The sequence below is a fragment of the Psychrobacter immobilis genome (assembly GCF_904846285.1).
Taxonomy (GTDB): Bacteria; Pseudomonadota; Gammaproteobacteria; order Pseudomonadales; family Moraxellaceae; genus Psychrobacter; species Psychrobacter immobilis_D.
The window spans coordinates 57672-115298 of record NZ_CAJHAD010000009.1 but is presented as its reverse complement, the minus strand read 5'-3'; the positions used below and the strand labels follow the sequence as shown (position 1 = coordinate 115298).

The 57627-nt window shown below is 43.3% G+C and carries 47 protein-coding genes (1 of these 47 cut by a window edge); 25 read left to right on the top strand and 22 right to left on the bottom strand.

From position 1 onward, the window contains the following. Positions 1-422 precede the first annotated feature (422 nt). Positions 423-1079 carry a DNA glycosylase gene (locus JMX13_RS07525; RefSeq protein WP_201611735.1) on the bottom strand — a complete coding sequence of 219 codons (657 nt, stop codon included), beginning with the start codon at positions 1077-1079 and terminating at the stop codon, positions 423-425. A 313-nt stretch (positions 1080-1392) separates the two neighbouring features. On the opposite strand from JMX13_RS07525, the gene upp reads away from it, so the two are divergent. Both upp and JMX13_RS07515 read left to right on the top strand, forming a co-directional pair. After that, complete coding sequence (gene upp / locus JMX13_RS07520; protein ID WP_201611715.1) at positions 1393-2040, top strand: uracil phosphoribosyltransferase; 648 nt, start codon at positions 1393-1395, stop codon at positions 2038-2040. An 80-nt stretch (positions 2041-2120) separates the two neighbouring features. After that, on the top strand, positions 2121-2873 hold the full coding sequence (locus JMX13_RS07515) for an SDR family NAD(P)-dependent oxidoreductase (protein ID WP_201611712.1): 753 nt from the start codon (positions 2121-2123) through the stop codon (positions 2871-2873). Between the two features lie 24 nt (positions 2874-2897). On the opposite strand, the gene JMX13_RS07510 is transcribed toward JMX13_RS07515, so the two are convergent. Then, positions 2898-3554, bottom strand: a complete 657-nt coding sequence (locus tag JMX13_RS07510) for a hypothetical protein (protein ID WP_201611703.1) — start codon at positions 3552-3554, stop codon at positions 2898-2900. 195 nt (positions 3555-3749) lie between these two features. On the opposite strand from JMX13_RS07510, the gene JMX13_RS07505 reads away from it, so the two are divergent. Continuing rightward, on the top strand, positions 3750-4706 hold the full coding sequence (locus tag JMX13_RS07505) for an alpha/beta fold hydrolase (protein WP_201611701.1): 957 nt from the start codon (positions 3750-3752) through the stop codon (positions 4704-4706). A 77-nt stretch (positions 4707-4783) separates the two neighbouring features. Here JMX13_RS07505 and JMX13_RS07500 read toward each other — a convergent pair whose 3' ends face one another. The 3 genes from JMX13_RS07500 to tyrS are packed head-to-tail and all read right to left on the bottom strand — an operon-like array spanning position 4784 to position 6903. Then, entirely contained in the window at positions 4784-5020 is a 237-nt protein-coding gene (locus JMX13_RS07500; protein ID WP_201611699.1) for a DUF1653 domain-containing protein, read from the bottom strand. 33 nt (positions 5021-5053) lie between these two features. After that, positions 5054-5632 (bottom strand): GNAT family N-acetyltransferase, encoded by a 579-nt coding sequence (locus tag JMX13_RS07495; RefSeq protein WP_201611697.1) that lies wholly within the window; start codon positions 5630-5632, stop codon positions 5054-5056. 59 nt (positions 5633-5691) lie between these two features. Next, positions 5692-6903 (bottom strand): tyrosine--tRNA ligase, encoded by a 1212-nt coding sequence (gene tyrS / locus JMX13_RS07490; RefSeq protein WP_201611696.1) that lies wholly within the window; start codon positions 6901-6903, stop codon positions 5692-5694. Between the two features lie 119 nt (positions 6904-7022). Here tyrS and JMX13_RS07485 point away from each other — a divergent pair, with 119 nt between their 5' ends. The 3 genes from JMX13_RS07485 (at position 7023) to JMX13_RS07475 (ending at position 10962) form a co-directional block, all read left to right on the top strand. After that, the gene (locus JMX13_RS07485) at positions 7023-8417 is read left to right on the top strand and encodes an anhydro-N-acetylmuramic acid kinase (protein ID WP_201611695.1); all 1395 of its coding nucleotides are present in this window, start codon (positions 7023-7025) and stop codon (positions 8415-8417) included. A gap of 106 nt (positions 8418-8523) precedes the next feature. After that, positions 8524-9930 (top strand): beta-ketoacyl-ACP synthase II, encoded by a 1407-nt coding sequence (fabF, locus tag JMX13_RS07480; RefSeq protein ID WP_201611691.1) that lies wholly within the window; start codon positions 8524-8526, stop codon positions 9928-9930. A 132-nt stretch (positions 9931-10062) separates the two neighbouring features. Beyond that, positions 10063-10962 carry a hypothetical protein gene (locus tag JMX13_RS07475; RefSeq protein WP_201611681.1) on the top strand — a complete coding sequence of 300 codons (900 nt, stop codon included), beginning with the start codon at positions 10063-10065 and terminating at the stop codon, positions 10960-10962. A gap of 76 nt (positions 10963-11038) precedes the next feature. Here JMX13_RS07475 and JMX13_RS07470 read toward each other — a convergent pair whose 3' ends face one another. The 5 genes from JMX13_RS07470 to JMX13_RS07450 all read right to left on the bottom strand — a co-directional run bounded on the left by JMX13_RS07470 (position 11039) and on the right by JMX13_RS07450 (position 18501). Next, positions 11039-12874 carry an aminopeptidase P family protein gene (locus JMX13_RS07470; protein ID WP_201611680.1) on the bottom strand — a complete coding sequence of 612 codons (1836 nt, stop codon included), beginning with the start codon at positions 12872-12874 and terminating at the stop codon, positions 11039-11041. A 443-nt stretch (positions 12875-13317) separates the two neighbouring features. Continuing rightward, the gene (locus JMX13_RS07465; RefSeq protein WP_201611678.1) at positions 13318-14874 is read right to left on the bottom strand and encodes a peptide MFS transporter; all 1557 of its coding nucleotides are present in this window, start codon (positions 14872-14874) and stop codon (positions 13318-13320) included. A gap of 314 nt (positions 14875-15188) precedes the next feature. After that, positions 15189-15611, bottom strand: coding sequence for a hypothetical protein (locus JMX13_RS07460; RefSeq protein ID WP_201611676.1), 423 nt, complete (start codon positions 15609-15611; stop codon positions 15189-15191). A gap of 156 nt (positions 15612-15767) precedes the next feature. After that, complete coding sequence (gene lnt, locus JMX13_RS07455; RefSeq protein ID WP_201611674.1) at positions 15768-17345, bottom strand: apolipoprotein N-acyltransferase; 1578 nt, start codon at positions 17343-17345, stop codon at positions 15768-15770. Between the two features lie 256 nt (positions 17346-17601). Beyond that, a complete protein-coding gene (locus JMX13_RS07450) occupies positions 17602-18501 on the bottom strand; it encodes a transporter associated domain-containing protein (RefSeq protein WP_201611672.1) in 900 nt (299 codons plus the stop codon). 278 nt (positions 18502-18779) lie between these two features. Between JMX13_RS07450 and JMX13_RS07445 the strand changes: the two genes are divergently transcribed. Further along, positions 18780-20078, top strand: coding sequence for a DUF4105 domain-containing protein (locus tag JMX13_RS07445; protein WP_201611664.1), 1299 nt, complete (start codon positions 18780-18782; stop codon positions 20076-20078). Here the strand turns inward: JMX13_RS07445 and JMX13_RS07440 are convergent. Further along, entirely contained in the window at positions 20068-20550 is a 483-nt protein-coding gene (locus tag JMX13_RS07440; RefSeq protein WP_227686245.1) for a YcgN family cysteine cluster protein, read from the bottom strand. The two genes, JMX13_RS07445 and JMX13_RS07440, sit on opposite strands and share 11 nt — an antisense overlap. 355 nt (positions 20551-20905) lie before the next feature. Between JMX13_RS07440 and JMX13_RS07435 the strand changes: the two genes are divergently transcribed. The 5 genes from JMX13_RS07435 (at position 20906) to mutY (ending at position 28206) form a co-directional block, all read left to right on the top strand. Then, a complete protein-coding gene (locus JMX13_RS07435) occupies positions 20906-21646 on the top strand; it encodes a dienelactone hydrolase family protein (protein ID WP_201611660.1) in 741 nt (246 codons plus the stop codon). Between the two features lie 180 nt (positions 21647-21826). Next, on the top strand, positions 21827-24913 hold the full coding sequence (locus JMX13_RS07430) for a DUF2339 domain-containing protein (RefSeq protein ID WP_201611658.1): 3087 nt from the start codon (positions 21827-21829) through the stop codon (positions 24911-24913). 160 nt (positions 24914-25073) lie between these two features. Further along, positions 25074-26030, top strand: coding sequence for a ribosome biogenesis GTPase YlqF (gene ylqF, locus JMX13_RS07425; protein ID WP_201611656.1), 957 nt, complete (start codon positions 25074-25076; stop codon positions 26028-26030). 64 nt (positions 26031-26094) lie between these two features. Continuing rightward, on the top strand, positions 26095-26802 hold the full coding sequence (locus tag JMX13_RS07420) for a hypothetical protein (protein WP_201611654.1): 708 nt from the start codon (positions 26095-26097) through the stop codon (positions 26800-26802). 171 nt (positions 26803-26973) lie between these two features. Further along, positions 26974-28206, top strand: coding sequence for an A/G-specific adenine glycosylase (mutY, locus tag JMX13_RS07415; protein WP_201611653.1), 1233 nt, complete (start codon positions 26974-26976; stop codon positions 28204-28206). Between the two features lie 103 nt (positions 28207-28309). Here mutY and JMX13_RS07410 read toward each other — a convergent pair whose 3' ends face one another. Together JMX13_RS07410 and rapA are read right to left on the bottom strand one after the other, a co-directional pair. Then, on the bottom strand, positions 28310-29212 hold the full coding sequence (locus JMX13_RS07410) for an acyl-CoA thioesterase (RefSeq protein ID WP_201546073.1): 903 nt from the start codon (positions 29210-29212) through the stop codon (positions 28310-28312). A gap of 378 nt (positions 29213-29590) precedes the next feature. Next, entirely contained in the window at positions 29591-32479 is a 2889-nt protein-coding gene (gene rapA / locus JMX13_RS07405; RefSeq protein WP_201611651.1) for an RNA polymerase-associated protein RapA, read from the bottom strand. A gap of 748 nt (positions 32480-33227) precedes the next feature. On the opposite strand from rapA, the gene JMX13_RS07400 reads away from it, so the two are divergent. The 3 genes from JMX13_RS07400 (at position 33228) to JMX13_RS07390 (ending at position 37759) form a co-directional block, all read left to right on the top strand. Next, a complete protein-coding gene (locus JMX13_RS07400) occupies positions 33228-35540 on the top strand; it encodes a sensor histidine kinase (RefSeq protein WP_201611649.1) in 2313 nt (770 codons plus the stop codon). Between the two features lie 83 nt (positions 35541-35623). Continuing rightward, positions 35624-36586, top strand: a complete 963-nt coding sequence (locus JMX13_RS07395; RefSeq protein ID WP_201611647.1) for a response regulator — start codon at positions 35624-35626, stop codon at positions 36584-36586. Positions 36587-36823: 237 nt separating this feature from the next. After that, the gene (locus JMX13_RS07390) at positions 36824-37759 is read left to right on the top strand and encodes a D-2-hydroxyacid dehydrogenase (RefSeq protein WP_201611645.1); all 936 of its coding nucleotides are present in this window, start codon (positions 36824-36826) and stop codon (positions 37757-37759) included. A 19-nt stretch (positions 37760-37778) separates the two neighbouring features. Here JMX13_RS07390 and JMX13_RS07385 read toward each other — a convergent pair whose 3' ends face one another. Both JMX13_RS07385 and JMX13_RS07380 read right to left on the bottom strand, forming a co-directional pair. Then, positions 37779-39335, bottom strand: coding sequence for a flavin-containing monooxygenase (locus tag JMX13_RS07385; protein WP_413786308.1), 1557 nt, complete (start codon positions 39333-39335; stop codon positions 37779-37781). Positions 39336-39468: 133 nt separating this feature from the next. Further along, a complete protein-coding gene (locus JMX13_RS07380; RefSeq protein WP_201611641.1) occupies positions 39469-40182 on the bottom strand; it encodes an RluA family pseudouridine synthase in 714 nt (237 codons plus the stop codon). A 454-nt stretch (positions 40183-40636) separates the two neighbouring features. Here JMX13_RS07380 and trxA point away from each other — a divergent pair, with 454 nt between their 5' ends. The 3 genes from trxA (at position 40637) to JMX13_RS07365 (ending at position 43388) form a co-directional block, all read left to right on the top strand. Next, a complete protein-coding gene (trxA, locus tag JMX13_RS07375; RefSeq protein WP_183620986.1) occupies positions 40637-40963 on the top strand; it encodes a thioredoxin in 327 nt (108 codons plus the stop codon). A 527-nt stretch (positions 40964-41490) separates the two neighbouring features. Further along, positions 41491-42759 (top strand): transcription termination factor Rho, encoded by a 1269-nt coding sequence (gene rho, locus JMX13_RS07370; RefSeq protein WP_201546064.1) that lies wholly within the window; start codon positions 41491-41493, stop codon positions 42757-42759. A gap of 380 nt (positions 42760-43139) precedes the next feature. Further along, positions 43140-43388 (top strand): hypothetical protein, encoded by a 249-nt coding sequence (locus tag JMX13_RS07365; protein ID WP_201546062.1) that lies wholly within the window; start codon positions 43140-43142, stop codon positions 43386-43388. Between the two features lie 139 nt (positions 43389-43527). Here JMX13_RS07365 and JMX13_RS07360 read toward each other — a convergent pair whose 3' ends face one another. After that, positions 43528-44415, bottom strand: coding sequence for a neutral zinc metallopeptidase (locus JMX13_RS07360; RefSeq protein ID WP_201546060.1), 888 nt, complete (start codon positions 44413-44415; stop codon positions 43528-43530). A gap of 636 nt (positions 44416-45051) precedes the next feature. Between JMX13_RS07360 and JMX13_RS07355 the strand changes: the two genes are divergently transcribed. After that, the gene (locus tag JMX13_RS07355) at positions 45052-45408 is read left to right on the top strand and encodes a hypothetical protein (protein ID WP_201546058.1); all 357 of its coding nucleotides are present in this window, start codon (positions 45052-45054) and stop codon (positions 45406-45408) included. Positions 45409-45689: 281 nt separating this feature from the next. On the opposite strand, the gene JMX13_RS07350 is transcribed toward JMX13_RS07355, so the two are convergent. The 5 genes from JMX13_RS07350 to rpmI form a co-directional block, all read right to left on the bottom strand. After that, positions 45690-45989, bottom strand: a complete 300-nt coding sequence (locus JMX13_RS07350; RefSeq protein WP_079692789.1) for an integration host factor subunit alpha — start codon at positions 45987-45989, stop codon at positions 45690-45692. 237 nt (positions 45990-46226) lie between these two features. Continuing rightward, positions 46227-48632: a phenylalanine--tRNA ligase subunit beta gene (gene pheT / locus JMX13_RS07345; RefSeq protein ID WP_201611639.1), complete on the bottom strand. Its 2406-nt coding sequence runs from the start codon at positions 48630-48632 to the stop codon at positions 46227-46229. Between the two features lie 104 nt (positions 48633-48736). Then, a complete protein-coding gene (gene pheS / locus JMX13_RS07340; RefSeq protein WP_201611637.1) occupies positions 48737-49792 on the bottom strand; it encodes a phenylalanine--tRNA ligase subunit alpha in 1056 nt (351 codons plus the stop codon). A gap of 369 nt (positions 49793-50161) precedes the next feature. Beyond that, the gene (gene rplT / locus JMX13_RS07335) at positions 50162-50518 is read right to left on the bottom strand and encodes a 50S ribosomal protein L20 (protein WP_011281252.1); all 357 of its coding nucleotides are present in this window, start codon (positions 50516-50518) and stop codon (positions 50162-50164) included. 158 nt (positions 50519-50676) lie between these two features. After that, entirely contained in the window at positions 50677-50874 is a 198-nt protein-coding gene (rpmI, locus tag JMX13_RS07330; RefSeq protein WP_011281253.1) for a 50S ribosomal protein L35, read from the bottom strand. A gap of 542 nt (positions 50875-51416) precedes the next feature. Here rpmI and hisIE point away from each other — a divergent pair. The 6 genes from hisIE (at position 51417) to JMX13_RS07300 (ending at position 57148) form a co-directional block, all read left to right on the top strand. After that, positions 51417-52265: a bifunctional phosphoribosyl-AMP cyclohydrolase/phosphoribosyl-ATP diphosphatase HisIE gene (gene hisIE, locus JMX13_RS07325; protein WP_201611733.1), complete on the top strand. Its 849-nt coding sequence runs from the start codon at positions 51417-51419 to the stop codon at positions 52263-52265. 189 nt (positions 52266-52454) lie between these two features. Beyond that, positions 52455-52697, top strand: coding sequence for a Sec-independent protein translocase subunit TatA (tatA, locus tag JMX13_RS07320; protein ID WP_201611628.1), 243 nt, complete (start codon positions 52455-52457; stop codon positions 52695-52697). A gap of 26 nt (positions 52698-52723) precedes the next feature. Then, a complete protein-coding gene (gene tatB, locus JMX13_RS07315; protein ID WP_201611626.1) occupies positions 52724-53434 on the top strand; it encodes a Sec-independent protein translocase protein TatB in 711 nt (236 codons plus the stop codon). Then, the gene (gene tatC, locus JMX13_RS07310; protein WP_201611624.1) at positions 53434-54300 is read left to right on the top strand and encodes a twin-arginine translocase subunit TatC; all 867 of its coding nucleotides are present in this window, start codon (positions 53434-53436) and stop codon (positions 54298-54300) included. Before tatB ends, tatC begins: the two co-directional genes overlap by 1 nt. 225 nt (positions 54301-54525) lie before the next feature. Further along, positions 54526-56025, top strand: a complete 1500-nt coding sequence (locus tag JMX13_RS07305) for a UvrD-helicase domain-containing protein (protein WP_201611622.1) — start codon at positions 54526-54528, stop codon at positions 56023-56025. A 61-nt stretch (positions 56026-56086) separates the two neighbouring features. After that, positions 56087-57148 (top strand): tRNA dihydrouridine synthase, encoded by a 1062-nt coding sequence (locus JMX13_RS07300; protein ID WP_201611611.1) that lies wholly within the window; start codon positions 56087-56089, stop codon positions 57146-57148. Positions 57149-57230: 82 nt separating this feature from the next. Here the strand turns inward: JMX13_RS07300 and JMX13_RS07295 are convergent, their stop codons facing one another. After that, positions 57231-57627 carry the 3' portion of an MAPEG family protein gene (locus JMX13_RS07295; protein WP_201611609.1) on the bottom strand. Its footprint extends 29 nt past the window's final position, so the window shows 397 of its 426 coding nt (coding positions 30-426); its start codon lies beyond the right edge, outside the window; its stop codon occupies positions 57231-57233.

Below are 57627 nucleotides of genomic sequence, written 5' to 3'. Positions count from 1 at the left end.
TTAGTCAGGTTTGTTATATGTAAATTCACATATAAGTCATTCCGTTTGTCTTAATGAGGTGCGTATTATAGACGCTTATTTTATTTAGTCAAGAAGTAAATTATTTTAATTTCAATCTAAAATGATTTGTTTGGGTTGGATGATTACTTAGTAGCTGAGCTATTAATAATCAATGGTGAACCACTTCCAATCCGCCTTCCCTTACGACTGGGACGCATTATACGCGGTTTTAGTAGGGGGTCAAGGGGGTTTATCCACTATTTTAGCAGTCATCTGACTTTACGATTAATACCCTCTATTTATCAGTCAGTTAAGATTAAAAATAGTTTTACCTTTATCATAAATAGCCTTTTTTGCTTAAAACTGCTTATCTCCTCTATATAACAGTTTCCTATATATAGCATTTTTTATATACGACGCTCTTATAGTTTACCTATCTTTTTGAAGAAGTCTTTATAAGCAGCAATCTTCTTATCTAACGCTAAAGGGTATGCGCGTGAGGTCGAAGGTAACCTATATAAGGTTAAATTATTAACATCCGCTTTTTGACTCTGGTTACTTTGCCATTGGTAAGGATAGTCCATACTTTGATTGGTTTTAGGATACTTAGACTTGGCAGGCGGCTCGGCTAATAAATTTAGTAGCACCTCGGTGGCTTTACCGCCCGTGGTAAATAATGTTTGAACCTTTGGCACTTGTGGCAAGATATTATCTAGGTCAACTGGCGTGACGACAGTTAGGTTTTTATCTGAGGCATTGCCTGTTTCACGAATAGCCTGATTAACCGTTGGACAAGAAGCAATACCGCGCTCAAACATAAAGGCGCGAATACGTTCAGGATCAAAGCGCTTCTCATCCCCTACTCTAAAATAATCCACGTCATCAAAAAAAACACTACCATAGATACGCCACATATCATTATAAAAGTTAGGATAATGAAAGCGCATTGCCCATTTATCAGCGGTCGGTGGAAATGTGCCCATCATCATTACGGTGGCATCGGGTGGTAACACTGGACCGAACGGATGAGTTTCTACTTCTGCGGCGCGGACTTCAGACAATATCGAATTGTTATCCATTTCATAAGTATTATCAGGCAGGTTGGATGGTTGTGTAGTCATAAGATTCTTCATCAGAAAAGCGGTTTTTTTGCTATCATAGCAAGCCTAAACACTACTTCATTTATTAAGGCGCGATTATAGTCAAACATAGTCGGCTTAAATAAAACCAATCTTGTTATAAATGCATTTGGCTTACTTTATTATTGAAGCATTTAGCTTACTATTTATGGGCTAGATATAGGGTTGAAGTGCAGTAAGTGTTTGTATCTTTTATACTAATGGCAACCGCATTAACTGCGCAAGCATCAGACCAAAAACTAAGAGAGACCTTATGAGCGACTTAAAAATCACCGTCATCGATCACCCGTTAGTCCGTCATAAACTCAGCCTCATGCGTGAAAAAGACTGTAGCACCTATAAGTTTCGTACATTGACCAAAGAACTTGCACGCTTGATGGCATATGAAGCAAGCCGCGATTTTGAAATCGAAACCTTCCCAATGGAAGGCTGGTGCGGTGAAATCACTGGTGAGCAAATCATCGGTAAGACGGCAACGATTGTACCTATTTTACGTGCGGGTATTGGCATGTTGGACGGGGTGCTCGATTTGATTCCTACAGCAAAAATATCTGTCGTCGGTTTGCAACGCGATGAAGAAACCTTGCAACCGGTACCCTTCTTTGAAAAGTTTGTCAGCCACATGGACAAACGCCCAGCCCTTATTGTTGACCCAATGCTAGCCACTGGTGGCTCAATGGTTGCAACTATTGAAATGCTAAAGAAAAACGGCTGTACCAATATTAAAGCATTGGTATTGGTTGCCGCACCTGAAGGCGTGCGTGTGGTCAATGAAGCACATCCTGACGTGACCATTTATACCGCCGCACTAGACAGCCATTTGGATGAGCACGGCTATATCATCCCAGGTTTGGGCGATGCGGGTGATAAAATCTTTGGTAAGCAACTATTTAACAAGTAAGAAAAAATAAATAAACCAAGATAAGTCGTCGTCATAAAAACTATGACCTAAGCACAAGACATCAATGATAAGGATATAAGATGAATGTATTGATTACAGGAGCAAGCGCAGGTTTCGGTAAAGCGTTGGCCGAACGTTTGGTTGCCAATGGTCATCGCGTGATTGGCTGTGCCAGACGCCTTGATAAGCTTAATGCTTTGGCAGACACTTTGGGCAAGGCATTTTTACCTGTGGTTATGGATGTGAGTGACACGGCTGCTATCCCGCAAATCATTGCTGATTTGCCTGCTGACTTTAGTCAAATTGATGTCTTGGTGAATAATGCGGGGCTGGCGTTAGGTACAGAGCCCGCGCAAAATGCCAACCTTGAGGACTGGATGCGTATGACCGATACCAATATTAAAGGTCTAATGGCGGTGACCCATGCGATCTTGCCAGCGATGGTCGCACGCGATAGCGGTTATATCATTAATGTCGGCTCGATTGCCGGCAGTTGGCCTTACTTCGGTGGTAACGTCTATGGTGCGACCAAAGCTTTTGTCAAACAGTTTAGCCTCAATCTGCGAGCGGACTTAATCGGTACGCAAGTACGCGTGACCAACCTTGAACCAGGTAATGTCGCGGGTACTGAGTTTTCAAACGTGCGCTATCATGGCGATGATGATAAAGCCGCCAAGGTTTATGATGGCTTTAAAACCATGACCGGCGATGATATTGGCGATATCTTATTATGGCTGATCGAGTCGCCTGCCCATATTAACGTCAATCGTTTAGAAGTCATGCCAGTTGCTCAAACTTATAATGGTCTAACGATTGCCAAGCAAGACTCTTAAAGGTTTAGCCGATCCTTTAGCCAATTAACGTAATTCATAAGACCGAAGCAATATAGTCTCACCTATATTGCTTCTTTTTTTGGTTATGACATTCATCTCATTGACCAAGCGCAAATCCTGAAAGTCTAAAATTAGCACCTCATTACGCAAGCGCTCGCTGGTACGTTTATTGTGGCGTATCGGAAATCCTAAGACTTGCTTACCTCTAATCACTACCTGATTGATAATCATGGTTGGATTATTCATAATAGATTTAGCACTTAACTTCTGAGCATCAATGATAACGGTGGCAGGGTTGAGCGTTGTGATTAACACCTTTGTCTGGCGCACACTTTTTACTAAATTTCCTGCAAAAAACAAGACTTGCTCTGGCGGTAAATACTGCGCATGACGCATTAACTCTTGACGAAATAGCGAAGGCATATCTGCGTTAAAACTGTCTTCTGTTTGCTGAGAGAACGCCGTAAAATTACGCTGTAAGTAACGTCCAAATACACTGCTATTAATCCAGTCCTGATAAATGTCATTTGCTATTAATTGCTTTGTGAAGGCATCGGCATCTGCTGTGGTATCTTCCGTGAGCATGGCTAGCAATAGCGCCTGCGGATTAGCAAATTTTTGCTGTTGCCAGCTTTGTGGATATAGGCTGCTATCAAGCAATGCTAAAGTTAACTTGCCCATACGCTAACATCCTTATTAATCATTGAGCATCCTCCTCAAAGCATATAGTATCTATTATATACACTTCATATCACATGCATTCCTTATTAATTTATTTGCTATCGAATAGTTGCTCAGATTGTATGCTAGGGTATATTTGCCGCTTTAATATAACAGCCTTTGGCAAATGGGTTAATAAAAAGAGGTTATCGCCTTATGAAAACAAATTTAGTTAACTTATCTGCTAACTATAAAGTGCAAACGATTCATATCGCTTTGACTGACGATACATTGCTACCAGTGTCAGTCATAGGCAGCGGCAAACCTGTAATATTACTGCATGCTTATGGGATGGATGCACGTGAGTTTTTATCATTTATTTTGCCCTTGGTTGGCAAATATGCATTTTACCTGCCGCATCTACGAGGATTTGGGGCGGCAAAAGATATCAAGCTGACCCAATTTGATTTTGTAAGGCAATATGCCGATGATATCAATGTCGTAATTGAACAAGTTTGCTTTGAAAGTAATATAGAATCTGTGCCAGTTGCCGCTATCTCGATGGGCGCACAAGTAATGTGGGCTTATTTTGAGCGTTATGGCAGCGCAAAAGTCAGCCGCTATTTGAATATTGACCAAAGCCCTGCTATTCATAATCAGTCTGACTGGCAAGGTGGCTTGTTTGGCACGCGCCAGCAAGAAGTATTCGATATCTTTCATGAGGTGATTGATAGAACGTTGCCTTATGCTGACGTCGAAAGCTTTACCCATCTGCCTTTTGCTCTTAAACGCCGTGCTACGGATGTTGAACGGCTATTTTCTCTGTTATCCGTCAATCGCACGCGCTCAAAAGCATTTATACAAGTAATGACCTATAAAAACGATCCCAAACTTGCGCTTTATGATCACAGTATCTGGCATCATAAAATGCGCTGTTTGCAAGCTTATTTGACACTGCCCTATGACTTTCGTGGCGCGCTAGATCGGGTCACTATTCCAGTGGTCAATCTCATCGGTGGTCGCTCCAAACTCTACGATGCTAAGTGGCAGCAAAAAATCACCCAGATGCTACCCAATGCAACTGAGGTTGTGTTACCGCGCTCAGGTCATGCGATACCAATGGATGAGCCAATTGGATTCTATAGAGTGTTAAAAGGATTTTTACAGGGTTAATTGTTGATTCATATAAAAAAAGCGACCTTAACGGGTCGCTTTTTATTTGAGCAAAGAGCTTTAAAGTTTTTGAAACATCAATCAGCTAACGCTTTAATTAACTCAAAACGTGGTACTTCTTTACCATTTACTTCAATGCTTTCAGTAAACATGGCTAATGGTCGCACCCATACGTCATATTCACCATACAGACAGCGGTAAACAACTAACTCTTCTTCGGTTTCAGAGTGGTTCGCTACGTGCAAGACTTGATAAAGGCTGCCTTTATAATGGCGGTAGATGCCTTGGGGGATACTTTGAAGTTGTTGAGTCATAATTTTATTACTTGTATCAATGATTATAAAAACTTAGTGAGCCTCATTAAACTTTTTCGTCAGCGCTAATTTTACGGGTAGCCACTCGGATTTTATTAAACTATACATCACTGTATCCGAAATAACACCATCACGGCGTACTCGATTACCTCGAATCACGCCATCTCTCTTAGCACCTAAACGTTTAATCGCTTGTTGTGAGCGGTAGTTCCCAATATCCGTGCGCCAACCTACTGTCTGATACTCTAAAGTTTCAAATATATAAGTGAGTAGCATAAGCTTACAAGTCGTATTGACATGCGTTCGCCAATACGATTTAGCATACCAAGTATATCCAATCTCTAAGCGTTTGCTAGTTGGTAAAATATCATGAAAACTCGTTGTACCAATCGCTTTACCATTTGATTCATCAATAACGACAAATGCTTGTCTGTCAGGCATTGAATCTGCGGTATTGATATAGTCAATGACCTTATCTGGCTCTGGTACCGAAGTCTCGTTTATTTTCCATAGCTCACCGTCTTGGCAAGCTTGGGCTAAATCATTGGCATGAGTTAACATCAATGGCTTAAGAATAATGCCGTTACTTGATAACGTAGGAAGGTCTAACATCTATCTCTCCTTAAGCCATAATGAACTTACAACTCTCGTTACATAGCTCAATCTCTTAACTAAGCAACCGTGACTTTCGCATACGCCTTTTTACCAGCTTGGATAACGACAGTCTGACCAGAGGTTAAGCTAAAGCCCGCATCGACGACTTCGCCATCTACTTTTACCGCGCCGCGTTTAATCATATCTTTAGCCGATGAGCTGTTTTTGGCAAGCTCTGCTTGATTTAATATCTGCGTGATAAATAATGCGTCCTGCCCTTCCAAATCTAACGTCACTTCTGGTAAATCAACTGGCAATTCGCCATCGGCAAGCACGTTACCCGCTGACTTGTGTGCATTAGCCGCAGCGTCAGCATCATGGAAACGCTCGATTAGTTCTTCAGCAAGAATACGTTTGATTTCTTGTGGATTGCGACCGTTTTCCATCTCTGCCATTAACGCTTCAACTTCTTCCATCGGCTTAAAGCTTAAAAACTCAAAGTAGCGACGGATTAAGGTATCTGGCATAGATAGCAGTTTTTGGTACATGGTACCCGGCGCATCATAAATACCGACATAGTTACCGAGTGACTTCGACATTTTATTAACGCCGTCTAGTCCTTCTAAAATTGGCACCGTAATACAAACTTGTGGCTCTTGACCATAACGACCTTGCAGGGTACGTCCCATCAAAATATTAAAGGTTTGGTCAGTACCGCCAAGCTCAACGTCTGCTTTTAGCGCGATAGAGTCATAACCTTGCACCAATGGGTATAAAAACTCATGGATGGCAATTGGGGTTTGCGCCGCGTAGCGTTTAGAGAAATCATCGCGCTCAAGCATACGCGAGACGGTCAATTGGCTAGAAAGCTGAATCATATCGCCCGCTGACATGTCTTTAAACCATTCAGAGTTAAAGACAATCTTAGTTTTTTCTTTATCCAAAATCTTAAAAACTTGCTCAGCATACGTTTGAGCATTGGCTTTGATTTGCTCATCGGTCAATGGCGGACGCGTGGAGTTTTTACCAGAAGGGTCGCCAATCTTGGCGGTGTAATCACCGATTAGAAAATAAATCTCATGACCCAAATCTTGAAAATGCTTAAGCTTATTAATCAGCACCGTATGACCTAAATGCAGGTCAGGGGCAGTAGGGTCAAAACCTGCTTTGATACGTAGCGGGCGATTGAGTTTAAGCTTCTTAATCAAATCGTCTTCAGATAGGATTTCTTGCGTGCCGCGCTGAATCAAGGCAAGTTGTTCTTCTAGGGTGTAGGTTTGAGTGGTCATGATGCTCTCTTTATGGTCTTTATTAAAAGGATAAAGCGTTTGGGCTATTTAGAATCTCGTAGCCAGTAAAAGATGTTAGAATTTGACAGATATACTAGCGTTTTTTAAGGTAAATTGCCATGACCAACCCTGCATCGATTGCTGACACTAATGATAATACCAATTCAACTATAAATCTTGATAATGGTTTAGACAACATTTTAGATAACGCTCTAGAGAATAGCTTAGCGCATATTGACGACTTAAATTACGCAACCTTGACTGATGCACTTGAGCAAACGGTGTTTGAAAACTTCGATGATGGCTTATATATCGGAATGATGTCTGGTACCAGCCTAGATGGTATGGATGCCGTGCTTTGTCAATTTAGTAATGATAGTAGGGCTGAGACAAATACTCAGCAACCGCTGCGACTGTTAGCAACGCTTAGTCAAGACTTCCCGCCGCGCCTGCGTGAAGTGTTATTGGCTTTATGTCAGCCCAATGGTGTTCAAGAATTAACACCAACAGTGGGTGAACCAAACAGCGAATTAGACTGGTTCGGTTGGGCTAGTAAAGCATACGCTGAGTTTGCCAGCGAGGTGGTCAATAATTTATTGCAGCAGTCCAATACCGATGTAGAGTCGGTACTGGCGATTGGCTGTCACGGGCAAACGGTGCGTCATCGTCCGCAAATGGGTTTTAGCTTACAATTGGTCGATGCCAATATCATTGCTGAGCGTACTGGCATTAGTGTTGTCAGTGATTTTCGCCGCCGCGATATGGCCGTCGGTGGTCAAGGGGCGCCCTTGGTTCCTGCCTTTCATCAGGCCTTATTTGCCACGCCTGATAGCACACGAGTGTTATTAAACTTGGGCGGTATTGCCAATATCACCGTCTTGCCAGCCAATGACAGTTCTGTTAATGATACGCCTGTTAATAATAGCTCAGTTATTGGTTATGATACCGGCCCTGCCAATTTATTGTTGGATGCGTGGACAGCATTGCATACTGATAAAGATTATGATGCGGGTGGCACGTGGGCGCAGTCAGGACAAGTAGTTGAGTCGCTACTTAACCAGCTGATAGAGCATCCGTTTTTTGCTCGAACGTATCCTAAAAGCACAGGGCGTGAAGACTTTAACTTAGCATGGCTACAGAGTGAGCTGCAAAGGTTTGACCAAGCGTCTGCCCATATCCGCTATTCGTCAGCCGATGTACAGGCCACGCTTACTGAATTGACGGCGATGAGTGCCAGTATGCAAATTAATATGTTTATTAATGCAAAAGAAAATAGCTCGGTTTATGTCTGCGGTGGCGGTGCATTGAATGACTATTTAATGACCCGCTTGCAAGCGCATCTGCCTCATTGCACGGTAGAAACCACTGCCAGCTTAGGACTGAATCCTGCTTGGGTAGAAGCAGTCGCCTTTGCGTGGCTGGCACGGCAAACGCTAATGGGCGAAACCGGTAACTTGCCAGCCGTGACTGGCGCAAATAAAGGCGTGGTTTTAGGTCAGGTCTGTTTTGCTTAACGACTGATTAATTGTTTAAATTTTAGTTTACATACGTGCACTAATGTGTTTTATAATGGCTCCTGAAATAACATCCTCTTAGGACCGTAAGTACAGGATATAGCGCATGAGCCAGCACAGCAGTTTACCGACCGACTCAGTTACCGAGCAAGCGACAAATAATTCCGACACACAGGTACACAAGCCAAAACGCGAAAAAAGACAGAAGCCACCGCACTACGAGCGCTCTGATGAGGTGCGCGTGGTGATTACCGGTATGGGTGCTATCACGCCACTTGGCCTTGATGTCGAAAGCACGTGGAAAAAATTGCTCAATGGTGAAAGTGGTATTGCTAAAATAACGCATTTTGATGCGACTGACTATCGTGCACAGATAGCTGGCGTGGTCAAGGATTTCGATGCCAAGCAATACATGAATGCCAAAGATGCGCGCCGCTATGATGAATTTATGCATTATGCGGTTGCGGCCTCTGCAATGGCATTAAAAGATGCGGGATACATCGATGAAGTAAGCGCGGCTGATGCGCCTGTACACGGCGTCGATCAAGAGCGTTTTGGTGTGATTATAGGCTCAGGTATCGGTGGTATCCAAACCATTGAAAACAGCCGTGATACCCTGCGTGAAAAAGGCGCGCTGAAAGTGTCGCCTTTTATCATTCCTGGCTCTATCGTCAATATGGCAGCAGGTTTGGTTGCCATTAAGCATACTTTGAAAGGCCCAAACCTTGCGACCTCGACTGCTTGTACTACCGCGACCCATGCTATCGGTCTTGCAGCGCGTTTGATTGCTTACGGCGATGCCGATGTGATGCTGGCTGGTGGCAGTGAAAAAGGCTCAAGCCCACTTGGTATATCGGGTTTTGGGGCGATGCACGCCCTCTCAACTCGTAATGACGAGCCAACTAAAGCCTCGCGTCCTTTTGATAAAGAGCGTGATGGTTTTGTACTTGGTGATGGCGCGGGTGTCGTCGTACTTGAAAGCCTTGCTCATGCCAAAGCGCGCGGTGCGACGATACTAGCTGAACTTGTTGGCTTTGGTATGAGTGATGATGCAAGCCACATTACTGCGCCACCAGAAGATGGTAGCGGTGCAGCACAAGCGATGCGCAATGCCTTAAACGATGCCGGTATTGAGCCTGCTGCTGTTGGATACGTTAACGCCCATGGCACCAGTACCCCTGCTGGCGATGTTGCTGAATCCATTGCCATTGAAACCGTTTTTGCGCCCGTTAAAGACAGTATTCTGGTCAGCTCAACCAAATCTATGACCGGCCATTTATTAGGTGCCGCTGGTGGTATCGAGGCCATCTTTACCGTGCTTGCGTTGCAACATCAGCATGTACCGCCGACCATTAATTTAGACAACGTCGAAGACAACTGTAATCTCGATTATGTTGCCAATCAATCGCGCAAAGTTAAGAATCTACAGTATGCAGTTTCTAATAGCTTCGGCTTTGGTGGTACTAACGGCTCGCTGATATTTGCCCGTTGGCCTGTGCAAAACCAAAGCTAAAAGGAATACCAAAAACAGCGCCAAAAAGCTTGCATTTAGCCGTTGTAACTTTGGTGTCAGATTTACTACGTTTGACCACTTGCAGCCCCTTATCGTATTTGCGTATGATAAGGGGTAATTTTTGCAACATTTATGGACGATACCATGTCAAGCTACTCATTTTCCCCTCAGTTTTATCAGCGCTGGACGTGTGCGCCAGACCCTATACGCGCCTCTATCATTCAAGAGCTCACAGATATCACCACCCTACTGCAGCATGACACGCCATTTGAAACTTTTGTTTTTAGCACTCATGACTTAGACGCCCATCTTGATAATCTTTATGAAAACCATGAAGCCGAACAAGCGATTGCCAAAGCCATTGCCGATAAAAAAGCTCAAGAGCAAGCGGCTGCCGAAAAACAGCGTGTAGAAGAAGAACAAAAAATAAAGGAATCAGAAGCGGCTAAGTTAAAAGAAGCTGCACTTAAAGAAGAAAGCAGGTTAAAAGAAGAAACTCTAGAAAAAGAGAGTAAGCGTAAAGAAGCTGAAAACGCTCAAAAAGAAGTAGCAAACAACATACCTTTGGCTGCTAAACAGAATCAATCAGAGGCAGCTATCAAGCCTGAGGCATCTGATGCTAATAAAATAGAAGCAGGCAGTAAGCTAAATAATATTGTCAATGATAAAACTGATACTGAGAAAAATGCTGTTGCTAGCAAAACCATTAATGAGCATGCCAATGCGATTGATAACGATAGCTTTAAAAATGACAACACCATAAAAAATGATAGTCTTATTAAAAACGACAGCAGCATTAACGCCATCAATAATAAAGCCAGTGCAGCAATTAGCTTAGCTGTGAAAGATGTAAAATTAAATGTCACTCATAAAGAGCTGATTCGTGAGCTTGAAATGCAGATTGACGATTATCTAAGCGATCAGATGATGCTGATGTCTGAAAACCTAAAATCTTGGCTGCGTGCTGAGATGACTCAACAGTTAGGTGAGCAAGATAAAACGCTCATTAAAAGTGAGGATCAAAAAGGTTAAAACAACTTTCTAAATAGCAAAAGCCCCGTTAATGATTGACGGGGCTTTTTTACGCTTGCTTAAAAATTAGCGGTTTTTATATCGCTTGTGTACGCTCGGTTAACCATTCAAGCGCGGCACCATCAACACGGTCTTTTAGCTCAGCATGGACTTTACTATGATAGTCATTCAGCCAATCAATCTCTATCTGACTTAACAATGACGGCTCAATCAAACGGGTATCAATTGGGCAATAAGTGATGGTTTCAAAGTTTAAGAATTTACCAAATTCAATCTCAGTAGGATTGCCCACTGGCATATTAACCATCAAGTTTTCAATACGGATACCCCATTTGCCTTCGCGGTATAGACCCGGCTCATTGCTGGATATCATGCCTTCCTTCATCGCCCGCTCTTTTGGCGTGCTGGCACTATACGCAATGACTTGTGGGCCTTCATGGACGTTCAAGAAATAACCAACGCCATGACCGGTACCATGACCATAATCCATCTGCGCTTGCCATAATGGCGCACGGCATATCGCGTCAATCAAAGGTGAAGCGATACCATCAGGGAAATGCGCTTTTGCTAGAGCAATATGTGCTTTAAGCACGGTGGTGAAATCGCGTTTGTGCTCATTGCTGACTTTTCCAATACCGACCACACGGGTGATATCCGTGGTGCCGTTTTGATATTGAGCGCCTGAGTCAATCAGTAACAATCCACCCTCGCCCTCAGCGACATCAAGGTAGCTAAATTTCTCAGGTGTTGCACGGTAATGTGGCAGCGCACCGTTTTCATTAAAGCCTGCGATAGTTGGAAAGCTCGGTGACACATAATGTGGCTGCTGACTGCGCACCTCAATCAACATACTATCAACATCCAGCTCGCTTAAACACTCACCTGCTGCTAGACGCTGCTCAAATGTGGCAAAAAACTCACATAATGCCGCGCCATCTTGACGCATCGCTTCACGTACATGGTCAATATCAGCGTCAGATTTCACTGATTTAAGCAAAGTACTCGGCGCCATCTGTTCGATAAAGCCTATACCGTCGCCCATTTGGGATAGCGTACCTACTGCCACTTTGCTTGGGTCTAGCAACAATAAGTCTTCTGGCGTTAATGTACCCAATGCCTCTTGCACTGCTTCATAATCAGCAAGGGTAATACCGCTATCTTTTAGAGCTTTTTCAATATCAGAGCTGACTTTATTATTATCAATAAACAAGGTCGCTTTATTCGCATCAATCAGCATATGCGCTAAAAACACAGGGTTATAATCAACATCAGCGCCGCGTAAATTGGTCAACCAAGCAATATCATCTAAACTTGAAAGTAAATGATGGGTCGAGCCTGCATCCGCCATACCTGAACGCACAGCAGCAAGTTTCGAAGTCGCAGATTGCGCAACAAATTGCGCATCGTGTTGGTATAGTTGTGCTGATGGCAGTGCTGGACGGTCGCTCCATATGTCTGTCAATACATCACGCTCAGTGATCAAAGTAATTTCGTTGGCATCAAAAGCATCAAGCAATCTATCTTGCTCAGCGATAGACAGCACATTACCATCTACTGCCACACTATCGCCCTCCGCCAAGTGCGCAGCGAGCCAATCAATGTGATTTGGCTGACCGGGAGCAAGTTTCTCTAAAGTAATACCCGTGCCTTCTAGCTGATGCGCGGCGTGTACCCAATAGCGGCTGTCCGTCCACAGTCCAGCAAAATCAGCGGTAACAACCAGCGTACCGACCGAACCTGTAAACCCTGATAACCATAAGCGTGCTTGCCAATATTCAGGCAAGTACTCAGATAAATGCGGATCTGCTGACGGCACGATAATCGCCGTTAGGTCTTGCGCCGCAATAGCATCACGCAAGCTGGTAATACGCTGTTGAATTTCAATTTTCGAAGTTACTTCTTGAGTAGACATAACGTCCCTTATTTTATATAAAAATTTAGTATAAAAGCACGAGCACAATACTGTATGAAACGCTACATAAAACGCTGCGTAAGTAGGAAAGACTCATCTCACTACAGTGCCGCATAATCGATACGTTCTCAATATATTGTTATTATAAACTGACATCATCAGCTGATTATTAGCGGTTAATTGAGCGGGTGCTTATTAAGTTTGCTACAGATACAACATAGCGCATATAACGATATGGGGATGATAACCAACTTATAAATACCTTTAACAGCAATACCCATTTAATCGTCAAAGAATTGTGAACGAATCATGAACGAATGGTTAAAACGACGGATGACTCAAAATAAAAGAAGCTACTGTTTAGTAGCTTCTTTTATTTTATCACTTATCAAGCGACTGCTATAAATAGTGCTAATACTCTTGTGCTTATATTAGCCTCTTACCTACATCCTGATATTACTACTGTTTTTAATCATATTGCTCATCGGTTTTGACAATGCTAATAAAATCAGCGCGGTCACTACCAAGAACATGGTCATAATAGAGAATAAATCTGGCAAGCCTTCGATTTTATCAGCGGTAACATGGCTACCAAAAAAGGCGGCGACCAAGTTACCCATGGCAATAGAAGCAAAAAACAGCCCCATGATTTGACCTTGCATACCCTCAGGTGCCAAGCGCGTCATTGATGACATGCCAACAGGGCTTAATGCCAGCTCACCTAGCGTCAGTAAAAACAAACTGCCAACCAACCACAGTGGCGATGCTAAAGCACCGGGAGCGACCAAAATACTTTTTGATGCCATAATCATCAGCCCAAAACCTGCAGCGGCTAATAACATACCAAGCGCAAATTTTACCATGCTATTAGGCTCAAGACCTTTAGCACCAAGCTTCACCCACAAAATACTGATAATAGGCGCTAATAATAAGATAAATAACGGATTGAGCGACTGAAACCAGATACTTGGGATATGAAAACCCATGACTTCTAAATCCGTATAACGATCAGCAAATAAGTTAAAAGAGGTTGGCTGCTGATCAAAACTTGACCAAAACAAGGTCGAACCAATAATCAATAATAAACAAACCAATAGGCGTTTTTTATCAGAGGAGCTCAACCGTGATGACATAAACATCACCGCAAAATATAGCAGTACCACAGCTGCGATGGTATAGGTCATATACTCCGCGACCAATATCGGATTAAATGGCATCAAACCGGTGCTAATGAGCACAATCAATACAACTAATACAGCAACAAAACCTAGTACCCAACGCCCTATATTTTGGAAGCGGTCATTTGCATGCTCCCAATCAGCGGTGATGTTTTTGGCACGCGCATAACGATTTAATGTCTTTCTGGCTGAAAAACGGTAAATCAGTAAGGAAGCCAGCATACCAAGACCACCGACACCAAAGCCTGCATGCCACATGCCTTTTTCTCTAAATACCCCAACAATCAGCGCTGCCAATAGCGCGCCTATATTGATGCCCATATAAAACAAAGTAAATCCTGCGTCACGGCGATTGTCCGTTTCGGGATATAACGCCCCAACCATGACTGTAATACAGGTCTTAAACAATCCTGAACCAATGACGATAAACATCAAACCGACAAAGAATAGCACCATGCCAAACATAGCTGACAACGCAATGCATAAATGTCCAAGCGCAATAATGATACTGCCCCACCACAGCGCGCGCTCCTGACCAAGCCAGTTGTCAGCGAGCCAGCCGCCCGGTACTGCCGCCAAATATAATGAACCGGCAAAAATACCGTAGATGGCAGAAGCCGTTGCTTCATCGAAACCAAAACCACCACTGCCAACTGTCGCCACCATAAAGAGTACTAATAATGGACGAATACTATAATAAGAAAAACGCTCCCACATCTCTGTGAAAAACAACGAGCTTAAGGGTTTAGGATGCCCCATAAAGCCATTATCTAATGCTTCTAATTCAGCAGCACTAGCGTTCGATTGTGAGTCTGTGCTCATAACTTTATTCCTTTAAAGACCACTGTAATGACGACCAAACTCCCAATTATTTAGATAAGCGGTCACATAGGCGCATTATTGTTTCACTTGGTTATAATCAAGTAAAGAAAAAGTTATTCAATAATTACACAAATACCTACAAAAAAACCTGCGCTCAGTTAACCAAGCGCAGGTTTTTATTTTTAGCTTCTAGAGTGTTTTAACTCTTAGAATAAAGTATCGTCATAACAGTTGTACTTAATTATGGGTATCTAACTATGTTTATCGTTTATATAGATATTTCATCTTAATAACAAAATACTTAAGTAAAAAGCTTACTCTTCAGCCTTCCAAGTATGCGTTATTTCTCCAGTCTTACCGGCGTCCAAATCAGCATCGGCTGGCGTAGCGGTTAAGTCAGCATCATCAGCGACTGCTGCTTGATTGACTGTACCTTCAGCAGTTGCCGTACCAGATTCAGCGGCAACCACCGTACCGTCAGCTGGCGTAGCGGTCGCTGCGGCATCCGTCTCTGCGACTGGCGCGGCAGCTGTTTCGGCTGTATCAGCCTTTTCATTAGTCGCGTCGGTTTCAGCGGCGGCCGCTGCTTCAGTCGTCTCAGCAGTGATATGCTCACCCGCTGGACGTAAGAAGCCAGAAATACCAATCAATAAGACGATACCTAAAAATAACCCTACACCGCCTAAAGCAAACAAGAACTCTCTTTTAGGGTTGTTTTCGACAATATGTTCTGACATACCTTATCCACCTTGCACAAAATATTTAAAATATTGACCTATTATATCGCAATTTATGTCGATTTGTGAAAACCCTTAACTATTTAAAGGGTTTATTAGCGAAAAAATTTAAATCAACTCTTTAACTGACTCTATACTGCCTGCTTTGATAAGCTGCTAATCGCGCTCTAAGCGTTTACGCGGGCTCGCACGCTTGCCAAGATAGCTTAATAATAGCAGAAGCGCAATAATGATTAAAACAGGATAATTACCAACGCGCATAAACGGCGTATTACCAACCCGCGCCTGCACATTACCGCGTAATACCGTGCGCTCAAACTGCGGCGCGCGCTTCACGATACGACCTTTGTGGTCAATAATAGCGGTGACACCGGTGTTGGTGGCGCGCATAAACCAGCGACCATTCTCAAGCGCGCGCATTTGTACCATTTGCAGATGCTGTAGCGGACCTGCCGAGCTACCAAACCATGCATCGTTTGAGATGGTCAACAAAAAGTCGGTATTAATGGCGTTTTTGCGGGTGGTATCAGGATACGCAACCTCATAGCACACTGCCGCGCCCAAGTTATGACCGCGTACACGTAGCGGCGATTGATTGTCACTGCCGCGGCTATAACTCATGATATCTTGGCTACCGGCAAGGTTTGGCAAAATATCTAGCATTCCTTCAAAAGGAATATATTCACCAAAGGGTACTAAACGCTGCTTTTTATACATGCCCTCTGCATCGGCACCTAAAGCAATCACACTATTATAAAACGGTGGGTATTTGTCGTTCTTGGCATCAAAAGCCGCTTCATCCTTATAAGGGATGCCAGTCACCCAAGTGGTATCGGTTTCTTTGGCCATCTTTACCATCTCATTGATAAAGCCTACCGCTTCATCTTGAAACATGGGAATGGAAGATTCTGGCCAAAAGATAATATCGCTGCCCCATTCGGTACTGCTCAAAGTCGCATAAATTTTTAGCGTTTCTACCTGATATTCGGTTAACCATTTTAAATCCTGCGGAATATTGCCTTGGATTAATGACACCGATAAATCAGGTGTGCCTTTTGGTTTCGTCCATTGTGGATTTATCAACCATAATGCGCAGCTGACAACCAACATCACGATGGTAGGAATCATATAACCACCGCGGCGACGCAGCAGTTCAACCAAACTTGCCGCCAGTAATATCGCAACAAAAGAAACCGCAAACACGCCAGCAACGGGCGCTAATGACGATAGCCAATATTGCTCAGTAAACGCATAACCGACAAATAACCACGGAAAACCCGTAAACAACCAAGTTTTCATCCATTCTTGTAGTACCCAAAGCGCGGCAAATGATAACGGCTGCTTACCAACGACCCGATTGAAAATTAACGCCAAAAAGCCATGGAATAATCCCATACCCAAGCCCATCAGCGCAATCATAATCAGCGCCAGCCATACTGGGGTATCGCCATAAACATGAATAGAGGTATAGAGCCAAAACGCTCCGACACACCAAAGTCCGGTGCCATAAGCCTGACCGATAAGAAAAGCTCGCTTGCCAGTCATATCAGGCATCAATAGCGCATACAAAATAGCAGGCGATATCAAAGCCACAGGCCAAAAGCCGTAAGGCGCAAGGGCAAAGATAAATACTGCGCCTGCCAGCAACGCAATTAATATAGTCAGCACCATAGGTAAGCCCTTTGGCTTATCAGGGTTTAGACGTTTTTGCAAATCAACAGTAGACAGACGCATAGCAGTTATCCAAAACCTTATTATTCAGTCATTTAAAGCTTATAAAACTTAGATATTAACTTTGATTTATTCAGTTAGCGCTTAATTGACAGCCAGGCATGAATTGCTCAATACAGCGCTCAAAAATTAAACCTGCTCATGATACCAGTCTAAATCACTTAATAGGTAAATTTGCGTTGCACAAAAGCATTTTTAAAAGCAAAAAAAACACGATTAGATCGTGTTTTTTTATGTTTAAGTGCTAATCAATGATAAATTAATGACTGCCTATTAATATTTGCTGGTCAGGATTGACTTTGGTGAGCTCTAAATTTTGAATAAAGCGTCCTTCGACATCGGTAATAGTAATTTGCCAATCATCAATCACCACGCTTTCACCTTCTAAATCACCCACGTAGCCAAGTGCGTGCATAACCAAACCACCCATGGTATCGACATCGGTATCGTCAAAGTGACTGCCAAGCTCATCGTTACAGTCTTCAATCACTGTCGACGCTTGCACGCGCCAAGTATTTGGCTTTTCGGGGTCGGCGACGATATTATTGATATCACTGTCTTCATCGAAGTCATCATGCTCATCAACGATATCACCAACGATTTCCTCGAGCAAATCTTCCATGGTCACCACACCGCCAAAGTTACCAAACTCATCGACGACAATTGCCATATGCACTTGGGTGCGCTGCAAGGAACGTAGCAAGGTATCAGAGCGCGCCGTCTCACTGATATAGAGTGGCTGACGCACAAGGTCTCTGAGGCGTTTGCTATCGATTTTGTCTTCTTGGTTGCGCACCATATGCACAAGGATAGGAATCAAATCTTTCGCCAATAAGATACCGATAACCGCGTCATCATCTTGGCTATCGAATACCGGATAGCGCGAGTGCGTGGTCTCAAGGATGATGTCCATCACTTCAGCAAGACCAGTACTTTCATGCAGCCCAATAACTTGCGGGCGTGGGGTCATGATTTCACGAACTTGGGTCGCAGGCAGATCAAGGACGCCTTCTAGCATATCGACGGTATCAGGCTCTAAGAATTGACGCGAGTCCTGTACCAAACGAATCAGTTCATCACGGGTTTCGGGGGCGGTCGATAGCCAGCGTTTTAAGCCGCGCATCGACCAACTACTCGGGCTGGGAGTGTCGTCAGACATGGTGATGTGATTTAACCTCTTTAGTTAATAGTAATTAGTTAATAGGAATAGTGAATATTATGTAAAATCATAAAAAATGTAGATGGGGATTAAAGTAATAAATAAAACCGGCCGTTTATCATTAGATGATTAAATAATAAATATAAATAGACCAGCTTAATAAGTTTCACTCTATCGCAAGGCTTGCTGACATTCAACGACAAATTCACTCAAATTGTATTGTCAGTGTGTTATAAACTTTGCTATGGTCAAAGCCTTTATACCTCAAAGTTAAATCTATGTCGCTACGTGCCTTTTTTTCTCGCATGCTCACGCCGCTCTCAAATAGTAATCGCTCAGAGCATGGTGCAGCTCATGGTCGCCAGCAAAAGCGGACTTGGCGCTATTACCTTGCGCAGTTTTTAATCGTTACTACTTTGCTGCTATCTGCCATTTGGCTGTTAATGGCGCTTTGGTATCAGTTTGGGATGCGCTCGATCATCACGTGGCTGGCAACTATCGTCATTGTTGGCGTATTAGTAACCCTGCTTGATAGCCGCTATTGGCCAAAAACTGCTAAACGTTTGAATAATCAGCAATCGACTAGTCAATCAATCACTAATGCCCAAACCAGCCAAAACACAAGCAGAAAAGCAGCAAGCAAATGGCTAATGGGTTTATACGCGGCTATTTGGTTTGTCGGTCTTGGCTGGTTTATGTCTATCGAGCCCGAGCAAGATCGTGACTGGATGCCAGAGGTCAGCGAGAGAGTCACTTATAGTCGTGATGCCAATAATCCTGATTTGGTTACTTTCAGCAATGTACGTAATTTCGATTGGCATACGGATAAGGAAGCAACTGCACATTGGGACACGCGCACCATTGATATGTCAAAGCTGTCTGGCGTCGATGTCACCAACTCTTATTGGATGGGGCCATTAATTGCGCATACTTTGGTCAGTTTCCGCTTTGAAGATGATAGACCGCTTGCCTTCTCGTTTGAGATTCGTAAAGAGAATGGCGAATCGTTTTCGGCACTGGCAGGATTTTTTAGACGTTTTGAGTTAAGCCTAATTGCCGCAGAAGAGCGCGATATTATCTACACGCGTACTAATGCCCGCGGCGAGCAAGTTTATCTGTTTCCGGTCAGCAACCTACAACAGCACGAGGTCAAATCGCTATTTGAGTCTTACTTAACTGCCGCCGATGAACTGAATGCCAAGCCAGCTTGGTATAATACCTTGATGAGCAACTGTACCAATATTATTTTTTATATGGCACGTATTGTCAGTGGCGACCGTTTGCCGTGGGATTATCGAATTTGGGTATCGGGCTGGTTGCCAAACTATTTGTACGATGTTGGCATGCTCGACGCCAATCCTCACAAAGACGCTCAGCCTTGGTCAATGGACACGTGGTACGAGCGCACCCATATCAACGCCAAGGTTCGCGGCTTTGATAATCAAGCAGGAAATAGCGCTACAAACAGCCGTAAATTCTCTGAGCAGATTCGGCAAGATATTCCTATACCGCCACTGGCTGATTCGCAAGCGGGTGCTGAAGCAAGTGCTAAATTGGCGGCTGATGCTAAGGATTAACCCAATTCACCACGCGCGTTTCCATCTCTTCATCAGACATACCAATCTCAGAAACACAGCGCCCTGCTACGCCGACATTGGCAGCGCGCATTTGTTGCTGCGTTGCCACCGCATTACCAGTCAATAACAAATGCCAACTTGGCAAATTTTGACCTTTATATAAGCGCTTATAGGCACAGTGCGATGGTAGCCACATCATCTGCGGCAAATTCTCCATGGTCAGCTGAATACAATCGGGCACGTGTTCTTGGCGCGTGGCGTAATGTCTGCAATAACCCGTCGCACAATCCATCAGCTGGCAAGTCACATCGGTATATTCGACCATTTCTACTTCATGATTATTATCATCGCTGACGTTCTCATCATCGATGTATTTAATGAGGCAGCAACTGCCGCAACCATCACACAATGCTTCCCATTCGCTATGGTTTAATTCTGACAGCGTAAAGCGTGACCAAAACTGTGGACGCAATGTTTCAGTCGATTCATTACAATTGTCATTGTTATTGTCACTGCTAGTATTGCTAGCAGGAAAGAGGCTGACGATTGGTTTTGACCCTGAATCTAGAACAGCATCTGCAGAAGGTTTCAGCGGCAGAACAGAATCAGCGTTTAAATTGGCAGCAGATTGATTTAACAAGTTGATAGTCATAGCGTTATAGTCGATTTTTTATAAAGAGACATTTTGATAAAGAGCGTTACAGTATTATAGCTGTTTTTGGTCAACTTGGGCGTTAAGGTAGTACGAGTAAGCAAAAGGATTGAGCAAACATACGCATTATTGATATTAATAAAACAACACTCATAACATAAAAAAGGACAATAATATGTCAATTAAGACCTTTGAATTAATCAGTACCACTGAAAATAACGTCCAACTTATCAGCTATGTGGCGCTACCAGAATCTGCCTCAGATGATAAGCCAGTAGCAGGGATTTTGGTCGCACCAGAATGGTGGGGCGTGGTCGAGCATCCAAAATCGGTGGTTGAGCGCTTGGCAGGAGCAGGCTATGCCGCCGTGGCGATGGACGTCTACGGTGAAGGCAAACTGACCACCGATGCCGCTCAAGCCAATATGTGGATGGAGCAAGTACTTGCCGATCAAGACATGCTGATGGCACGCTGCCGATTGATTCTTAACGACTTTAGCGACCAGATGGCGGTTGATGGCGATAATCTAGGCGCTATTGGCTTTTGCTTCGGTGGCAAAGTTGTCCTTGATATGGCACGCGAAGGTATGCCATTAAAAGCAGTCGCTACTTTCCATGGCAACCCATCGCCAAAACAGCCCGCGGACAATAACTTCAAAGCCAAAGTATTAGTCGCGCACGGTCGTGATGATTCCATGGTCTCAATGGAGGCGATAGAAGGTCTAAAGTCAGAGTTAGACGCTGCCGATGTCGACTACACTATCGATGTCTATGACAACGCCAAGCATGGTTTTACCAATCCACATGCCGATGAACGCGCTGCCAAAAATGATGTCGACCTTGGCTATAACGAAGCCGCTGCCAAGCAAAGCTGGGAAAATATGCTTAAGTTTATGAAAACCAATCTCGGTCGATAATTTTAAAGTTGTTGTAAATTAAGGTTATTATAAATAAAGACAACATGAAAAAATAAGGGTCGCTCTCTCAGGAGGTGACCCTTTTTTGTCGCCATATACAATAACTACAACGACTAATCTTGTGCTTATTAGCAAATAGCGTCATTATCACTTTACTATTGAGTGAATTGAGTGACGAGGATGCTACATCTATTAATAAACCCGTTGGGTTGGCTGGCTTTTACCATTTTATTAATTATCGTTGTCATGCTATATGTGAAAATAACTGGGCAAATTGAGCAGCTGCGCCATGACATGAAAGAGCTGCAAGCTGAGCTTGAGCAGCATAAAGATAGCGTGAATATAGCATCACTTTCTCATTCTGCGTACATAAATGCTACTCAAGAGAGCCGTTCTGAATTAGCAGCGCCATCAACGGTAGAATTGGCTCCATCCGCTGTTATTATTTCTGAACCTACAGAGAAGCTGCAATCACAACCAACACCTCCTCCAGAACTGCCAAAACTAGCAGAATCAGTATTATCAAAACCACAAATCTCTACCTCAGCGATGGAGCCTGATGAACGCTCCACCCCTATCGTTACCTCATTAATTCACTCTGTTAAAAACTGGTTTTTTGGCGGCAACTTGGTAGTACGTGTCGGAGTCTTAGTATTGCTCGTCGGGGTGGTGTTATTACTACGCTTGTTAAGCGACTATATTGAAATTCCGATTGCCTTGAAGCTTATGAGCATCGGCATCATTGGCTTAGGGCTCGCGGCGTTAGGATTAAAACTAGCCAAAAACCGTTTTGCTTATGGCATCACTCTGCAAGGGGCAGGTTTAGCGATTGCTTATTTAACGACCTTTTTTGCCTATAGCGTTTATCAAGTGTTGGCGAGCGTGCCCAGCTTTATGGGACTTGGCATATTATCAGCCATCACTATTGGCTTAGCCGTACGCCAAAATGCGTTGCCGTTGGCACTACTGGCATTATCTGGCGGTTTCTTTGCGCCGATATTGACCAGTAGTGATATCGGTAATTTAGTGACTTTGTTTAGCTACTATCTATTATTAAACGTCACCATTGCTATCATCGCCCATTACCGTACTTGGAAAATGCTCAATCTGCTCGGTGTGATGGTCACCTTTGGACTTGCCTATTATTGGGGTACAACGGAAAATTTAAGCGCTGTTATTGAGGCGCAGCGTTGGTCATTTGTATTACTGGTCGCGCTGCACGTATTGCTGTATTTATTTGTGGTCATCCGCTATGCGCAACAACTCATCACTTATAACGCCCTTAATGAAGAAGGTTTTACTTGCGCAGACAGTGTACATAACATAAATACCGTAGATAAGGCTCACAGAGCAAACAACCTCTATATATTTCCTATTGATACCGGTTTATTGTTTTCAGTACCGATATTGGCCTTTGGTTTATTTTCAGTACTATTAGAAGGTATTTCTAATGCTTTGACCTTTACCAGTGCTGTTTTAGCGGTGATTTATTTGAGCATTGGCTGGGTGTTTGTGCAGCGTAGTCAGCGTTATGCCTTAATCACTGAGGGTATGCTAGCGTTAGGTTTTGGCTTTTTAGCCTTGGTGATTCCACTGGCACTCGATGCTGAATGGATTGCTTTTGGCTGGTCAGTACAAGGACTGGCCTTGGTATGGTTTGGACGGCGCTCACTACGTGCATGGTCAGTACTATTTGGGTTGTTATTACAGCTACTTAGTATCGCCATGCTGCTGATAAATGTGTTCTTTACTATCAAAGATTATCCAACGTTGGCCTTGACGATTTCGGCGCTCAGCTATCTAGCAACGATGTTTATCTTACGCGCCAGCAACTCGCCTACCACTTTAGATAACAGTCTAAACCTTCCTACACAGCAAAATACAACTGCAGCTTCAATGTCTGACTCAACAATAACCGTCGCTCAATCGCTAGGTATTAGTAGCCAAGCCGCTCAGCAATGGCTTACCAGTATTAATAGCCAAAGCATGGCGTTTAACCTGATGTGGCGCAGTCCGGTTTTGAGTCGCTTTTTGACCTTTACCGCGATGGGTTGGTTGCTGTATGTATTGGTCATCGATTTTGACCAATGGTTTGTAAGCTGGCGATTGGCAACAACGGCACTGCTAGGATTAGCCACGTTAACCAGCATAATTATTTATCAGGCAATTAATCACTATCATTCGTGGCGTGAAATTAGGCAGTTTAGCCATGGGTTATTGCTACTATTTTATGCGATGCTGATATTTCAGCTGCCACAAAGATATGAGCTTGATTATCAATGGACAACCTTTCATTGGCCGATATTTATCACGCTACTCATAGGCTGGTTGGTGGTTGGGCAGTGGTGGTTAAAAACATGGCATAAAGAAGCTGAATTGAAAGACTACGATAGCGCGAGCTGGCTTGTGGCTGGAATTATCCTATTGGCAGAAGCTATGCATTATGTCTTGCCTGATTCAAAAGGTGTGATGACTATTTTAGTTCCGGTTACCTTTATGCTGGCTGGATTATGGTGGACGCAGCGTCATGCCGTGGCTCAATACAATGATAAGCAATCACACATGCAACCAGATACGCAATCAACAGCAGCAACTTCAGCGCTTGCGCCTTATTGGTTTGATTGGCATCAAGCACTGTTAGACAGTGCCAAAATCTTTGTACCTATGACTTTAGGCTGGGCTATTTTTACCAACTTCACTTACGATGGCGTGATTTGGGGACTGCCCTATTTTCCCTTATTTAACTTATATGATGTGACGTTATGGTTGGTGGTATTTTACGGCTTGGGCGTTTATTTGCTCCGTCAGACACATGGGATGCAATCGAGAAACCTATTAAGTGCCATTCCTAAAAACGATATGCTATTAATTGTCTTAGCGCTGATTGGCCTTTGGATAGGCTCTAGTATGTTAGTCAGAACATTACATGCATTTATTGGCACGCCGCTATGGACTGGCGGTTTATACGACGTTACAGGAGGCGCTTGGAATAGCGAGCAAGTACAGACGGGACTAACTATCTTATGGACGCTCATTGCCTTGGTCGCCACTATTATTGCTAGCCGCTATGGGCAGCGTACGCTATGGTTTATGGGTATTGGCTTATTGGGTATTGTGGTTTTAAAATTGGTCTTGGTTGATTTATCGCAAACCGAGGCAATTTGGCGAGTAATTTCCTTCCTTGGCGCGGGTAGCTTAATCTTAGTCATTGGTTATTTAGCACCATTACCGCCAGCGCGCGAGGACTTAGCAGACGTATCTAAATGATAGTATGCTCTGAGCATTAAATGAAATGTTAACGTGAGCACTTTTAGCATCATTACTTTTTAGCGTCATTACTTTGCTTATGTAGTAAACTGGACGCCATTAAAAAGTAAATGACGATCGTCTTACTTTTAGCATTTTTTATAAAAGGTTATAAAAGCAGATGGATAAGAGAGCAAGTATTCAGTGGTTCCCTGGGCATATGAACAAAGCCCGTAACGAAATCAAAGAAATCATGCCGCAAATGGACGTCGTCATTGAAGTGATTGACGCGCGTATTCCTTATAGTAGCGAAAACCCCATGGTTGCGGCATTACGCGGCGAAAAACCGGTCATCAAAATTTTAAATAAAGCTGACCTCGCCGATCCTGAATTGACCAAAGCGTGGATGGAATATCTTGAGCAACAAGATGGCGTTAAAGCCATCGCTTGCGACAATAATAAAGCCGATGACGTCAAGCGTATCATCGCAATCTGTAAACACCTCGTGCCCAATAAAGTCGGCACGGGTCGCCAAATCAAAGCCATGATAATGGGTATTCCAAACGTCGGTAAATCGACTCTGATTAATACCTTGGCTGGACGCGCGGTGGCAAGAACCGGTGACGAGCCCGCTGTAACCAAGTCGCAGCAGCTGATTAAACTTGACGATGACATCATGCTCTATGACACCCCTGGTATGCTATGGCCAAAGGTTGAAAACGAAAACTCTGGATATCGTCTAGCAGCGACTGGCGGTATTCGGGATACGGCTTTTGACTTCGCCGATGTGGCCAGTTATACCGCTGAGTACCTAATGCAAGCCTATCCTGAGCTGCTAAAAACCCGCTATAAAATTGAAGAATTACCTAAGACAGATTGGGAGTTTTTTGAAGTGGCGGGACGTAATCGCGGCTGCGTGCGCGCAGGCAATAAAGTCGATACTTACCGCATGTCTGAGATTCTCGTGAATGAATTACGTAGCGCTAAAATTGGGCGCATTACGTTAGAAACGCCAGCAATGACCGAAGCTGAAGAGCTTGTCGTCGCTGAGCAACGTATTGCTGCAGAAGAGAAAAGAATCGCTAAAGAAGAAGAGAAACGCTTGCGTCGTTTGAAAACGCGGAAGAATCGGAAGTAGAAAACTGGCTCATTATCAAGTCTAAAAAACATGTATCGACAAAAAATAATTAAGGCTTTTACATATGAGTAAAGATGATTATTTGAAACAACAACTTAAAGAATCCTTTCTTATAATTGACTCTTGCCTAAAATGTTATTATCAGAATGACAATCATATGTATAAGCCTCTTGCCGGTCAATTGAGAATTTTATTCTGTGACTCTAGAGGTAAAAATGATAATTCACTACTCCCTAGAGTATTTCCTCAAATAACATTAAATATATTGGAACCTATAGACTGGAGTAATAATCAAAGTTCCTCATTAAAATTACTACAAAATCCTGAGGGCTCTAATCGAATATCTTCTATGCCACTTGAAATAAAACAATATAAAAATGGACTAGCGATAGCAGAGTTAATTCCAGCAAAAAATGAAAAACAAGTAGACATACCTACATGGGTAAACCAGCATCTAACCCACTATCCAACGTCTTTAACGATTAAAGATGTTATTAGAAACTTAGCAGATAAAGGTGGTGGTGCTCACATAGATTCTAATTTATCTGCGCAACAAAGATATATGAATCAGATGACACTTGTGGGTCGTAGTTTTGGTGAAATGTTTATCATAGCAATGTCTAAACTAGCACAGAGAATAGGCGAAAACATCTTCGAATATGAAGGAGTCAAAATCCCTACTGAACTGACTTTAGAAGAACATATGTCATATAAGCTAGATTTAATAGCTCATCAAGATTATTCTGACGCACTGATTCGTAATTTGAGATAATCAGTAATTCAGATTTTAACTGTATAGGGTTCGCCGAATCCACCAATAAAAAAATTGATTTTTAGTTGCATTGGATACATTTAATACGCTAGCTCTCAGAATACCTCTCTTTCATAAACTCTTTTAATAGGTGCAGGCGACCGCATCTTATCTAATATTTTAGGAAGCTCATTGCAAAACTCGTTCAAGCATACACTTAAATCATTAAACTCCTTCGCACCTCGCCTACTTGATTGGTTTGCCAAAAATGGTCGCCATGATCTGCCTTGGCAACAGCATCAAACTGACACGCCCAATCCTTATATTGTTTGGCTATCCGAAGTCATGCTTCAGCAAACGCAGGTAACGACAGTGCTACCCTACTTTGCCCGTTTTATGGCGTCGTTTCCGACCGTGCAGGATTTAGCCGCAGCAGAATGGGATATGGTGGCGGAGCATTGGGCGGGGCTTGGCTATTATGCGCGGGCGCGTAATTTGCACAAAGGCGCGAAGCAGTTGGTTGAGATTATCAATGAAACGGGCGAATTTCCGCAGACACTAGCAGGTTGGGAAGCAATTTCTGGCGTTGGGCCTTCTACCGCTGGGGCGATTATGGCAATGGGCTTGCATCGTTATGGTGTGATCTGTGATGGCAATGTCAAACGTGTCCTCACACGCTGGGCAGCTATCGATGGTGATATCACTAAATCCACTACTACCAAAGAGCTGTGGGCGTTGGCGGAGCGTTTAACGCCTAGGGAAAATTCAGGATTGTTTGCGCAAGCCATGATGGATATGGGTGCGACTTTATGCACGCGTAGCAAACCTGCTTGTCTACTATGTCCACTGCAAGAGGATTGTCTTGCCCATGCGCAGGGTCGCGAAACTGATTATCCAGTCAAAGCTAAAAAACACCCCAAACCCAGTAAATTTAGTAATGCATTGCTTATTGAAAACGAAAATGGCGAAATACTTTGGCTACAGCGTCCTGATAATGGTATTTGGGGCGGACTATGGAGTTTGCCGCTAGAGTTTGTAGAAAAGATTAGCGGCAAGGTGAATGCTAAAACTGCTGCAGAAAAAACTACTGAAATTAACGATATATCATCAAAAGTGGCTGGTAATGAAAAATTATACGAAACAGAATTTACCACCGCTGAGCAGATTATCAATAAGTGGCTAGACAAAAATGAATTAATAGGAAAATCGGTTAACAAAACCTTATTGGACGATGCACCGATTAAGCATTCACTCACCCATTTTCATTGGTATTTAACGCCGCAATCATTAACTTTAAACGATAAACAGGCGACTGATATAACCGAAGCCTTACAAGCGGCAGAAATTAATATTAATTGGTTAAATGCTAATGATGCGCAGGCAACTCTTGGATTGCCACGAGCGATGGTTAAGATTTTAGAATAATAGGTTGTTGCAACCAAATAAAACTCCTAAAAAAAGCGACTCAAAATATATTCTGAGTCGCTTTTTTTATTATCGAAGCTTTTTTATTATAGAACTGAAAAGCTTAAGACTTCGGTACCCGCAACCGCATCAAACCTTCTTGTTGTACTGTCGCTACCAATCGACCATCTTGCCAAAACTGACCATGGTTTAAGCCTTTGGCATTAGAAGTGGTATCGCTCCACATGTCATATAGCAACCAATTATTTAAGTCAAACTCACGATGAAAATGCATCGAATGGTCAATACTGGCCGCTTGCAAGCCACTGGTCATAAAGCTAACACCGTGTGACATCAGCCCCGTACCTACTAAATAAAAGTCAGACGAAAATGCCAATAATGCTTGCTGAATGGCCACTGGCTGCTTGCCAAGCTCACGGATACGTAGCCAGTTTGCTTGCTTGGGCTTCATCGGTTCTGGATGAATCGGATCACGCGGTTTGATCGGCTTAATCTCGACATGACGGTGACGCATAAAGCGCGCTTTCAGGGCATCTGGGACTTTACCAACATACTCTTCTTTTAAATCTTGCTCGGCAAGCAAATCTTCTGGCGGCGGATAAACAGGCATGTCTTCTTGATATTCCAAGCCCTCTTCCATCGGTGAAAATGAAGCAATCATCGAAAATATCACTTGCTCGACAGGCGCTTTACCGCGCACTTCTTTATACTGAATTGCCGTTACTTCACGCGCAGATAGACTGCGACCATCACGTAGACGGCGTACTTGATAAATCACCGGCTGATTGATATCACCACCGCGCAAAAAGTAACCATGCAGTGAATGACAAGGTTTGTCTTTATCGAGCGTATGCGAAGCGGCCATAATCGCTTGCGCCAGCACTTGCCCACCAAAAATACGACTGCCCACATAGTCGTGGCTTTTACCTTCAAAAACATCAGGGCTGACTTCGATAAGCGCGACGGTAGCGAGCAGCTCATCGATCAGTTGCGGATAATCAGACATGACGATAGGTTTCCTTATTTTGATCAATAACGCCAAGCATTTGGATATAAGCACTCAACGATATCAATACGATATGGCTTAAGCCAATTCGGCATTTTAATTTAAAATAATATGTAATGGCTTGCAGTAATCTACAAGATAACGCTTAGAGCGCACAATAAATGACCAGTAAAATGATTACTGGTAACTCATTATAAAGCGAAAAGACAATCATCTTAACGAATATTAGAGATTTTGACTAGACAGTCGCCGCTTAGTGGTTTGTTCTAGTAGTTTAGTTTTAGTATCTTAATCATAATGAAAAAACCACTATCTAAGACAGCAAACATAAATAAAAAACGAGACGATTAGACACCTCGCTTTTTATTGGTCTTAAAACTATGGTTTTACAGCGACCAGCACGCGGATAGAATCCGGCACGAGCGATAAATTACCTAGTGCTTGTTCACCTTGGGCTTTTAATTGCTCTAAGCGCTCAATCTCTTCTGGGCGGACGTTAGGATTAATCGTTTGCAGATGCTTTAGGCGTTTGATTTCACGCGACCACTGCTGGCTAAAACGGGCACTGGCTTGTTCACCAATATCAGCCAACTGCTGACGGGCAATGTCTTCTGCTTCATAATAGCGCTGCTCAATCACATCGCCGCGTACTTTAATCACTTGGCGGGCACGGTTTTTATCCAAACGTTCAATGTGCGGCATAATCATATCGGCGCTGATACGGGCGGATAAATCACTGCCCTGCTCACTGATAAAGACACGGATATTTTGTGTGGTTAAGGTTGCAGGCAAATTAAGCAATCTTGGCGCAATGGCTTCGACGCGGAAGTTCACCTCAAGCAATACCATACCTTGTGGTACGGCAGCGCTTTTTAACATCGCAACCGTGGTATTACCAAAGGTGCTGGTACTTGCCAACTCATAAATGGCGCGCATCAATGGATGCTCATGGGTAATAAATTCGATATCTTCACGCTGCAGCGCTTGTTCACGCTCAAAGGTCAAGGTCATGCCGTCTTCATCACCCAGTGGCAGACCGTCGATATAATCGCTAATCTCGGTGCTATCGATCGGTGCAATCACCCAAGAACCATCACGCTGGATATTGTGGTCAATATTGGCGGAAGCAAAAAAGCGCTCGATAAATTGCGGCAATAGATTATGCCCATCGAATTCACGCATGGCATCAGCGATACGACCAGCGACACGCGGACGGCATGAGTTGTACTCTAAAAGACGATCGCGACCCGCTTGCAACTGTGCCTCTAGATCCAAACGCGTTTGTAGCGCGGCATCAATAATATCTTGCAATGTCGTACGATTAGCGTCGTTATCCGCGCCTTCGAGCATCGGCTTTAGGTCTTGGATATATTGCTCTTGCACGCTCTGCGCGGTCGGTGAAATCTGATTAAACATATTTAGTGCATCGTTATACCACTGATACAGACGCTCTTGCGCGGTACCTTGGACATAAGGGACGTGCAGCATAATTTGCTGCGTTTGCCCGATACGGTCTAGACGACCGATACGCTGCTCTAAGGTATCGGGGTTGGCCGGTAAGTCCCACAATATCAATTGGCTGGCAAACTGGAAATTACGACCTTCCGAGCCAATCTCCGAGCATAATAATATCTGCGCGCCTTCACTATCGGCAAAGAACGCCGCCGCTTGGTCACGCTCAAGCAGGGTCATCTGTTCGGTAAAGATAGCGGTCTTAATACCGGCATGGAGGCGCAATACCGCCTCTAAACTTTCAACCGTCGCACCACTACGGGCAATCAGCAGCACTTTTTTATGCTTGAGCTCACCCTTTAAAATATCAATCAACCAAGGCACACGCGGGTCATCTTCTAACCAGCTACCATCAGGTTGATTTTCTTCGCCCCAAAGCTGCTCGCGCAATTTACCATTGGTTTGATAGCTATCGACCCATGCTTCAGGTAGCGGTAATGGATACGGCTGGCTGCTACGACCATAAAAGCCTTTAACGCTCTCACGGGTATTACGGAATAAAATACGCCCAGTACCATGACGGTCAAGGAGTTCATTGAGCGCATAAGTACGTAGTTTTTCGTCTTCGTTAATGTTTGCTAATTCATCGATACTAATAGTGAGTAAGCTGCTTAATGCCGCAATTTGACCGTCGCTTAAAGGCTTATCTTCGATTAAGACACTAGCAACCGCTGCCGTTTCTGCAAAAGCTTGTTGACCATCGATAAATTCATCCAAGTCATCAAAGCGGGCTGGGTCTAATAAACGCAAACGAGCAAAGTGACTTTGCGCGCCAAGTTGTTCTGGCGTTGCTGTTAATAGCATCACACCCGGTGTTTCTTCGGCAAAGTCAGCAATTAAGTCATATTTATCATTGCCGCCTTGCGCCTCATCCCAATGCAGATGATGCGCTTCATCGACGACCAATAAATCAAAACCTGCTTCCATCGCTTGGTCATATAAATCAGGATGGTCGAGCAATAAATCCATGCCGGCAATGATACATTGCTCAGTAGCAAAAACGTTTTGCTCAGGGTCGTGTTCTTTAATCGCTGCGGTACGTACCAAATCAAATAAAGCAAAATTCAAATTAAAACGGCGGCGTAGCTCAATCATCCACTGATACTGCAGACTGTCTGGTACAAGGATTAATACCCGCTCAGCTTTACCAGTCAATAGCTGCTGATGAATAATCAAACCCGCTTCAATGGTTTTACCCAGACCTACTTCGTCAGCAAGCAACACACGTGGCGCGATACGTTTGCCAACTTCATGAGCAATATAAAGCTGATGCTCAATAATATCGACGCGCGCACCCATCAAGCCTTTGAGCGGATGACCGGCAAGCGCTGACTGCATACGCAGGATATCTTGGCGCAGCTCGTACCAATCGCCACGTTCAATACGACCAGCGAGCAGGCGCTCAAGCGGCTTAGCAAGCGTGATATTAGCAGCCAGACGAGTTTCCATAATGCCGCGCTCGTGCTCATCGACACTATATTTGAGCACGCCCATCACTTCTTCGACCGCAGTTACGGTATAGGTTTTACCGGCTTGGTCAGAAATGCTATCGCCTTCTTTGAACACCACGCGTGATAACGGCGCTGAGTTTTTTGCATAAACGCGGGTCTCTTCACTTTGTGGAAATAGGATATGCACACAGCGGTCATCGACATCGATAACCACCCCCAAGCCAAGCTCAGACTCCGTATCAGATAAATAACGTTGACCAACGGCGAATTCGGTGCTGTGCAATGAAGCGATAGAGATAGTCATAAGGCGATGTCTTTTGTACTCAGATGATAAGAAAATAGATAGTTAATGAAGCAAGCTACGATTACTGGTCAAGCTAGCATTACTGGCTTAATAGCTCAATGTCATTAATAAGCTGCTGGTCATTGGCGATATCAGGGGAACCCAACTTAAAAGCTAGGTCGAATGATAAAACAGACCATTATATAACGTTAGCGCCTAGATGAGTGCGTTAAGTTGACTTTTCAAGAGCAGTTTTTGGCAAGATTATTGCAACACTCAGCTTAAGTAACTTTTTAGAAATCAACATATAACGACTCGCAAGTACGTAAAAACCTCGCAACTAAACACAAAATATTGCTATCATAAAATTGTTTCTATATTGTTAAGATATGCAATATAACATTTCTTATTGTTATTAAAACTTATTAGCCAGTCTCATTCTCTATTTATTCCATTTATTTTATCAGCTTATTGATAGCCGTTTTAGTAGTAGCGCTTAATCTCTATAGCTTTTAAACCCTTAAAAACGATTATGAACGTCTCTTAAATCACCAAATAGGCCTAATATTGTTTAATATATTCTATTAAGTTATGATTTAATAATTTTTAAATTCCTATTAGTTATAAAAATTTTACCCGATTACAATGCTGTATTGATGCTCAAATCCCATTTTTATAGAGCTGATGTATAACCACATCATCGATTGCTAGCAGCAAATATTATCCGCAGTCTGCTTTGTGGTCACGATCATCCAAGGACAATCCCCTCATGAGTGCCTCCAAAAAAGTTGGCTTTTTTAACCAAGTCAGTACCCAAGTGACGACCATTCTATTTATTGCTTTTGCGGTCGTACTAGCGGTTGTTGTGTATGTTGTTGATAAAGAAGGCTATGAAAAAATTCGCCTTGAATCAGCAAAACTGGTCGCTGAGCGTGGTAATACAGCGGTAAATAGTATTTCAGCTGATATCAATCGCGTGATGCGTAGTGCCTTGCTATTGCAGCAAAGCGCGCAAACGCTGCCACCACAAGAAGCGATTTTGCAAGCCAGTACCGCCAACGCCTTTGATAAGCGCGATTATAACTTATTAGGTAGTGGCGGCATTTGGCCAGAAAAAGGCGCACTGGGCGCCAATGCCGCGACCCATCCGTTTTTGATGGTGCGTCAAAATGGCGATTATCAAGCGGTACTCAGCGATCCAAATCCTGCCAATCCTTATTATCAAGAAGACTGGTTTAGCGTTTTGAAATTGCTCAAACCTGAAAGCTGTATCTGGAACCATGTACGCGCGAGCCAAACCAAAGGCGAGCTTGCGATGAGTTGCGGTGTCGCCATCGAGCGTGACAACCAGTTCTGGGGTGCCAGTACGGTCAACTTTACCCTAAACCAGCTGCAAGAAAACATCGTTAAGTTAAGTGAAAGCTCTGGTTCAGGTTATATTTTACTGCTCGATAACAGTGATAAAGTTATCGCCTCCTCAAACCCTGAGCGCTTAAGCTATATCGACGAAAAAACCGGCACACCGCTTGATATCAAACAAGTTATCAACGCTGACCCTGCTTGGAATCCGGTACTAAACTTCTTAGATACTCAGCGTAACGAAACTATCGAGCGCGTTGCCGCCAGCGTATCACCGCAAGTTCAGCAGGTATTGACCACGCTTGATAAAGCCGAAACCGGTACGTCAAAAGGCTATTATCTCGTCAACTACGCCGCTTACTTAAATAACGGTGAAAATAAGCAAAATGCCATGGACAGCCGTTTATTGCAGAGCTTTGAGTTAGAAAAAGACAGCTACTATAATGGTAGCCAAGCCTATGTGTTTGAGATTCCCGAGACTTACTGGAAACTTATCGTCGTCCAGCCTGACGCTGAAATTAACGCCATCGCTGACAATCTAAGTAAAAATCTGATTAACTGGATTGCACTGGCACTACTTATCACCGCTGGTTTGATTTATTTTATGCTCACTTATTTAGCATTTAAACCATTAAAAGAAACCACCGATAAAATCTCGCAAGCGGAAAACCTGATTAACGATAAGCAATATAATAAGCTAAGCGACGTTAAATTCGCTGAAGGTCGCAACGAGATTGGACTGGTAAACGGCTCTATTAATGACCTACTAGACCGTATCCAATCTAACGAAGGTAAGCTTGCCAATATTAACCAGCAGCTAGAGATTAAAGTTGAAGAACGTACGGCTGAGCTACAAGACACGCTAAAAGAGCTGAAAAACTCACAGCTGCAATTGATTCGTTCAGAAAAAATGGCAACTTTGGGACAAATGGTTGCTGGTGTTGCTCATGAAGTAAATACGCCATTGTCTTATGTGCAGAACAACCTTGAGATTATCGGTCAGTTGACCGAGCAATACGAAGAGTTAATTGAACTGGTACAGGGGTTAAAAGCCGTTAAAACTGACGCGACTGCTGATAGCAAAATTGATAAGCTATTGGCTGATATCGTCCGTGCGTCGGATGAAATCCAAGAAGATGATTTGTCCGCTGAGCTTAAAGAGCTGATTAAAGATTCATTATTTGGCGTCGAGCAAATTACCGAAATGGTTCTAAACCTACGCAACTTTGCTCGTCTTGATGAGTCAAAAGTGAAAACCATCGATGTGCGTGAGTGCATCGAAGCGTCATTGAAAATCGCTGGTAACTCTATTAGACATCAAGAAATTGTCACTGACTTTGCCCCGACACCTGAGGTTAAATGCTCACCATCGCAAATTAACCAAGTCTTGGTAAACTTGCTCAATAACGCCGCGCAAGCCATGGGAGAGAAACCAGATGGCAAAATCGAAGTGCGGACGCGCGCCGATGCCAGCAATGTCTATATCGATGTTAGCGATAACGGTAAAGGTATGAGTACCGAAGTGCTAAATCAAATCTTTGAGCCGTTCTTTACCACCAAAGGCGCAGGCGAAGGTACGGGTCTTGGGATGGCCATCAGTCAGCAGATTATGGAGCAGCATAATGGCGACATTAAAGCCGTCTCGACCGAAGGCGTTGGCACTACCTTTACCTTAACGCTACCAATTGATAATGATTTAACCGAACAAAGCCTAGCAGCGTAAACGCTAGGTTCTGTCTTATTTTAATTGCTATTTTAATGATTATATAAAGCTATAGCACTATTCTTCATCATAAGGATAACATCATGAATGAATTTGAAAATGAAATGGAAACCTCTAGCGCTGAGCTAGGATTTGAACCAAAGCCGAAGTTGGCGTTTATTGACGATGAACAACGTATTTTACGTTCGATGAAACTGTTGTTTCGTAAAACGCATGACGTTTTTATCACTACTGACCCGACTGAGTATATCGACTATATCAAAAACAATCACGTACACGTCGCGGTCAGTGACCAACGTATGCCTGAGCGTGTCGGCGTTGATATTTTACGTGAAGTCAAAGAAGTATCGCCGTCTACCATGCGCATTTTATTAACCGGCTACGCTGATTTGAATGCAATTATCGGCTCTATCAACGATGGTGAGATTTATCGTTATTTGACCAAGCCTTGTAAATCTGAGGAGCTACTTGCAGTCATTAGTCGCGCCACCGAAATTGCTTTGACCTATAACCCAGACGAAGACGCTGAGCAATTCGACAGCTCAGGCAACAAGCAAACGCTATTGGTCATCGATGAGACCAACGATCTGATTGAGCAAATACGTAAGCAATTTTCTAACAGTTATAGAGTATTGCATGCTAAAGGCTTGGAAGAAGCTTACGATTATTTGGCGAATGAAGATATCGGCGTGTGTATTACCGACATCAATGTCAGCGGCGAAAATATCGCGCCGATTATCTTTACCTTAAAACAAGATGCGCCGCACTTGGTGGTCTTGGTACAGACTGAATTTCAGGATGCGGGTTTGCTCATTGATTTGATTAATAAAGGTCAGGTCTATCGCTGCTTACCAAAACCAATGCGCGCCAGCCTGCTTGAGATTAGCGTCAATCGTGCATTCCAACATCATGCGAAATTAAAAGCCAGCCCTGAATTGGTCAAACGTTATGAAGTTGAACATGACCCTGAAAACGACGTGCGTATTGATTTAAGCAGCCGCGTACGTAGTCTTATTGGCAAACTGCGTAAGCGTTTTTCTTTATAAGCACAAAAACAACATACGCACAAAAACGACTGTTCCATAAAAAAACCTCTACTTCACCTTGAAGTAGAGGTTTTTTGTTGTCGGCTTTTTTACGTGCTTTTAACGGGGTGTTTGACACGCTTTTTGACTAAACCCTGCAACGTGCTACATTAAGCGGATAACTATGCAAGCCTATTTAAAATGCAAAACCATTTAAAACGTAATCTATTTAAAATAACAATGAGATAAGGAAGCATCATGCAAGCGGTTTTTTTAGACAAAGGTACTTTCTCTGACAATGTCGACTTGCCAGCACCTGCCGGCGTTACTGACTACATTACTTACGATGATACGCCTCGGGAGCTGATTATTGAGCGCTGTCAAGATGCCGACATTATTTTTACCAATAAAGTCCAAATCAGCGCTGACATCATCGCCAATTTGCCCAAGCTTAAGCTTATCCAACTGACCGCAACAGGCATGAATAATGTCGATCAAGACGCCTGCTCTAAGCATGATGTTGCGCTATATAACGTCGCGGGTTATGCGGTCAAAAGCGTGCCCGAGCATACCTTTATGTTGATGCTAACTGCCATGCGCGCTGGCATTCATTATCATGAAAAAGTCGCTGATGGTACGTGGGCAAACAATGGTAATTTTTGCTTGCTCGATATACCGCTGATAGATTTGGAAGATAAGACGCTTGGTATTATTGGTGTTGGTCACATTGGCAAACGCGTCACCGAAATCGCCCGCGCCTTTGGTATGACGGTATTGTGGGCGGAGCACCAAGGACGTACGCCGCGTAATGATGACTACACGGCGTTTGAGGAGGTACTGGCGCAGTCTGATGTACTAAGCTTACATTGCCCATTAAACGAGCAAACCAAGCATTTGATTAATAAAGATACCTTAGCGAAGATGGTTAAGCAGCCGTTGATTGTTAACGTCGCCCGTGGCGGTATCGTCGATAGCCAAGCGCTGACCGATGCGATTAACAACCAGCAAATAATTGGTTATGCCACCGATGTATTTGAGCAAGAGCCGATTGTCAAAGACGACCCTTTATTAACCCTTGCTAACCATCCGCGGGTGATATTTAGTCCACATAACGCGTGGGGCAGTAAAAGCGCGCAAGAAACCTTGTGGCAAATCTTAAGCAAGCAAGTCTCGGAATTTATCGATAAAAATTGAACAAAAGCCACTAAAAATCTTAACGACTGAAGCGTAACCAATCGTCTTTTATTCTACGGTATTTTAGCATCACCCGGTCACTCAGATAATTATTGGTGACCCGCCAAGGATAGATGTCGCCTTGTTTCGGTAATTCGTGTTGCGCGCGCTGCACATAACCTGCCGCTAGCGCACCCATGACCGTATCTGGCTGCGTATGCGCCTCGCTATGTGCAGTTTTTGCGTGTGGCAAAGCTACCTGATAACGGTGCTTATGCATATGGTTGAGCAAGCGCAGCACATACTGACAAGCCAAGTCAATTTTTAGCGTCCACGAAGCATTGGTATAACCAAATAGCGCCACCATATTTGGCACGCCTTCAACCATCACCGCCTTATAGGTCATGCGCGAGCCGATATCGATTGCTTGCCCATCAATATATACTTTAGCGCCGCCAAGCATTTGCAGCTTTAGCCCGGTTGCGGTCACAATAATATCAGCATCGAGGTGTTTACCAGAATCAAGCATGATGCCAGTTTTGGTAAAGTGGCTGATTTGGTCGGTCACCACGGCGGCTCTGTTGCCATGTAATGCCATAAATAAATCACTGTCTGGCACCGCACAAAGCCGCTCATCCCACGGATTATAAGCAGGCATAAAGTGCGCAATATTAACACCGCTGCCCTTTAATTCGCTTTTAACGCCACGTTTTAATAATGCTTTCATCACTTTGGGCGCAAACACAGCCGCTCGATAAGTCCCTTGTTGCATCAACACATTACGCGCGCGCAGTAGCTTATAAGCTTGCGTTTTTGATAATGGCGAAAACTTACCTGCCAACCAATCAAGCGCATAATCATCGCCCGGTACGCTTGCCACATAGGTCGGCGACCGCTGTAGCATCGTAACATGCTGCGCGCATTGCTCGCCCGCCTCGTCCACTAGCGCTGGTAATAACGTCATCGCTGTCGCACCACTACCAATAATGATGACTTTTTTATCGTCATAATCAACATTTTGCCAATGCTGTGGATGGATAATAGCGCCCTCAAAGTCCTCTTCTTTATCAAAATGCGGGCGATAAGCTTGCTCATAATCATAGTAGCCTGTGGCACCCACGACAAACTTTGCCGTTAAGGTAAACACCTCACCACTTACATGGTTTTTTACCGTCGCTGTCCATTGCTGGTTATGGCTTGACCAAGACAGCTGCTGTACTTCATGCTGATAGCGAATATGCTCAGTGACACTAAACTCGCGCGCCGTATCGGCAATATAGCTTTTAATATCACCGCCTTTTGCCAATACCCGATGGTTCAACCACGGACGAAAGCTATAGCCAAAGGTCAAAGCATCAGAGTCGGAACGCACCCCAGGATAAGTAAATAAATCCCACGTACCGCCCAAATCCGCGCGTTTTTCTAATATCACAAAGCGCTGTGTGCCTTTTTTCTGCTTCCTTTTTACTAGCTGTTTTAAGCGACTTGGACTTTTATGGCCAAACAGCGCTTTGTGCTTTTGCTGCTGCAATCGACACGCCATACCGATACCGGCAATACCAGCGCCGATAATAAGCACTTCAAAATCGACTGGCATACTTGAGGCGGATGACGACGATTTAGGTTTAAAGCGCTGTTTAAGCGCCTTTTTGGCGGTATTCATATCAAGCATAATACGGTCCTTGTTTTTGCATGATGGGTTTTATAAACTCAGTTTAACAGCAAGCCATTTAAAAGGGACTTGGACTTTCCCAGTCCATCCACGCGCCAAGTGTAGGATGTTTAAGACGCAATTGTTGGGCATGTAAATTGAGCCGTGGCGCAATGGTTAATGCCGTACCTTCGGCGTAAATTGGATCGCCAATCATCACATGACCAACATGTACCATATGGACGCGTAGCTGATGACTGCGACCGGTCACAGGCTTTAGCAGAACGCGAGTGACTGGCTCACCATTGCATTCTTCATGCGCCAGCACCTCATACAGCGTCAGCGCATGTTTTGACCAATCATGATCGACGATATGGCGTGGCTTGGTTGTAGGCTCATAACGTACTGGCACCGATATATCCCCTTTAGCACCGACGCTTTGCCACTGACCAAAAACACGTGCTTGATAGCTTTTTTGCGGCAGCCGTTCAATAAACTGCTTACTGATATGGGTTTGTGCCGCCGCATTTTTAGCAAAAATCAGTAGCCCTGAGGTATCCATATCTAGACGATGAATCAACTTAACCGCCGGATTGGCGCGCTCAAGCCGCGCCAATAAACTCACCTTGAGCGTTTTACCATCGACACTCAATAAGCCTGCAGGCTTATTGACGACCCAAATATCATCGTCTTCATAGACGGTCACGGCTTGCGCAAATGTCTGAAAAAACTCGAGTGGATACGCATTTTCTTGGGCGTTCAGGGCGTCTATTTTTTCATCAGTGAAAGGCATAAAATTTAGCTACTTATAGTAATGGGTTATATATTGATAAGGTTTTGATATTCATTAACTTCAATATCAAAGCCATTGTTAATAAAACTACTCTTAATTTTGGATAAAATTCATTTTGAACAAAATCGACTTTGAATGACCTATTAAATATAATAATAAATCAGTATTTGACCATTATTAAAAGCGACGACTGGATTTACGTTAAAAATGACGACAGCGATGACAAGTGACAGATAAAACATAACCTGTATCGTTATGTTTCGATTTATTGTGCTAATAGTAATTGTTAAACAATTTAACCAGCCTGCGTCTGTCAACTTTGAGCAAACATGTTAATATAATGGCAGAATTTCACCCCTGCTTAACCATTCTTTAGCCGTTCATCTATTTAATATGACCCTCATATTTATATCGATGGTTGGTAATAGAAATAATAAAACAAGAGAGATAAATTATGTCAGACCTTATTGTTAACACTACCGATGCAAACTTTGACCAAGATGTCCTACAATCAGACGTGCCAGTTCTAGTAGACTTTTGGGCAACTTGGTGTGGTCCTTGTAAAGCGATCGCACCTATTTTAGAAGATTTAGCGACTGAGTACCAAGGTAAAGTTAAAATCGTTAAAGTCGACGTTGATAATAACCCACAAGCGGCTAGCCGTTTTGGTATTCGCAACATTCCTACCTTGTTTGTCTTTAAAGACGGCGAAAAAGTCGATTCAGTGATGGGTCTACAGCCAAAAGCAGCATTGGCAGCCGTACTGGATAAACATCTATAATCGTTTTCTAGTAGTTGTTTACTAAAAGGTTTTTATATAAAGACCGACATCAAAAAAGCCATTGTCTGCAGCAGATAATGGCTTTTTTGCTGCTTTTCTGAGCAAAAAACGAGATTATGCGAATTTTTTGGCAAAAATTATTGACAATGCAAGCCTGAAGGCCGTATAGTCTGCTGACAAGAGAAAACTAACTATTTTCCTAAGTGTCTTGTCGCTATTCTCCTCGTGTTTATCAACAAAAACACAATCGTCATTATAAAACACCACTACTGAACGCAATGATTAAACACAATTACTGATATTGAGTTTTTGACGCAGACTCTTATGTAGACTTCTTTATTTTTACCTCTTATGAGCGTGCCTATATTTCTTGCAACGCTTCCATAAGCTGGCACATAAAATCTATCCTACATAAACCCCAATGCTATGTATATACCTGTATCGCCCTATATCCCCTTGTTTAATCAATGTCTTGATTTGTGCTGATAATGGCATCTCTCATCTGACCAACTGCTAATGACCTATCTATGAATCTTACTGAATTAAAGAAAAAATCAATCGCTGAGCTTTTGGCCATCGCCAAAGACATGGGTCTTGATAATATGGCGCGTAGCCGTAAACAAGACATTATCTTTGCTATTTTAAAAACCCATGCCCGTAACGGTGAAGCCATTTATGGTGACGGCGTGCTTGAGGTTCTTCCTGATGGTTTTGGCTTTTTGCGCTCATCTGAAGGCTCTTATTTAGCAGGTCCTGACGATATCTATGTCAGCCCAAGTCAAATCCGTCGCTTTACCTTAAAGACTGGCGACAGTATCGCTGGTACCATTCGTCCACCAAAAGATTCTGAGCGTTATTTTGCGCTATTAAAAGTCGGTGAGATTAACTTTGATACGCCTGATCGCTCACGTCATAAGCTGATTTTTGAGAACTTAACGCCGCTATTCCCTACTGAGCAGTTAAAACTTGAACTGGGTAATGGTACGACTGAAGATTTGACTGGTCGTATTATTGACCTAATTGCCCCGATTGGTAAAGGTCAGCGCTCGATTATCGTCGCCCCGCCAAAAGCGGGTAAAACCATGCTGCTACAGACCATCGCGCAGTCAATTACCCGTAATAACCCTGAGTGTTATTTAATCGTACTCTTGATTGACGAGCGTCCAGAAGAAGTGACTGAGATGGTGCGTACCGTACGCGGCGAAGTCGTAGCATCTACCTTTGATGAGCCGCCACAACGTCATGTCCAAGTGGCTGAAATGGTCATCGAAAAAGCCAAGCGTTTGGTTGAGCATAAACAAGACGTGGTCATCTTACTTGACTCTATTACCCGTCTTGCCCGCGCCTACAACACCGTGATTCCATCGTCAGGTAAAGTATTGACCGGTGGTTTGGATGCCAATGCGTTAGAGCGTCCAAAGCGCTTCTTTGGTGCTGCACGTAACATCGAAGAAGGCGGCAGCTTGACCATTATTGCCAGTGCACTGATTGATACGGGTAGTAAAATGGACAGCGTTATCTTTGAAGAATTCAAAGGAACCGGTAACCAAGAAATTACACTTGAGCGTGACTTGGCTGAAAAACGCGTCTTCCCAGCCATTAATATCAAAAAATCGGGCACGCGCCGCGAAGAGCGCCTGCTTGATGAAGACAAGCTACGTAAAGTTTGGATTTTGCGTAAACTACTTCAACCAATGGATGGCGTCCAAGCGACTGAGTTCTTGCTAGACCGTCTAAAAGAAGCTAAGACCAACGACGAGTTCTTTGAGCAAATGAAACGTAAATCACAAAACTAATTGATAGTCGTATTTTATTAGCTTGATTATCTAGTTATAGGTTTGAAAAACAAAGACTGCCTTAGGGCGGTCTTTTTTATTTTTCAAATGCTCGTTTAAATACTTTCTTCTTATAGCCTTAAAAACCATCAACTATTCTAGAAATTGCTAGGATAATTCTTAAAAAGAGTTAGCGGACTTTCATTATTAATACAATGACTGTAAGCAAAAGCCCTACCGCCGATATAGTAAAGCAACATACTTTACAGATTATTTGCAAAGATTAGCTTTTTTACTACGACTAGAAAGAGATAAACAGGCTATTATGCAAAGTAGTACAGACATATTTAGATACATCCTGTATATTGGATTTCAAACTTGACGACTTAATAGGTGACACCATGAAATTTGCTAAAACTTTTGCACTAACAGCTATTGCTAGCTCTGCTCTTATGATGGGCGGTTGTGCTAATAACGGTTATGGTTATAACTCTGGCTTAAACAACACTGCTAAAGGCGCAGCCGCTGGTGCAGCTGCTGGTGCCCTTCTTAAAAGTGGCAGCAATAGTAAAGGTATTGCGCGCGGTGCCTTAGGTGGTGCTGCAATTGGTGGCGCTGGTGCGTACATTCTTGACCAAACTCGCCGCTAATTTATTTTAAGATTTTAATAGCTATCTTATAAGATTTTATATTACGAAATTTTCAGCTATTAAAGCAAAAAGCCTGCAATTAAATTGCAGGCTTTTTTATGTTTATCAATTACGCAAGACTTTTACAATACTCTACTGCTTATAGGGCTCCACTAAAAGTATCGCAAGATTGAATATTGCCACTTTCTAATCCACGAGTAAACCACTGAACGCGCTGCTGGCTGGTACCATGAGTAAAGTTATCAGGAACTACCTCACCACCACTGGCACGCGCCAAGCGATCGTCGCCGATTTGACCAGCAGCGTTAATTGCTTCATCGATATCGCCCGCCTCTAAAAATTGCACACGCTCTTGATTACGCTGTGCCCAAACGCCGGCAAAACAATCCGCCTGTAGTTCTTGTAATACCGATAGCTTATTGGCTTGTGCACGAGTAACTTGACGGCTGGCTTCATTTACTTGCTGGGTAATACCTAACAAGGTTTGTACATGATGACCAACTTCATGAGATATGACATACGCTTGAGCGAAATCTCCCGCTTTTCCTTGATTTTCACTATCACCAGAGCCTTGCTCATCGCCAGTAATGCCTAAGTTTTGGCGCATTTCTACAAAGAAAGACGTATCCAAATACACCGTTTGATCGCCTGGGCAATAAAAAGGTCCGGTTGCCGCACTAGCGCTACCACAAGCGGAACTGACTTGCCCATTAAATAAAATCAGTGATGGCTCTTTATAGGTACTGCCCGCTTCATTAAATATTTGATGCCAAACTTCTTCCGTATCCGCCAACACTACTTTTACAAAGCGTGTATCACGGTCGTCACTGGTCGCAGGCTCAGTAGAGGTATTACTGCCACCGCCCGCGACCACTTGACCTGTTTGTAGTGCGGTCATCGGATTGACCCCAAATACCAACCATAAAATACCAGCAATAATAATACCGCCGATACCGCCACCTATCATCTTACCGCCGCCAGTGCTTGTGCGTACATTAGAGCTACCGCGTCTGTCTTGCCATTTCATACTATTTCTCCTAAAAAATACGATAGATATTGCTATACATATCGTCGTTAGCGCTGTTATATAGTTATGGATATTAGATAATATTGCGCTCAATCCCTTGATTGCATATTTTATTTTGTCACTTTCAATTTTTTATTGACCATTAGCAGTAAAAAAAGAGGCCAAACCGTGCTTCTGACGTCCATGCTACTTGATTCCTAAAGATTAATTTCTTATCACTTTTATTAATAGCTTTTACGAATACCATTGCTATTTATACCTTGCTAATATTCATCATTCAATGGCTATATTTGATGGTATTTGTACTAACAATAGTCAAAAAATGGGTATAAAATAGCACCCTAGTCATTAGAGAAAACCTTTGATAGGAAAGCTCTTAAATCACACTGATGTCATTGATTATACGTCGATTAATTTGGCTAGTTGTATTAAAAATTATAGTAAATAGGCAAAGTAAAACCCTATTTACAATTTTATTGTTACTTAATTGTACAGGCCCTTTCTATCTAGCAAGAAATCATATAGAATGCGTGGAAGCTGAGTAGCTGTGATTAATACTAGTTGAATTCTGAGACATCTTGGATATTCAACCTTTTTTGCTGCTACTGATCATTTCATTTTCCCGGAGAAAACCTTATGAACTTAAAATTACTTGCTCTAGCTGGTATCATGACTGCAACTATGGGCCTTACTGCCTGTGATAGCAACAAAGAAAACGCTGCTGAAGATTTATCTGACGCGAAAGAAGAAGTAACTGACGCGCAAGAAAACCTAGACCAAGCTGCTGTTGAAGGCGAAGCTGTTCCTGCTGATGCTGTTGAAGCTGTAGACGCTGCGTCAGCTGACATCGCTGATGCACAAGCTAATACTGCTACTAACGAAATCGATGCTGAAGTACCTGTAGACGGTACTACTACTAGCGTTGACGTAGCTAGCGAAACTCCAGCAGTTGACGCAGCTGACGAAGTTGTAGTTGAAGAACCAGCTCAGTAATTTTTATTTTTCATAATAAAAAGTACTGTAGTAAAAAAAGAGAGCCTAGGCTCTCTTTTTTTATGTCTGCTATTTAGGATTCTATAAGCTTTTAAAAGTTTAGGCGAAAAAGGGAATAGGTAAAAAATACGTTAAGCTATGGCGCTAAAATAGCCGGATAGTATTCATTACCCTATCTATTAATTCATTGGCTTTATAAATCTAAAAAGCCAATAAGATGACTTTAATCATCGCTATTGGCTCAACAGAAATAACCTATTAACAAAACCTATTAGCAAAGCTTACTCATCAAATAAGCGCTCATCCACCTGCTGACGAAATTTTTGACCGGTTTTAAAGGTGACGACGCGGCGTGCCGATACTGCAACAGGCTCACCTGTCTTTGGGTTACGACCGGGACGGCTGTTTTTATCTTTAAGCTCGAAGTTGCCAAAGCCTGAAAGCTTGACCTCTTTGCCATCAATCAAACTCTCTGACAACTCATCAAAAAAGTTCTCCACTAAACAGCGGCCTTCTTGACGTGTCAGATTCAGATGACTCATCAAATGCTCAATCATGTCAGATTTGGTTAAGGTGCTCACAGTACGACTCCTATGCTATGTCGTGATGTCGAATATCATGGTTTAGCGGTATGAAGATTAATGTTAGCTATTATAAAGGTTTTTTACCGTCATTTTAATAAAATCCTTTATTAATAACCACTTAACGTAATTTATGTATAAAAATCTCTATTAGTTATGTTTTTTTACCAATAGCAAAGCGCCATAGCCTCACCTATCAGGAGGCTATGGAGAATCTTATATTTTTATGATTAGATATTAGCTGTCACGCAACTGGGCAGCGTGCTGTTCGGTTAGTGCTTGCACTACCTTATCGGTTGCTGCTTTTACCGCTTCATCAGATAGTGTCTGCGTTCTGTCCTGCCATATCAAAGCAAAAGCCAATGAACGCTGACCGGTTGGCACTTTATCACCTTGATAAACATCAAATAGCCATAAATCTGTCAATAGTTCACCAGCTACCGCGCGTATCGTCGACTGCAAAGTCTGTAAGCTAATATCGCTATCGACTAAGATGGCAATATCACGACGTACTTGCGGGAATTTGCTTGGGGTGGTGATGGCATGCTGCTCACGTACAAGAGTCAGTAGCGGCGCAAGTGCTAATTGAGCCACCCAAGTAGCTGGCAAATCTAACTGCTTGGCCGTATTAGGATGCAATTGACCCAACCAACCGACATACTGGTCATCAATATAGAGCTTAGCGCTTTGACCAGGATGCAAGAAGGCAAGCGCGCTACGCTCATAGCGAATACGGGCGCTATCCACTTGCGTAGGTAATAACTGTTCAATATCATGCTTAAGATCATAAAAGTCTAACGCACGGTTTTGATACGATTGCTCCTCCCAGACATCGCCGACTGCGACCAAAGCAATACTTGGTGTTTGCACCAATTCGCTAATACTTTGACCAACAAAGCTAAGACCCGTTTCGAAGAAACGCACACGCGGCTGCTGACGATTTAAGTTATATTGTACACAAGGCAATAAGCTTGACAGCAAAGTACGGCGCATTACTGCCAAGTCGCTAGAGATAGGATTGGCCAATGCAAGGACTTCTCCTAGCGCTTTGTCATCTAGCAGAGCTTCTATTTTTGCATCACTAAAGCTAAAGCTAATCGCTTCCATATAACCGTTATCGACCAGCGCCAGCTTCATTTGGTGAGTCAGGTCCGCCGTATCGTCATAATCCATACTGACTTGCAAATGCGGCAATACGCTTGGAATATTATCATAACCATAAATACGGGCAATCTCTTCAATCAAATCTTCTTTGATACTCATATCAAAACGATATGATGGCGGCGTGCAAAGCAGGCTATCTGCTTGCTGATCGACCTCAAAGCCTAATTGAGTCAAAATACGTACCATCACTGCTGGCTCAATCTCGATACCGATGACATCACGAACTTTAGTGATTGGCAAGGTAATAGGCGCACGTGCCGGTAGATGCTTAATACTTTCCGCTTTCACTATTTGCCCCGCTTGACCACCAGTAACGCTAGTAATCAAATCACAAGCGCGTGCCAGTGCTAGCTCTGGTAATTCAAAGTCTACCCCACGCTCGAAACGTTGTGAGGCATCCGTATGCAGACCAAAACGGCGTGCGCGTGCAGCAATAGCTAACTGATTAAAGAAGGCACTCTCTAACACAATATTGGTGGTACTATCGGTGACACTGCTACGTTGACCGCCCATGATACCAGCAAGTGCAAGCGCGCCTTTATCATCAGCAATGACCAATTCATCACCGGTTAAAGTAATGGTTTGCTCATTAAGCAAAGTAATGCTTTCTTCAGGCTGTGCCAAACGCACCACGATATCGCCATCGATGGTATCAGCATCAAACGCATGTAGCGGTTGACCCAGCTCCATCAACACGTAGTTGGTTACATCTACCAAAAAGTTGTGCGAGCGTAACCCTGACTGCACTAATGCATCTTGCATCCACTTTGGGGTATCGATGCTACGATCAATATTGCTAATCGACTGTAATAAATAACGTGGGCACGCCTCAACTGCACTAACGGTGACAGCAAGAGTTGCGCCGTCATCCGTCACCGCTACGTTGGTAGGAATCTCAGGCGGCTGCATTGGTAAATCGTTAATGACTGAAATTTCGCGCGCAATTCCGCGTACGCTAAAGCAATCACCACGGTTTGGGGTAATAGAGATATCTAAGATTTGATTGTCTAAACCCAAATACTCACGAATATCCATGCCAATCGGCGCATCAGCTGGCAACTCAAGCAGACCATCGATGCTATCGGTTAAGTCAATTTCAGACGCACCGCAGAGCATACCGTTAGAGTCGACACCACGTAGGTTACCATTTTTAATTTCAAAACCCGCTTCATTATCAGACGGTAAAACGGCACCAACGGTCGCAACCGGCGCTTTCATACCGACAGTGACATTGGGTGCACCGCAAACAATTTGTAATGGCTCAGCTGCACCAATATTAACCTGAGTCACGCGTAATTTGTCGGCATCTGGATGCTGCTCGACGCTGATAACTTCACCAACCACCACTCCGCTAAAGGCGCGGGCGACTGCAAAGCGATCATCAATCTCTAGTCCTGCCATGGTTAATTGTTCAGCCAATTGCTCACTGCTATTGTTGGGATTTACCCATTGACGTAGCCACTGTTCGCTAATTTTCATAAATATCTCGGATCAGAATTTTATAATAAAGATTTTGGATTAAAGCTTGGCAAATTAACTTGTTGTATTAACAAGGAGCACTTTTTATATAAACAAAGAACACTCTAGCCAAACTGCTTTAAGAAGCGTACGTCGTTTTGGAAGAACAGGCGCAAATCATCGATACCGTAGTACAGCATCGCAAAGCGCTCAATACCCATACCAAAAGCAAAACCAGTGTATTTTTCGGCATCAATACCACAGTTGGTCAGAACTTGCGGATGCACCATACCGCAGCCCATGACTTCAAGCCATTTACCATTATCATCGAGGATATCGACTTCAGCAGAAGGTTCAGTGAATGGGAAAAATGACGGACGGAAACGCACGGTCAGTTCTTTGGCAAAAAAGGCTTCTAAGAACTCACTAATCAAGCCTTTTAGCTCAGCAAAGGTGCTCGACTCGGTAACCATTAAACCTTCTAACTGATGAAACATCGGCGAATGGGTTTGATCAGAATCATTACGATATACGCGACCGGGGCAAATAATACGAATCGGTGGTTCGTTCTTTTCCATGGTACGAATCTGTACTGGGCTGGTGTGCGTACGTAGTAGATAGTGCGCATCAAAATAGAAGGTGTCATGCATCGCACGTGCTGGGTGATGCGACGGAATATTGAGCGCTTCAAAATTATAATAGTCGCTCTCAACTTCAGGGCCAGTTGCGACATTAAAACCTGCTTGTATAAAATACTGCTGCATACGCTGAGTAATCATAGTTACAGGATGCAAATGACCTTTTTGACCACCGCGAGCAGGCAAGGTGATATCAATACTTTCGCTTGCAAGCTTAGCGTTTAACTCTGCGACCTCTAGCTGCTGCTGCTGCGCGGTTAACGCTTCTTGAATACGGCTACGCACTTCATGTAACCAGCCGCCGTAAGTTTTTTTATCGTCGCTACTCAGTTTGCCCATCTGCTTCGACCAGCCAGTTAAGGGGCTCTTTTTACCCGTTAATTGCACACGCAAATCTTGCAACGCACGCACATCGGTTACTTGTAGAACCAACGCTTCAGCGGCGCTGGCCAACTCATTTAGCTGCGCTTCATTGAGCTCGCTTAGCTCTGAGGACAAGGTCGGTAGCGCCGACAAATCGGTGGTAGCAGCAGGGGTAGTCATAAGACGCATTATTCCTGATTTAAACGGACTATTAATTATAGTGATAGGTAATTGTAGGGATTTGACCAAATATTGCAAACCATTTATCCATGCATGTGATGATAATGCTAGTGATTTGAATGGCTTGAATATTTAGACGACGATAGTTTAGACAGCAATAAATGCTGTTTTATAAAAGGGTATGTGATTATAGCGCTAAACAATAAATTATCAGACAATGTTATATAAAAAAAGCCACCGACCAGCGGTAGCTTTTATTAATATCGACCTATTAATCAATATTATCCCTATCCATATAGATAATCGCTTAGAAAAAATTACTTATAAATAAGCACTTAACAAGCAGCGTACCTAAAGAATGGCTAATATTTATGCTAGTTCCGCTTTTGCTTTTTCAACCAATGCTGTGAAAGTCGCTGCATCATGCATAGCGATGTCAGCAAGTACGCGACGATCGATTGCAATGTTAGCTTTTTTCATGCCATTAATAAAGCGGCTATAGCTTAAGCCGTTTAAGCGTGCACCAGCATTGATACGTGCAATCCAAAGACGACGGAAAGTACGTTTTTTGTTGCGACGGTCACGATAAGCATACTGACCAGCTTTGGTCACTGCTTGTACCGCTACGCGGTAAACACGTGAACGGGCACCGTAGTAGCCTTTTGCGCGTTTTAGGATTTTTTTGTGACGACGATTCGCCTGTACACCACGTTTTACACGGGCCATAAATTACTCCAAGATTTCTTTAATTACTGTTAAGCGAGTCACGATGTCATTAAATAGTTGAATAACAGACATCGTTATCAGATTGCAAAGTCAGGTATTTTTAATTCAGTAGCTATTAATTAAACAGCGCTTAATTAAAGATAAATGACGATAGCCTATTAGATGTATGGGCACATACGACGAACTGCTGCTTCGTCAGACTTGTCCACCATCTTCAGACCGCGCAACTGGCGAATACGCTTAGCTGATTTCTTGGTCAAGATATGGCTTTTGAATGCTTGCTTACGCTTAAAGCCGTTCGCTGTTTTTTTGAAGCGTTTAGCGGCACCGCTTCTGGTTTTCATCTTAACTTTCATGATGATTTGCCTCTTTGTCTTTGATAGAACCTGGTCGTCAAATAGTAAAAACGAATAGTGGCTGTGAAAACAAGCACTAAACCTCTATTTGCCTCGAGGTGGGAGGCGCTATTTTAACAGATCATGCGCAGTTTTGCCAAGGAAAGTTTTGGTCGCGTTTATCGTATGTTGTTCTTTCTAATCACAAATACTATCGCACTTATTTTAAGCGGTTAAACCTTGATCATTAGCCATTCAAAACACAAGCTTAAAGATAGAAGGTAAGCTATATAGACTTAATAAGACTAAGGTTAGCGGAGTCTTATTTACAATTATGATTGTATCAAAATTCCGCTCAAATATAATTGTGCTTTATTTACTGCTTTAACGTATTGAATGTCAGCCTAAGCTGTGTTTAAGTAGAGAGTGGACACTGATAAAGCGCTTTCATAAACGATAGATAGTCTAAATGGCGCTTAATGAGCTTCCTTATATTAAAACCTATTTTTTATTACTAATTATTTTTTATTAATATTTACTTTCTACTTATAAGACGATAGATGATGACTTTACCTGCTTGGCTGGCTGCCGTAAATTTTAACGCTGATGGTTTGATTCCTGCAATTGCGCAAGATCATGAGTCAGGGCGTATTTTGATGATGGCGTGGATGAACGCCGAATCCTTACAATTAACCGCGCAATCGCAGACGGCGGTATATTTTTCGCGTTCACGTGGCAAGTTATGGCATAAGGGCGAATCATCAGGACATACCCAGCGCGTACATGATATTCGGCTGGATTGTGACGCCGATGTGATTGTGCTCAGCGTCACTCAAGCCGGCGGTATTGCTTGTCATACTGGTCGCGAATCTTGTTTTTATCAACGTTTAGATTTATCAGGGCAAACGCCTGAGTGGCAAACGGTCGATAAAGTATTAAAAGATCCTGCAGAGATTTATCATACAAATGCTGCTGCAAAAACCACGCCTGAAATTATTGAAGCACCGTCTCAAAATATAGACCATTCACACACCCATCAAAATAACAGCCTTGCTACCACTTGTTCTATTTTGCAGCAGCTAGATAAAGTATTGGCCGAGCGTAAGCATGCAGATGCTGACAGCTCGTATGTGGCAAGCTTATACGCCAAAGGTCTCAACAAAATATTAGAAAAAGTTGGCGAAGAAAGTACAGAGAGCATTATCGCTGCTAAAGACTTTGCCAATTGCAATGAAAGCACTGATAAAACCCAATATGACGAAGCGCGTCATGAACTTATCTATGAAGTAGCAGATGTCTGGTTTCATACCTTAGTGGGTTTGGCTTGGTTCGATATCGAGTCAGATGCGGTATTAAATGAGCTGGGTCGACGCTTTGGTCTCTCAGGTATTGATGAAAAAGCCGCGCGATAGCTTTTTATAAGATAAGCCATTACCCTGTTTGATTATTGTTGCTTTCACCTTTTTGTCATAACAGCAGGTTATAATATAGTGACGTGTTAATTCGCATAAGCTATCGATAGCTTTTGTGTACGACAGCAATATTCTATACACTCAACGTATTCCTATAAAGACTGAAAACCAAGACAAAAGGATAGCATTATGGGCAGTTTTTCCATTACGCATTGGCTGATTTTATTGGTGGTGGTGGTTGTCGTATTTGGCACCTCTAAGCTTAGAAATGCCGGTAAAGATTTGGGCGGTGCGGTCAAAGGTTTTAAAGAAGCCGTCAAAGACGAAAATACTGAACATGCCAAAAAGCAGGTGGTGCTCGACCATGATGGCACTGCACACCCTGAAGAGCGCCCAACAACCACTAAGGTTGATGACAAGCATAATATATAGCATTTAGACAGTGACATCGGAACATTATGTTTGATATCGGGTTTTCTGAATTATTGCTTTTTGGCGTCATTGCCTTAATCATCTTGGGGCCAGAAAAGCTGCCCCAAGCGGCGCGTACCGCTGGGCAATGGTATGCCAAAATTCGCCGCACGGTTTCTACCTTACAATCTGAAATCGAAGCGGAGCTTGACTTAGCTGAAACGCGCCAACTGATGCAAAAAGAGCTGGCCAAAATTCGCCAAACTGAAGCAGAAATGCGTCGTGAGATGGCAGAGATGCGCGGCAGTATGCAACAGTTTGAATCCTCGCAAAACCAGCATCTAAAAGCAGCGCATCACGTGAAGGACACTGAAGTAGATATCAAAAACGATAACGGTGACAATGAAAGACGCGATCATTCATTAGCGACACCAAAAGAGTTTGATTATACCTATGACAGTTATGGGGCAGATAAAAAGTCAGAAGAGTCTGAGCAAGCAGAGTCAGCGGCTCAAGATAATGACGATAGTCTAAAAACTGACTGTAGTCACAATGCCAAACAAGTGATTCAAACCGTCACAACTAGACCATGGGAAAATATGTGGTTCCGTCTTGGCGCTTACGATAAAGCGCGACGTTTGCCGCAACCGCCCTATTTACCCAATTATAAAGCCGACATTTTATTAAACAGCGCTATCAACCGTTTAGAGAATCCTTTACATAAACAGGCTTCTGTTAATAAGCAGGAGATTGAGTAGTGGGTTTATTTAAACGTAAAAAAAGCCGTCAAGAAAAAGTAATGGATACAGAGAGCAATGCAGCACCAGAGGCCATTGATAATGAGAACTCTGATGATATCTTAAGCTCACTGGGCGATATGCCGATTACCGAGCATTTGATTGAGTTGCGTCGGCATCTGATTAAGATATGCGTCGCGGTATTGGTGATATTTTTAGCCTTGGTCGGATTTTCACGCGAGCTTTATGATTTTTTATCCGACCCCTTGGTTGCCCAGTTGCCCGCCAATTCGACGATGATTGCGACTGATATCACTTCTAACTTTATGGCACCGATACGCTTAACGATATTTGTCGCGGCCTTTTTTGCCATGCCGTATATCTTGTATCAAATTTGGTCGTTTGTGGCACCTGGGTTATATAAAAAAGAGAAGAAAGTCGCTATTCCTGTACTGATGTCTTCCATATTTTTATTTTATGCAGGCGTGGCTTTCTCTTATTTTATTGTACTTAAAGGCGTTTTAAAGTTCTTTATCATGTTTGCGCCGCAGAACGTCTTGCCAATGACAGATATCGACAGTTATTTAAGTTTTGCCCTCAAACTCTTTATGGTATTTGGGCTGACATTTGAGATTCCGGTTGTCACTTTACTATTGATATTGGCGGGTGTCGTCTCCATTCAGAGCTTAGAAGAGAAACGCCGTTATATTATCGTTGGCTGTTTTGCCGTCGCTGCAATCGTTACACCACCTGATGGCGTGTCGATGTTGATGCTCGCCATCCCGATGTGGTTGTTGTTTGAGCTGGGATTATTTTTAGCGAAAATCTTGATTAAAGAAGAGCGTAGCCTTGATTTGACAAACGATGCAGGATTGAAGAAAGAATAGCTCTACTTATCAGGCACTTATTCAAAAAACAGCCAATGTCTAATCTGTTAATATAACCTTCTTATTTTGCCTTTACTTTCTATTAGAATTTTTATTTTGTTCTGTGTGATTGCAAGTATTTTGCAACCAGCATCGTCATCATGACTAATCAGCCATTGTCTATGCAGTGGCTTTTTTTACCCCCGTTATTTTTGCCCCCATTCTAGTATTTTAGGTAGCTTTATTATGTCCGCATCTATGCCAGCTTATATGAGCGATCCCACTGATGAGCAGCTGAACGCGCTAAATATGGCGATGGATCATAAGTCATTTAAAGTGGTCGCTTATGCGGGCGCAGGGAAAACAACAACGCTTAAATTAATCGGTGAGCGTCTGCGTGGCCGCGGCTTATATTTAGCCTTTAATAAAGCCATTGCCAATGATGCGCGGCAGAAATTCCCCGGTCACGTCGATTGTCGTACTTTTCACTCACTAGCCTATCGTCATGTACCACGTGATATTACCGCCAAATTGTCGTTGCCGCGTTTTTCACCCAAGCGTCTTGGTGATGATTTGGGCTTACAACCGGTACAAGTTCGTCGGCAAATGGATGGGATTAATAAATATATTACTCTCACGCCAGCACGGCTAGCGCGATTCGTGAGTGATGCGGTGAGCAATTTTTGTAGTACACACGCAAGTTATCCTGCGCCAAGACATATTGAATTTCCAAGCTGGCTCGATGACTCTGATGCCGAACAGCTGCGTGAAATGCTCTACCCTGCTGTTGAGCAGCGCTGGTTACAGTCGATTGATGCGCGCCATCCTGCTGGCATCGGGCATGATATTTATCTCAAACTTTGGGCACTATCGAAGCCTAGTATTCCAGCAGATTTTATTTTATTTGATGAAGCGCAAGATGCTGATCCCTTGATGATGGGTATTTTGACCCAGCAGCCGCGGCAAGTCATTTACGTTGGCGATGCCCATCAGCAGATTTATGAGTGGCGCGGGGCGGTTAATGCGATGAAAAAACTGCCATTGCCGCAGACTTTATTAACGCAGTCATTTCGTTTTGGCGAACCGATTGCCGAGATTGCTAATACGTTGCTCAAAGCCTTGCAGGAAGAAGTACCGTTAAAAGGCAATCCTAATAAGCAGTCTTCTACCGAAAAAGGTATGGTGCATAGTAAAAAAGATGCCATTCTCTGCCGTACTAATGCTGCTGCTATGTCGCAATTACTAACGGGCTTAAAGCTCGGTCATAGAGTTGCTCTGCAAGCAGATACTGAGCGTATGCTTAAATTCTGTCAAGCAGCCGAAAATTTAAAAAATGGCAAATCAGCGTATGGCGTACCCGAATTAGCCTATTTTTATAATTGGGGTGATGTACAAGAATATTCTGAAACCAATGAAGGCAGCGACCTAAAAACATTGGTAAAATTAGTCGATGATCATGGGACTAATGTGCTCAGCCAAGCCGTGAATAGTTTATCTAGTATTGAAAACGCTGATTATGTCATCTCAACGGCTCATAAAGCAAAAGGGCTTGAATGGGGAAAAGTACAGCTCGATGATGATTTTTATTATGATGTGACCACCAATGCGGTAAAAATTAGCCCAGAAGAGCTGCGTTTGCTCTATGTCGCTTGTACGCGCGCGCAAAGTAATTTAGATATTCACAATATTAAAGATTTGATATCAGGATTACAGACGGGTAAAAAGGTCATTTTTGGTAATACTTAATAAGCTTTTCATCATCTTTTCAAGACCCGACTATTCCACTTTATGTAATGAATAATTAGCCATGAATAACATCCAGCCGTCTAACACTTCCTCTTTATCTCAAGCACTGCAAGAACGCCAAAACACCGTACAGCAATTATTTGCCAATCCCGTTCGTCTGCTCGCGCCTATGGAAGGCTTAACCGATCCATTAATGCGCCGAATCCTAACTCAGATTGCGACAGACCTAGGTCGGCCATATGATTGGTCAGTCAGTGAATTTATTCGCGTGACTCAGCATGTGTTACCAGCGCATGTTTTTTATAAATACGTGCCAGAACTGCATCATGATGCTAAGACGGCCTCTGGTACGCCGATTCATATTCAGCTACTCGGTAGTGAAGCACAGCTGATGGCAGAAAATGCCGCTTATGCTTGTGAGCTTGGTGCGCCTGCGATTGATATCAACTTTGGTTGTCCTGCCAAAACGGTCAATAGCCATCGCGGTGGCTCAGTGTTGCTTGATGAGCCTGAAGTGATGTATGACATTATCAGCGCCGTACGCCACGCTGTGCCCACTCATATTCCCGTATCAGCTAAGATTCGCTTGGGCTATACCGATAGCAGTCGCATGGATGATATCAAAGCTGCGATTGCTGCGAGCGGTGCAGATTGGCTAACCATTCATGCACGGACCAAAACCCAAGGCTATAAACCGCCCGCTTATTGGGACAAAATTCAGAATTTTAATACGTTGCACATTCCAGTCATTGCCAATGGTGAGATTTGGAATAGTGAGCAGGCGCAAAGCTGTATGGCGCAATCAGGTACGACGCATTTAATGCTTGGGCGCGGCGCGGTGACCCGTCCCGATTTGATTGCTCAAGTCGATAAAAATCAGAGTCATCAAAACCATCAGAATCCGGAAAATGAAACACCATTATTATGGGAAGATTTAATCGCGCATCAAATTAAATTTTTAGAAGGTGCGGCGAAAAGCGATGTGGTTCTAGTCGGTCGTTATAAGCAGTGGTTGGCGATGCTGACCAAAGGCTATAGCGAGGCGAAAACAGTATGGGACGATATCAAACGAGAGAAAAATAAAGCAGTGATTATCAAGGCGCTACAAGCTAGCATCGCTTAATGAATCACTACCGTATTGATTACACGCCTTATTTGTAGAGTGTCTTATTTGTGGAGTACCTTATACACGCAGCTAAATCGACTTACATGCTGACCCGAATTGCTAAGTAAAATAACATCAATGAGCAGGCCATCGATAGCACCCAAAGAATAGAGCGAAAGGTTGCCAAATTGGTAATATAGGCCACGCAAAACCCAATACGAATCAGCACATAAAGCCAAGCGATGGTATTAATAATCAATTGTGGTACAAAAAACAGCATTGCAACCAATACTGCGGCCAAAAATATGGGCAAAGTCTCATAGCTATTTTGCTGGGCAGCATTAGCCCGCGCGGCAGCTCCCGTCGTTCGTTGTAAAAAATCACGCGGATGCGCATTATCAGCCAAATTAAAGCCGCCAAGCGCTTTTGCCGTCAGCGCCATAGCTAGTGGCAGCAAACTTGCCACCACCATCGCCCAAATACCTGCCGCTGCGCTA

What these genes read in the sequence shown, in the direction of transcription:
- tyrS (WP_201611696.1), bottom strand. Translation starts at nt 6,903, where the DNA reads ATGACCACTCAAACCTACACCCTAGAAGAACAACTTGCCTTGATTCAG.
- JMX13_RS07500 (WP_201611699.1), bottom strand. Translation starts at nt 5,020, where the DNA reads ATGACTCAACAACTTCAAAGTATCCCCCAAGGCATCTACCGCCATTAT.
- JMX13_RS07465 (WP_201611678.1), bottom strand. Translation starts at nt 14,874, where the DNA reads ATGAGCACAGACTCACAATCGAACGCTAGTGCTGCTGAATTAGAAGCA.
- JMX13_RS07495 (WP_201611697.1), bottom strand. Translation starts at nt 5,632, where the DNA reads ATGTTAGACCTTCCTACGTTATCAAGTAACGGCATTATTCTTAAGCCA.
- JMX13_RS07395 (WP_201611647.1), top strand. Translation starts at nt 35,624, where the DNA reads ATGAATGAATTTGAAAATGAAATGGAAACCTCTAGCGCTGAGCTAGGA.
- ylqF (WP_201611656.1), top strand. Translation starts at nt 25,074, where the DNA reads ATGGATAAGAGAGCAAGTATTCAGTGGTTCCCTGGGCATATGAACAAA.
- JMX13_RS07445 (WP_201611664.1), top strand. Translation starts at nt 18,780, where the DNA reads ATGTCGCTACGTGCCTTTTTTTCTCGCATGCTCACGCCGCTCTCAAAT.
- trxA (WP_183620986.1), top strand. Translation starts at nt 40,637, where the DNA reads ATGTCAGACCTTATTGTTAACACTACCGATGCAAACTTTGACCAAGAT.
- JMX13_RS07435 (WP_201611660.1), top strand. Translation starts at nt 20,906, where the DNA reads ATGTCAATTAAGACCTTTGAATTAATCAGTACCACTGAAAATAACGTC.
- upp (WP_201611715.1), top strand. Translation starts at nt 1,393, where the DNA reads ATGAGCGACTTAAAAATCACCGTCATCGATCACCCGTTAGTCCGTCAT.
- JMX13_RS07300 (WP_201611611.1), top strand. Translation starts at nt 56,087, where the DNA reads ATGAATAACATCCAGCCGTCTAACACTTCCTCTTTATCTCAAGCACTG.
- pheS (WP_201611637.1), bottom strand. Translation starts at nt 49,792, where the DNA reads ATGACTACCCCTGCTGCTACCACCGATTTGTCGGCGCTACCGACCTTG.
- tatA (WP_201611628.1), top strand. Translation starts at nt 52,455, where the DNA reads ATGGGCAGTTTTTCCATTACGCATTGGCTGATTTTATTGGTGGTGGTG.
- rplT (WP_011281252.1), bottom strand. Translation starts at nt 50,518, where the DNA reads ATGGCCCGTGTAAAACGTGGTGTACAGGCGAATCGTCGTCACAAAAAA.
- JMX13_RS07410 (WP_201546073.1), bottom strand. Translation starts at nt 29,212, where the DNA reads ATGTCTGATTATCCGCAACTGATCGATGAGCTGCTCGCTACCGTCGCG.
- rpmI (WP_011281253.1), bottom strand. Translation starts at nt 50,874, where the DNA reads ATGAAAGTTAAGATGAAAACCAGAAGCGGTGCCGCTAAACGCTTCAAA.
- pheT (WP_201611639.1), bottom strand. Translation starts at nt 48,632, where the DNA reads ATGAAAATTAGCGAACAGTGGCTACGTCAATGGGTAAATCCCAACAAT.
- rho (WP_201546064.1), top strand. Translation starts at nt 41,491, where the DNA reads ATGAATCTTACTGAATTAAAGAAAAAATCAATCGCTGAGCTTTTGGCC.
- JMX13_RS07450 (WP_201611672.1), bottom strand. Translation starts at nt 18,501, where the DNA reads ATGTCTGACGACACTCCCAGCCCGAGTAGTTGGTCGATGCGCGGCTTA.
- JMX13_RS07305 (WP_201611622.1), top strand. Translation starts at nt 54,526, where the DNA reads ATGTCCGCATCTATGCCAGCTTATATGAGCGATCCCACTGATGAGCAG.
- JMX13_RS07400 (WP_201611649.1), top strand. Translation starts at nt 33,228, where the DNA reads ATGAGTGCCTCCAAAAAAGTTGGCTTTTTTAACCAAGTCAGTACCCAA.
- JMX13_RS07385 (WP_413786308.1), bottom strand. Translation starts at nt 39,335, where the DNA reads ATGCCAGTCGATTTTGAAGTGCTTATTATCGGCGCTGGTATTGCCGGT.
- JMX13_RS07475 (WP_201611681.1), top strand. Translation starts at nt 10,063, where the DNA reads ATGGACGATACCATGTCAAGCTACTCATTTTCCCCTCAGTTTTATCAG.
- JMX13_RS07380 (WP_201611641.1), bottom strand. Translation starts at nt 40,182, where the DNA reads ATGCCTTTCACTGATGAAAAAATAGACGCCCTGAACGCCCAAGAAAAT.
- lnt (WP_201611674.1), bottom strand. Translation starts at nt 17,345, where the DNA reads ATGCGTCTGTCTACTGTTGATTTGCAAAAACGTCTAAACCCTGATAAG.
- JMX13_RS07525 (WP_201611735.1), bottom strand. Translation starts at nt 1,079, where the DNA reads ATGGATAACAATTCGATATTGTCTGAAGTCCGCGCCGCAGAAGTAGAA.
- JMX13_RS07505 (WP_201611701.1), top strand. Translation starts at nt 3,750, where the DNA reads ATGAAAACAAATTTAGTTAACTTATCTGCTAACTATAAAGTGCAAACG.
- JMX13_RS07420 (WP_201611654.1), top strand. Translation starts at nt 26,095, where the DNA reads ATGAGTAAAGATGATTATTTGAAACAACAACTTAAAGAATCCTTTCTT.
- hisIE (WP_201611733.1), top strand. Translation starts at nt 51,417, where the DNA reads ATGACTTTACCTGCTTGGCTGGCTGCCGTAAATTTTAACGCTGATGGT.
- JMX13_RS07355 (WP_201546058.1), top strand. Translation starts at nt 45,052, where the DNA reads ATGAACTTAAAATTACTTGCTCTAGCTGGTATCATGACTGCAACTATG.
- JMX13_RS07430 (WP_201611658.1), top strand. Translation starts at nt 21,827, where the DNA reads ATGCTACATCTATTAATAAACCCGTTGGGTTGGCTGGCTTTTACCATT.
- JMX13_RS07470 (WP_201611680.1), bottom strand. Translation starts at nt 12,874, where the DNA reads ATGTCTACTCAAGAAGTAACTTCGAAAATTGAAATTCAACAGCGTATT.
- fabF (WP_201611691.1), top strand. Translation starts at nt 8,524, where the DNA reads ATGAGCCAGCACAGCAGTTTACCGACCGACTCAGTTACCGAGCAAGCG.
- JMX13_RS07360 (WP_201546060.1), bottom strand. Translation starts at nt 44,415, where the DNA reads ATGAAATGGCAAGACAGACGCGGTAGCTCTAATGTACGCACAAGCACT.
- JMX13_RS07390 (WP_201611645.1), top strand. Translation starts at nt 36,824, where the DNA reads ATGCAAGCGGTTTTTTTAGACAAAGGTACTTTCTCTGACAATGTCGAC.
- JMX13_RS07485 (WP_201611695.1), top strand. Translation starts at nt 7,023, where the DNA reads ATGACCAACCCTGCATCGATTGCTGACACTAATGATAATACCAATTCA.
- tatB (WP_201611626.1), top strand. Translation starts at nt 52,724, where the DNA reads ATGTTTGATATCGGGTTTTCTGAATTATTGCTTTTTGGCGTCATTGCC.
- rapA (WP_201611651.1), bottom strand. Translation starts at nt 32,479, where the DNA reads ATGACTATCTCTATCGCTTCATTGCACAGCACCGAATTCGCCGTTGGT.
- JMX13_RS07365 (WP_201546062.1), top strand. Translation starts at nt 43,140, where the DNA reads ATGAAATTTGCTAAAACTTTTGCACTAACAGCTATTGCTAGCTCTGCT.
- JMX13_RS07460 (WP_201611676.1), bottom strand. Translation starts at nt 15,611, where the DNA reads ATGTCAGAACATATTGTCGAAAACAACCCTAAAAGAGAGTTCTTGTTT.
- JMX13_RS07515 (WP_201611712.1), top strand. Translation starts at nt 2,121, where the DNA reads ATGAATGTATTGATTACAGGAGCAAGCGCAGGTTTCGGTAAAGCGTTG.
- JMX13_RS07510 (WP_201611703.1), bottom strand. Translation starts at nt 3,554, where the DNA reads ATGGGCAAGTTAACTTTAGCATTGCTTGATAGCAGCCTATATCCACAA.